Origin of the sequence: Tenacibaculum sp. L6 (assembly GCF_028823685.1) — a bacterium.
In the GTDB taxonomy this organism is placed as follows: Bacteria; Bacteroidota; Bacteroidia; order Flavobacteriales; family Flavobacteriaceae; genus Polaribacter.
The window spans coordinates 1-54,429 of sequence record NZ_JAPEHZ010000009.1 but is presented as its reverse complement, the minus strand read 5'-3'; the positions used below and the strand labels follow the sequence as shown (position 1 = coordinate 54,429).

General features: G+C 32.6%; 54 protein-coding genes, 1 tRNA gene and 2 pseudogenes. 21 read left to right on the top strand and 36 right to left on the bottom strand.

Features of this window, described 5'->3' with window-relative positions; translation table 11 throughout:
• Positions 1-31: 31 nt before the first annotated feature.
• On the bottom strand, positions 32-1,024 hold the full coding sequence (locus OU788_RS03405) for a Stealth CR1 domain-containing protein (protein ID WP_274633850.1): 993 nt from the start codon (positions 1,022-1,024) through the stop codon (positions 32-34).
• 159 nt (positions 1,025-1,183) lie between these two features.
• On the opposite strand from OU788_RS03405, the gene OU788_RS03400 reads away from it, so the two are divergent.
• Together OU788_RS03400 and OU788_RS03395 are read left to right on the top strand one after the other, a co-directional pair.
• Positions 1,184-1,744, top strand: coding sequence for a YeeE/YedE family protein (locus tag OU788_RS03400; protein ID WP_274633849.1), 561 nt, complete (start codon positions 1,184-1,186; stop codon positions 1,742-1,744).
• A gap of 1 nt (position 1,745) precedes the next feature.
• On the top strand, positions 1,746-2,159 hold the full coding sequence (locus tag OU788_RS03395; RefSeq protein WP_274633848.1) for a DUF6691 family protein: 414 nt from the start codon (positions 1,746-1,748) through the stop codon (positions 2,157-2,159).
• Here OU788_RS03395 and OU788_RS03390 read toward each other — a convergent pair.
• The 7 genes and pseudogenes from OU788_RS03390 to OU788_RS03360 all read right to left on the bottom strand — a co-directional run bounded on the left by OU788_RS03390 (position 2,156) and on the right by OU788_RS03360 (position 10,871).
• Complete coding sequence (locus tag OU788_RS03390) at positions 2,156-2,758, bottom strand: DUF4230 domain-containing protein (protein WP_274633847.1); 603 nt, start codon at positions 2,756-2,758, stop codon at positions 2,156-2,158. The genes OU788_RS03395 and OU788_RS03390 overlap by 4 nt on opposite strands.
• A gap of 46 nt (positions 2,759-2,804) precedes the next feature.
• Complete coding sequence (locus OU788_RS03385) at positions 2,805-3,398, bottom strand: lipoprotein signal peptidase (RefSeq protein ID WP_274633846.1); 594 nt, start codon at positions 3,396-3,398, stop codon at positions 2,805-2,807.
• Between the two features lie 144 nt (positions 3,399-3,542).
• A complete protein-coding gene (locus OU788_RS03380) occupies positions 3,543-4,190 on the bottom strand; it encodes a DUF4097 family beta strand repeat-containing protein (RefSeq protein ID WP_274633845.1) in 648 nt (215 codons plus the stop codon).
• A 46-nt stretch (positions 4,191-4,236) separates the two neighbouring features.
• A complete protein-coding gene (locus OU788_RS03375; protein WP_028892210.1) occupies positions 4,237-4,614 on the bottom strand; it encodes a TraR/DksA family transcriptional regulator in 378 nt (125 codons plus the stop codon).
• 4 nt (positions 4,615-4,618) lie between these two features.
• A pseudogene (ileS, locus tag OU788_RS03370) lies at positions 4,619-8,028 on the bottom strand (isoleucine--tRNA ligase).
• A 118-nt stretch (positions 8,029-8,146) separates the two neighbouring features.
• The gene (locus OU788_RS03365) at positions 8,147-10,060 is read right to left on the bottom strand and encodes an OmpA family protein (RefSeq protein WP_274633844.1); all 1,914 of its coding nucleotides are present in this window, start codon (positions 10,058-10,060) and stop codon (positions 8,147-8,149) included.
• Between the two features lie 52 nt (positions 10,061-10,112).
• A complete protein-coding gene (locus OU788_RS03360) occupies positions 10,113-10,871 on the bottom strand; it encodes a TerB family tellurite resistance protein (RefSeq protein ID WP_274633843.1) in 759 nt (252 codons plus the stop codon).
• Positions 10,872-10,984: 113 nt separating this feature from the next.
• Between OU788_RS03360 and OU788_RS03355 the strand changes: the two genes are divergently transcribed.
• The gene (locus tag OU788_RS03355; protein ID WP_028892207.1) at positions 10,985-11,395 is read left to right on the top strand and encodes a BrxA/BrxB family bacilliredoxin; all 411 of its coding nucleotides are present in this window, start codon (positions 10,985-10,987) and stop codon (positions 11,393-11,395) included.
• Positions 11,396-11,563: 168 nt separating this feature from the next.
• Here the strand turns inward: OU788_RS03355 and OU788_RS03350 are convergent, their stop codons facing one another.
• From OU788_RS03350 to OU788_RS03330, 5 genes are read right to left on the bottom strand one after another with little or no spacing between them, the layout of a single operon-like run.
• Complete coding sequence (locus OU788_RS03350; RefSeq protein ID WP_274633842.1) at positions 11,564-12,022, bottom strand: LexA family protein; 459 nt, start codon at positions 12,020-12,022, stop codon at positions 11,564-11,566.
• Positions 12,023-12,047: 25 nt separating this feature from the next.
• On the bottom strand, positions 12,048-13,304 hold the full coding sequence (locus OU788_RS03345; protein WP_274633841.1) for a Y-family DNA polymerase: 1,257 nt from the start codon (positions 13,302-13,304) through the stop codon (positions 12,048-12,050).
• Between the two features lie 28 nt (positions 13,305-13,332).
• Positions 13,333-13,539 (bottom strand): helix-turn-helix domain-containing protein, encoded by a 207-nt coding sequence (locus OU788_RS03340; RefSeq protein WP_047789930.1) that lies wholly within the window; start codon positions 13,537-13,539, stop codon positions 13,333-13,335.
• 3 nt (positions 13,540-13,542) lie between these two features.
• Positions 13,543-14,046 (bottom strand): DUF2975 domain-containing protein, encoded by a 504-nt coding sequence (locus OU788_RS03335; protein WP_274633840.1) that lies wholly within the window; start codon positions 14,044-14,046, stop codon positions 13,543-13,545.
• A gap of 7 nt (positions 14,047-14,053) precedes the next feature.
• Positions 14,054-14,626 (bottom strand): DUF2975 domain-containing protein, encoded by a 573-nt coding sequence (locus tag OU788_RS03330; protein WP_274633839.1) that lies wholly within the window; start codon positions 14,624-14,626, stop codon positions 14,054-14,056.
• A 154-nt stretch (positions 14,627-14,780) separates the two neighbouring features.
• Between OU788_RS03330 and OU788_RS03325 the strand changes: the two genes are divergently transcribed.
• From OU788_RS03325 to OU788_RS03310, 4 genes are all read left to right on the top strand, one after another.
• Positions 14,781-15,242, top strand: a complete 462-nt coding sequence (locus OU788_RS03325; protein WP_120186168.1) for an Lrp/AsnC ligand binding domain-containing protein — start codon at positions 14,781-14,783, stop codon at positions 15,240-15,242.
• Positions 15,243-15,250: 8 nt separating this feature from the next.
• Positions 15,251-15,832 carry a HupE/UreJ family protein gene (locus OU788_RS03320; RefSeq protein ID WP_028892203.1) on the top strand — a complete coding sequence of 194 codons (582 nt, stop codon included), beginning with the start codon at positions 15,251-15,253 and terminating at the stop codon, positions 15,830-15,832.
• Positions 15,833-15,898: 66 nt separating this feature from the next.
• Positions 15,899-16,330, top strand: a complete 432-nt coding sequence (locus OU788_RS03315; protein WP_120186167.1) for a deoxycytidylate deaminase — start codon at positions 15,899-15,901, stop codon at positions 16,328-16,330.
• Positions 16,317-17,879 (top strand): S41 family peptidase, encoded by a 1,563-nt coding sequence (locus OU788_RS03310; protein WP_274633838.1) that lies wholly within the window; start codon positions 16,317-16,319, stop codon positions 17,877-17,879. Before OU788_RS03315 ends, OU788_RS03310 begins: the two co-directional genes overlap by 14 nt.
• Before the next feature lie 3 nt (positions 17,880-17,882).
• Here OU788_RS03310 and OU788_RS03305 read toward each other — a convergent pair whose 3' ends face one another.
• From OU788_RS03305 to thiL, 9 genes are all read right to left on the bottom strand, one after another.
• Positions 17,883-18,440, bottom strand: coding sequence for an MOSC domain-containing protein (locus OU788_RS03305; protein ID WP_274633837.1), 558 nt, complete (start codon positions 18,438-18,440; stop codon positions 17,883-17,885).
• A gap of 3 nt (positions 18,441-18,443) precedes the next feature.
• A complete protein-coding gene (locus OU788_RS03300) occupies positions 18,444-19,943 on the bottom strand; it encodes a GH3 auxin-responsive promoter family protein (protein ID WP_274633836.1) in 1,500 nt (499 codons plus the stop codon).
• Between the two features lie 68 nt (positions 19,944-20,011).
• Positions 20,012-20,875, bottom strand: coding sequence for a M23 family metallopeptidase (locus OU788_RS03295; protein ID WP_274633835.1), 864 nt, complete (start codon positions 20,873-20,875; stop codon positions 20,012-20,014).
• Between the two features lie 48 nt (positions 20,876-20,923).
• Complete coding sequence (gene nadD, locus OU788_RS03290) at positions 20,924-21,508, bottom strand: nicotinate (nicotinamide) nucleotide adenylyltransferase (protein WP_274633834.1); 585 nt, start codon at positions 21,506-21,508, stop codon at positions 20,924-20,926.
• A 36-nt stretch (positions 21,509-21,544) separates the two neighbouring features.
• Entirely contained in the window at positions 21,545-22,144 is a 600-nt protein-coding gene (gmk, locus tag OU788_RS03285; protein WP_274633833.1) for a guanylate kinase, read from the bottom strand.
• A gap of 2 nt (positions 22,145-22,146) precedes the next feature.
• Positions 22,147-23,013 (bottom strand): YicC/YloC family endoribonuclease, encoded by an 867-nt coding sequence (locus tag OU788_RS03280; protein ID WP_274633832.1) that lies wholly within the window; start codon positions 23,011-23,013, stop codon positions 22,147-22,149.
• A gap of 31 nt (positions 23,014-23,044) precedes the next feature.
• The gene (locus tag OU788_RS03275; RefSeq protein ID WP_274633831.1) at positions 23,045-23,944 is read right to left on the bottom strand and encodes a DMT family transporter; all 900 of its coding nucleotides are present in this window, start codon (positions 23,942-23,944) and stop codon (positions 23,045-23,047) included.
• Positions 23,945-24,097: 153 nt separating this feature from the next.
• Positions 24,098-24,568, bottom strand: a complete 471-nt coding sequence (gene lysM / locus OU788_RS03270; RefSeq protein WP_274633851.1) for a peptidoglycan-binding protein LysM — start codon at positions 24,566-24,568, stop codon at positions 24,098-24,100.
• 159 nt (positions 24,569-24,727) lie between these two features.
• A complete protein-coding gene (gene thiL / locus OU788_RS03265) occupies positions 24,728-25,774 on the bottom strand; it encodes a thiamine-phosphate kinase (RefSeq protein ID WP_274633830.1) in 1,047 nt (348 codons plus the stop codon).
• Positions 25,775-25,982: 208 nt separating this feature from the next.
• Here thiL and OU788_RS03260 point away from each other — a divergent pair, with 208 nt between their 5' ends.
• The 7 genes from OU788_RS03260 (at position 25,983) to OU788_RS03230 (ending at position 31,646) form a co-directional block, all read left to right on the top strand.
• Entirely contained in the window at positions 25,983-26,741 is a 759-nt protein-coding gene (locus OU788_RS03260) for an MbnP family protein (RefSeq protein ID WP_274633829.1), read from the top strand.
• Positions 26,742-26,954: 213 nt separating this feature from the next.
• Positions 26,955-27,284, top strand: a complete 330-nt coding sequence (locus OU788_RS03255; protein ID WP_274633828.1) for a HesB/IscA family protein — start codon at positions 26,955-26,957, stop codon at positions 27,282-27,284.
• A gap of 40 nt (positions 27,285-27,324) precedes the next feature.
• Complete coding sequence (locus OU788_RS03250) at positions 27,325-27,708, top strand: four helix bundle protein (protein WP_274633827.1); 384 nt, start codon at positions 27,325-27,327, stop codon at positions 27,706-27,708.
• 5 nt (positions 27,709-27,713) lie between these two features.
• Entirely contained in the window at positions 27,714-29,162 is a 1,449-nt protein-coding gene (gene sufB, locus OU788_RS03245; protein ID WP_274633826.1) for a Fe-S cluster assembly protein SufB, read from the top strand.
• A 78-nt stretch (positions 29,163-29,240) separates the two neighbouring features.
• Positions 29,241-29,993: a Fe-S cluster assembly ATPase SufC gene (sufC, locus tag OU788_RS03240; protein WP_274633825.1), complete on the top strand. Its 753-nt coding sequence runs from the start codon at positions 29,241-29,243 to the stop codon at positions 29,991-29,993.
• 99 nt (positions 29,994-30,092) lie between these two features.
• A complete protein-coding gene (gene sufD / locus OU788_RS03235) occupies positions 30,093-31,406 on the top strand; it encodes a Fe-S cluster assembly protein SufD (RefSeq protein WP_274633824.1) in 1,314 nt (437 codons plus the stop codon).
• Between the two features lie 36 nt (positions 31,407-31,442).
• Positions 31,443-31,646 carry a hypothetical protein gene (locus OU788_RS03230; protein ID WP_274633823.1) on the top strand — a complete coding sequence of 68 codons (204 nt, stop codon included), beginning with the start codon at positions 31,443-31,445 and terminating at the stop codon, positions 31,644-31,646.
• A 55-nt stretch (positions 31,647-31,701) separates the two neighbouring features.
• On the opposite strand, the gene OU788_RS03225 is transcribed toward OU788_RS03230, so the two are convergent.
• The 6 genes and pseudogenes from OU788_RS03225 to OU788_RS03200 form a co-directional block, all read right to left on the bottom strand.
• Positions 31,702-32,073 (bottom strand): VOC family protein, encoded by a 372-nt coding sequence (locus tag OU788_RS03225; RefSeq protein WP_274633822.1) that lies wholly within the window; start codon positions 32,071-32,073, stop codon positions 31,702-31,704.
• 49 nt (positions 32,074-32,122) lie between these two features.
• Positions 32,123-32,302 carry a hypothetical protein gene (locus OU788_RS03220; protein ID WP_274633821.1) on the bottom strand — a complete coding sequence of 60 codons (180 nt, stop codon included), beginning with the start codon at positions 32,300-32,302 and terminating at the stop codon, positions 32,123-32,125.
• A gap of 35 nt (positions 32,303-32,337) precedes the next feature.
• A complete protein-coding gene (locus OU788_RS03215) occupies positions 32,338-32,532 on the bottom strand; it encodes a hypothetical protein (protein ID WP_274633820.1) in 195 nt (64 codons plus the stop codon).
• 63 nt (positions 32,533-32,595) lie between these two features.
• Entirely contained in the window at positions 32,596-33,261 is a 666-nt protein-coding gene (locus OU788_RS03210) for a hypothetical protein (protein WP_274633819.1), read from the bottom strand.
• A 124-nt stretch (positions 33,262-33,385) separates the two neighbouring features.
• A pseudogene (gene odhB / locus OU788_RS03205) lies at positions 33,386-34,596 on the bottom strand (2-oxoglutarate dehydrogenase complex dihydrolipoyllysine-residue succinyltransferase).
• 117 nt (positions 34,597-34,713) lie between these two features.
• Positions 34,714-37,440 carry a 2-oxoglutarate dehydrogenase E1 component gene (locus OU788_RS03200; RefSeq protein WP_274633818.1) on the bottom strand — a complete coding sequence of 909 codons (2,727 nt, stop codon included), beginning with the start codon at positions 37,438-37,440 and terminating at the stop codon, positions 34,714-34,716.
• Positions 37,441-37,712: 272 nt separating this feature from the next.
• Between OU788_RS03200 and OU788_RS03195 the strand changes: the two genes are divergently transcribed.
• Positions 37,713-37,789 (top strand) — tRNA-Asn (locus OU788_RS03195).
• Positions 37,790-37,934: 145 nt separating this feature from the next.
• Here OU788_RS03195 and OU788_RS03190 read toward each other — a convergent pair.
• The 7 genes from OU788_RS03190 to OU788_RS03160 form a co-directional block, all read right to left on the bottom strand.
• Complete coding sequence (locus OU788_RS03190) at positions 37,935-38,705, bottom strand: 3-hydroxybutyrate dehydrogenase (protein ID WP_274633817.1); 771 nt, start codon at positions 38,703-38,705, stop codon at positions 37,935-37,937.
• Positions 38,698-39,429 carry an alpha/beta fold hydrolase gene (locus OU788_RS03185; RefSeq protein WP_274633816.1) on the bottom strand — a complete coding sequence of 244 codons (732 nt, stop codon included), beginning with the start codon at positions 39,427-39,429 and terminating at the stop codon, positions 38,698-38,700. Before OU788_RS03185 ends, OU788_RS03190 begins: the two co-directional genes overlap by 8 nt.
• A gap of 26 nt (positions 39,430-39,455) precedes the next feature.
• Complete coding sequence (locus OU788_RS03180) at positions 39,456-41,924, bottom strand: TonB-dependent receptor (RefSeq protein ID WP_274633815.1); 2,469 nt, start codon at positions 41,922-41,924, stop codon at positions 39,456-39,458.
• A 154-nt stretch (positions 41,925-42,078) separates the two neighbouring features.
• Positions 42,079-43,497 (bottom strand): hypothetical protein, encoded by a 1,419-nt coding sequence (locus tag OU788_RS03175; protein WP_274633814.1) that lies wholly within the window; start codon positions 43,495-43,497, stop codon positions 42,079-42,081.
• Positions 43,497-44,441 carry an alpha/beta fold hydrolase gene (locus OU788_RS03170; protein WP_274633813.1) on the bottom strand — a complete coding sequence of 315 codons (945 nt, stop codon included), beginning with the start codon at positions 44,439-44,441 and terminating at the stop codon, positions 43,497-43,499. Before OU788_RS03170 ends, OU788_RS03175 begins: the two co-directional genes overlap by 1 nt.
• Positions 44,442-44,444: 3 nt before the next feature.
• On the bottom strand, positions 44,445-45,947 hold the full coding sequence (locus OU788_RS03165; protein ID WP_274633812.1) for a class I adenylate-forming enzyme family protein: 1,503 nt from the start codon (positions 45,945-45,947) through the stop codon (positions 44,445-44,447).
• Complete coding sequence (locus OU788_RS03160; protein ID WP_274633811.1) at positions 45,922-47,430, bottom strand: sodium/pantothenate symporter; 1,509 nt, start codon at positions 47,428-47,430, stop codon at positions 45,922-45,924. The genes OU788_RS03165 and OU788_RS03160 overlap by 26 nt, the downstream gene beginning before the upstream one ends.
• Before the next feature lie 230 nt (positions 47,431-47,660).
• Between OU788_RS03160 and OU788_RS03155 the strand changes: the two genes are divergently transcribed.
• Genes OU788_RS03155 through bioA form a run of 3 tightly spaced genes read left to right on the top strand, consistent with a single transcriptional unit; the run spans position 47,661 to position 50,664 of the window.
• The gene (locus tag OU788_RS03155) at positions 47,661-48,791 is read left to right on the top strand and encodes an aminotransferase class I/II-fold pyridoxal phosphate-dependent enzyme (RefSeq protein WP_274633810.1); all 1,131 of its coding nucleotides are present in this window, start codon (positions 47,661-47,663) and stop codon (positions 48,789-48,791) included.
• Positions 48,788-49,402 carry a dethiobiotin synthase gene (gene bioD / locus OU788_RS03150; RefSeq protein ID WP_274633809.1) on the top strand — a complete coding sequence of 205 codons (615 nt, stop codon included), beginning with the start codon at positions 48,788-48,790 and terminating at the stop codon, positions 49,400-49,402. Before OU788_RS03155 ends, bioD begins: the two co-directional genes overlap by 4 nt.
• Complete coding sequence (bioA, locus tag OU788_RS03145) at positions 49,399-50,664, top strand: adenosylmethionine--8-amino-7-oxononanoate transaminase (protein ID WP_274633808.1); 1,266 nt, start codon at positions 49,399-49,401, stop codon at positions 50,662-50,664. The genes bioD and bioA overlap by 4 nt, the downstream gene beginning before the upstream one ends.
• On the opposite strand, the gene OU788_RS03140 is transcribed toward bioA, so the two are convergent.
• Positions 50,650-51,087, bottom strand: a complete 438-nt coding sequence (locus OU788_RS03140; RefSeq protein WP_274633807.1) for a cytochrome c oxidase assembly factor Coa1 family protein — start codon at positions 51,085-51,087, stop codon at positions 50,650-50,652. The two genes, bioA and OU788_RS03140, sit on opposite strands and share 15 nt — an antisense overlap.
• 86 nt (positions 51,088-51,173) lie before the next feature.
• Between OU788_RS03140 and OU788_RS03135 the strand changes: the two genes are divergently transcribed.
• The 3 genes from OU788_RS03135 to OU788_RS03125 are packed head-to-tail and all read left to right on the top strand — an operon-like array spanning position 51,174 to position 54,402.
• Positions 51,174-52,328, top strand: coding sequence for a beta-ketoacyl synthase N-terminal-like domain-containing protein (locus tag OU788_RS03135; RefSeq protein ID WP_274633806.1), 1,155 nt, complete (start codon positions 51,174-51,176; stop codon positions 52,326-52,328).
• A gap of 58 nt (positions 52,329-52,386) precedes the next feature.
• Positions 52,387-52,959 carry a hypothetical protein gene (locus tag OU788_RS03130; protein WP_274633805.1) on the top strand — a complete coding sequence of 191 codons (573 nt, stop codon included), beginning with the start codon at positions 52,387-52,389 and terminating at the stop codon, positions 52,957-52,959.
• 9 nt (positions 52,960-52,968) lie between these two features.
• Positions 52,969-54,402 (top strand): flotillin family protein, encoded by a 1,434-nt coding sequence (locus OU788_RS03125; protein ID WP_274633804.1) that lies wholly within the window; start codon positions 52,969-52,971, stop codon positions 54,400-54,402.
• The last annotated feature ends 27 nt before the right edge of the window (positions 54,403-54,429 follow it).

The following is a 54,429-nucleotide window of genomic DNA, read 5'->3' as shown; positions in this document are numbered from 1 at the left end:
GCTTTTTTAATGTAAAAGGTTCTACTACCTCCTATTTTTCAAAACTCGATTTTTCAGGCAAGATACTCTCAAAAGCATCGTGTATTTCTTGCATTACTTTATCATAGTTTCTTATGTGTATATTATCGTTTAAACAAACCAGTTTATACGATTGTTCTCTAACAGCCTTAATTGCTTGTTTCGACTTTATAACCAAAGAAAACATCTTAGTATCTTGATACGTATTATACGGTATAAAGTTAGATTTACATATCTGCCAAGTCTTAAATAACTCAGGCGTGTAGTCGTTATCACTTCTAAATCTGTGTGTAGACATTCCTGTAAGTTCATTTCCACAGTGTTTCCAAACATCTTCAAAAGTAGACTTTAAAAAAGGCTGTGCGTTGTGTGGAGTACGAAGTGTTACAAATTTATTGTAGTACCTTAATAATTTTGTTATTCTTGCTCTTGAACCATACGAAGGGTGAAACCATTTATCGTGATCTCTTTTAAAAACTTCTTTCTTATCAAAATGTTTATTGATAAGTCGAATGTTATTTTTTAACATTTTCTCGAATTGAGAAATACCTGTATTGGTTCTAAAAGTGGCAATATCTTTCGGTAATCCATTTTCAAAAAAACGCGTTTCAGGAATATCATTTATGATAAAAAAGTCGTCGTTGAAATACACAAATTGCTCTGACAAATCAGGAATTTTGTGCATATAAATCTCAATTAAATTAGAGTTAAAAACTGGTAAATATTCCTCTGGAATAAAATCAGAATGACTTACTAAATTAATCTTAGGATGATTTTCATCTAACCATTCAGGTTTCTGTCCGCTAGTTACAAAATGAATTTTTCTAACCCAAGGAGCAAACTTCTCAACACCTCTAAACCAATATTTTAAAAAACCGTGATCACGAAAACGTGCTTCTGATTTTTCGTTAACAGAATTATCTATTTTATCAGAAAATTTTGAAAACTCTTTAATCCATTTAGGGTCATCCATATCAACCCAAGTAACCACAAAATCTATTCCCATCTTATACTAAAATTAAGTAAACTTTCTAGAGTTCAAAAGTACTTCTTTTTAAATAAACTCTCTAAATTAATGAAAAATATAGATCGTGTAATCTTAGCATACAAACATTAAAACAAGAATTATCCGTTATATTTGCACTTTATAAAACAACTCTGTTAAATGGATTTTATCTTACAACCTTGGCCTTGGTATGTATCTGGACCACTTATTTCGTTGATACTTTTCTTATTTTTTTACTTCGGAAAAAACTTTGGCGTATCTACTAACTTAGAAACCATGTGTACTATGGCTGGTGCTGGCAAAGTATCTGATTATTTTAAAAAAGACTGGAAAGAACGCGATTGGGCTATTGTATTTTTAGTTGGTTTATTAATTGGAGGATATATTGCAATTAACTTTTTATCTGCTGCACCAGGAGTTGATTTAAATCCTACCACCGTTAACGAATTAGCTGAATTAGGTTTTGCTGATGCTGGAAAAACGTATGTGCCAAATGAAATTTATAGTATAGAAAACATGTTAAACTTAAAAGGTTTTGCCATTTTGTTAGTTGCCGGAATTTTAATTGGTTTCGGAACGCGTTATGCTGATGGTTGTACCTCAGGACACGCCATTACAGGATTGAGTAGCTTTCAGTTACCTTCTTTAATTGCAGTAATTGGTTTTTTTATAGGTGGTTTAATTATGATTTGGGTACTTTTCCCTTTAATATTTGGTTAAGATGAAGAATTTGAAATTTTTAGTTATTGGTATAATTTTCGGAATTATTTTATCAAAATCAGAAGCTGTTTCTTGGTATCGTATTTATGAAATGTTCAAATTTCAATCATTTCATATGTACGGAATTATTGGTTCTGCCGTAGCTATTTCTACAGTGTTTATGTATTTCTTTAAAAGTGGAAAGATTAAAGATTACTTAGGTAACCAAATCAATATTAAAGAAAAGAAAAAAGGGTTTATTAGAACTTTAATTGGAGGAACTCTTTTCGGATTGGGTTGGGCGTTAGCAGGTGCATGTCCTGCTCCTATTTTTGTTTTGATTGGACAAGGAATAGCACCAATGATTATTGTACTTTTAGGTGCTCTTTTAGGTGCTTTTATTTATGGATTGTTGAGTAAGAAATTACCTCATTAATCTTTTAACAACAACGAGTCAAACACCTTTGAATTGGTATTATCAACCACTTTCCAATTGTAAATTTTAGAAAGTTGGTAAATTTTCGATAATTCTTCAAATAACCGTGTTTTAGCGTCTTTTTGTAATCGAGATACTGTAATTGTCGATTGAATCTTTTCAATAGCTTTAGCATTAAGCTTATTCAATTCTTGTTTAGAAAATGTATTGAACTGGCTCTGCTGTAAATCGAAATATTTAATATCGGGAGAGATGAGAATTTCTTCTTCTGGAATTTTATTGATGATGATTTGTTTCCCTACGCTATCTATCTGAATTTCTAATTTTGATAAGTCATAACCAACCTCAACCTTTGCATTCACAGAAAGCATTGCTTTTTTTTCAAACGTAAGGTATCCGTAAAAGTATTTTTTGGCATCTGAAAAGCTGTACATTTCAGAGAAATTTCCTTCTGAAACTACTAATTTACTCAGGTTCTGAATTCCATTTAAAACAACTTGAATTTCTTCTTGTTCATACTTTTCCTCCTTCTTTTCATACCAAAATTTTGCAATTAAAAATCCTAGTACAAAAACAGCAAGGTATTTTAGTAAACGCATAGTTTTCTTTTTCTATAAATATAAAAAAAGTAAATGAAAGTGAGATTTATGAAACCTTCTTTCTTTCTTCTTCCTCCTTTGGAAATGCTTGCTTATTGAATATGAACAATAACGCAACTCCAATAGTTATCCAAGAATCTGCTCCGTTAAAAATAGCATTGAAAAATGTAAAGTTTTCTCCTTGATAAATTGGGAAATACAACATATCAACTACTTTACCGTGAAATAATTCTCCGTAAGGATTATCAGAAAAAAGCGTAGCGACGTTGTGGTATGACGAATCGAAAATTACTCCGTAAAAAACAGAATCGATAATATTACCCACTGCTCCCGCTAAAATTAGTGATATTGCTATAATTACTGCTGTATGTGTTTTTTTCTTAATGGTTTGCCACAACCAATACACAATACCGGTAACCGCAACTATTCTAAACAATGTTAAAAATAATTTTCCTGCTTTACCACCGAATTCAAATCCCCAAGCCATACCGTTATTTTCGGTAAAATGGATTCTGAACCAATCGTTAAAAACAATGATTTCTTCTCCTAATTGAAAATGGGTTTTGATGTATATTTTACTTATTTGGTCAATTAAAATTGCCAAAACTACGGTAAGTATTGCGATGTATTTTTTAGACATTATCTCAAATTAATGGAAACAAAAATAAGAAAACTATTCTTATGTTTTTTACAGTTATATTACAGAAAAAAAGCCCCATATACTTTTCGTCATATTCGTCTTTATATAGTTTGAAAGAGGTAGTTTTTCTCAATCAAACTTAGCTTAATCCTTTCTTTTCACAGTAATATTAGCATGAATAGAATTTACGGTAAATATTTTGGATGATGATGAATTTTGGTTTAGAAATGGAGAAATTTTCTTTTTATCATTAACTAGAATTACTCCTTTATTTGTAGTTAGATCTAAATCCGTTTTAAATGCATCAGCAAATACATTTCCTTGAAAAAGATGCGCTTTTAAGTTTCCTGAAATGGTATTCAATTTTATGTTTCCTCTTTCAATATACACTTCTAAATCTCCCTCATAGCTTTTTGAAGTCACTCCTATAGTTTTACCATGGATTGTAATACGCTTATTTTTTGGAACTTTTATTACTACTCGAGCTCTTTCAAGTCTTCTGGTTATGTACTTTCTAAAAACTTCATCTTGATGTGGAGAGATATTCAGTTTAAAACTTACTTTTAAAATCTCATTTCCCTCATTAAAAAGGATATTATGTGTATGCGGATTTTCATCAAACAGAGTTACCTCTAACTGATTATTTTCAGAATTCTCCACTACAATATCATCTAATCCGCAAGTAAGTACTTCAAGTTCATGCACCAGCATACTTCTTTTCTGCACTACTTTTCCTTGGGAAAAAAGAAGTTGATTACTGACTAAAAATAATAAGAACACATATTTCTTCATACAAAAAAAGCCTCTTAAAAGAGGCTTTATATAAATTTTCAACGGTTTATTGTTTGCGTTTTGCTTCAATACTTAACGTAGCATGAGGCACTAATTTTAAACGCTCTTTTTGAATTAACTTACCAGTAACTCTACAAATACCATAAGTTTTATTTTCAATACGAACTAAGGCATTCTTTAAATCTCTAATAAATTTCTCTTGACGAATAGCTAATTGCATGTTTGCTTCTTTAGCCATCGTATCCGATCCTTCTTCAAACGACTTAAATTGCGGAGAAGTATCATCGGTACCGTTATCAGATCCGTTTTTGTAAGAAGCTTGTAATAATTTTAAATCTTCTTCTGCTTTTTCAATTTTCTTTAAGATGATTTCTTTAAATTCTTGTAAATCACTGTCTGAATATCTTATTTTAACATCATCCATAATGCTATATTTTTTCAATTAACATTCTACTTTTAATGGTATCAAACTCAATTTCTGTACCTTTCTTTAAATCATCAACAAAAACTAATTCGTTTGTTAATGTTTCTGCTTTAATGTAGTTTTCATTTGCCAATACCGATTCTCTTAAATCATCAGCTTGTAAAATGGTTAATTTTATTTTATCGGTTACTTCTAAACCTGTGTCTTTTCGTGCGTTTTGAATTCTATTTACCAATTCTCTTGCCACACCTTCTTTGCGTAATTCGTCGTTTATCGTAACATCTAAAGCAACGGTTAACCCTTCTGCATTTGCTACCAACCACCCTTCGATATCTTTTGATGAAATCTCTACATCTGCGGTTTCTAAAGTAATCATTTTATTATTAATTTCCACAGAAATTTCTCCTTCTTTTTCTATTTTGAAGATGTCTTCTTGTGTAAATCCTTGTATTTGATTCGCTATCAGCTTCATATCTTTACCAAATTTCGGACCTAAAGCCTTGAAGTTTGGTTTGATTTGTTTTACCAAAATTCCTGAAGCATCGTCTAATAACTCAATCTCTTTAACGTTAACTTCTGACTTAATTAAATCTGCAACTGCTAAAATTTCTTCCTTCTGAACTGCATCTAATACTGGAATCATTATTTTTTGTAATGGTTGACGTACTTTGATTTTTTCTTTAGCTCTAAGAGATAAAACTAATGATGAAATCGTTTGTGCATTTTCCATTTTACGCTCTAATGATTTATCTACTAAATCAGCATTATACTTAGGGAATTCTGCAATGTGTACACTTTCAAAATCCTCTACACCTGTAGCGTTTACTAAATCTTTATATAAACGATCCATAAAGAAAGGTGCTACTGGAGATCCTAATTTAGCCACCGTTAACATACATGTATACAATGTTTGGTATGCTGAAATTTTATCTTGTGCATATTCTCCTTTCCAGAAACGTCTTCTACATAAACGCACATACCAATTACTTAAATGATCTTGTACAAAATCAGAAATTGCTCTGGTTGCTTTGGTTGGCTCATAATCTGCATAGAATTTATCAACCTTATCAACCAACGTATTTAATTCAGATAAAATCCAACGATCAATCTCTGGTCTTTCGTTAATTGGAATTTCAGCTTCGCTATACGTAAAGTTGTCAATATTCGCATATAATGAGAAGAATGAATAGGTATTGTATAAAGTTCCGAAGAATTTACGCTTTACCTCTTCAATTCCTGCAATATCAAATTTTAAGTTATCCCAAGGATTCGCGTTTGAAATCATGTACCAACGAGTAGCATCTGGACCAAATTCTGCCAAGGTAGTAAACGGATCTACCGCATTTCCTAAACGTTTTGACATTTTTTGCCCGTTCTTATCTAACACCAATCCGTTAGACACTACATTTTTATACGCTACAGAATCGAACACCATTGTTCCAATTGCGTGTAAGGTATAGAACCATCCACGAGTTTGATCTACTCCTTCAGCAATAAAGTTCGCTGGGTAGCTTTCTTTAGTATCGATTAATTCTTTATTTTCAAACGGATAGTGCCACTGTGCATACGGCATAGAACCTGAATCGAACCAAACATCGATTAAATCGCTTTCGCGCTTCATTGGTTTTCCTGATGTAGAAACTAGGGTAATTTTATCAACTACATTTTTGTGTAAATCGATTTTATCATAGTTCTCTTCAGACATGTTTCCTACTTCAAAATCAGCAAAAATATCTTCAGTCATTACACCTGCTTCAACAGCTTTTGCGATTTCTGATTTCAATTCTTCTACAGAACCGATACAAATTTGCTCTGTTCCGTCTTCTGTACGCCATATTGGTAAAGGGATTCCCCAAAAACGAGAACGTGATAAGTTCCAATCATTGGCATTTTTTAACCAATTACCAAAACGTCCTTCTCCAGTAGATTTTGGTTTCCAGTTTATCGTTTCGTTTAAATCGAACATTCTATCCTTTACATCGGTTACCTTGATAAACCAAGAATCTAACGGATAGTATAAAATTGGTTTGTCGGTACGCCAACAGTTAGGATAACTGTGCACATATTTTTCAACCTTAAAGGCTTAGAATTTTCTTCTTTTAATTGAATCGCTAGTTCTACATCTACCGATTTTTCTGGTGCTTCGCCGTCTGTGTAATACTCATTTTTTACATACTTACCTGCATATTCTCCCATTTCTGGACGGAATTTCCCTTGTAAATCTACTAAAGGAACTGGATTCTCATTTTCGTCTAACACTAACATTGGTGGCACTTCTGGAGTTGCTTGTTTTGCAACCAACGCATCATCAGCTCCAAAGGTAGGTGCTGTGTGTACGATACCTGTACCATCTTCTGTTGTAACAAAATCTCCTGAAATTACTCTAAAAGCATTTTCTGGATTTTGGTATGGTAGAGCATATGGTAATAATTGCTCGTATTTAATACCTACCAAATCTTTTCCTATAAATTCTTTTACAACTGCATATGGAATTTGCTTATCTCCCTCTGCATAATTTGCTAATTCAGCTACATCTTCAACTTCATTAAACTTCTTTCCTGCAAATTGTTTACCTACCAGGTTTTTCGCTAACACCACTTGAATTGGTTCAAATGTGTATTGGTTGAATGTTTTTACTAAAACATACTCAATCTTTGGACCAACCGTTAATGCTGTGTTTGAAGGAAGTGTCCACGGAGTTGTTGTCCAAGCTAAAAAATGTACATCTCCTTCAACTTGTAAAAACTCTGGTAACGTTTCTTTGATTGTTTTAAACTGAGCTACTACTGTAGTATCTGTAACATCTTGATACGTTCCTGGTTGATTTAACTCATGCGAGCTTAATCCTGTTCCTGCTTTTGGTGAATACGGTTGAATAGTATATCCTTTGTACAGTAAATCTTTATCATAGATTTGCTTCAACAACCACCAAACCGATTCCATATATTTTGGTTTATAAGTAATGTATGGATCTTCCATATCTACCCAATATCCCATTTTTTCTGTTAGGTCGTTCCAAATATCGGTATAACGCATTACCGCTTTTTTACATGCTTCGTTGTATTCTTCAACGGTAATTTTTGTTCCAATGTCTTCTTTAGTGATTCCTAATTCTTTTTCAACACCCAATTCTACAGGTAACCCATGCGTATCCCAACCTGCTTTACGCTTAACTTGGTATCCTTTTTGGGTTTTATAACGACAAAAAATATCTTTAATGGCACGTGCCATTACGTGGTGAATTCCTGGTAAACCGTTTGCTGAAGGTGGTCCTTCAAAAAACACAAATGGTTCGTTTCCTTCACGTGTAGTAATACTTTTTTCAAAGATGTTGTTTTCTTCCCAATAGTTTAATATTTCTTCTGCTACTTTTGGTAAATCCAATCCTTTGTATTCAGTAAACTTCTTACTCATTTTGTCGGTTTATTAATTGAATGTGCGAAATTACGTATTTTCTTGTAATTGTTGAATTTGAGATATAAAAAAACACCTCAAAATTGAGGTGTTTTTGATACTTTATAGGTTATAATTGTTATTTTTTAACTATATAAAAATAAGATCTTCTATTTTTTTGATGCTCTTTTGTAGAGCAGCTTGTTGTATCATCACAATTATTTAATAGTTTTTCTTCCCCATAACCTACTGCTTTTTCTATTCTTTCTGAAGAAATCCCTCTAGAAACAATGTAAGCTTTTGTTGATTTTGCTCTTTTATCAGATAGCTTTTTATTGTATTCTTTCGATCCTCTACTATCTGTGTGTGATTCTATTCTAATTATCATTTCTGGGTGATTTTTCATTACCGAAACAATATGTTCTAACTCATATTCTGCATCTTTTCTTATTGTATGTTTATCAAAATCAAAATAAATAGGACTAATCACAATTTGATCTTCTATAATCAATGGTTTTAACGATAAATTTACTGTAACAAGCTGTTTATTTACATCAAGAGTTTGTAATTGTTTTGGGTAAGCTTTATAATCTTCTTTTTCTGCTATAACTGTAAATTTTTTCTCACAATCAACTTCAACAAACCTATAGTCTCCATTTTTTCCCGTTACTTGTTGTGCTTGAACCTTACCATTAGAATCAATTAATTTAACTGTTGCTCCTAATATTGGTTTATTGCTTTTTTCTTCTGATACTACACCTGTTATATCTTCTTTACAGTTATATAAAATAAAGCTATAAATGTCATCGTCTCCTTTTCCTCCTTTTCTATTAGAAGAGAAGAAACCTTTGTTCTTTTCATCGTCTATCACAAAAGCAAAATCGTCATACGATCCATTTATTGGAGCACCTAAATTATTTGGTTTTTGATAAGTACCTGAATTATTTTTTGATTCAAAAATATCAAGGGCACCTAAACCTAGATGTCCGTCTGAAGCAAAATACAAGGTATTGTTTTTAGCTATGAAAGGGAACATTTCTCTTCCTTCTGTATTTATTTCTTTTCCTAAATTTACTGGTGTTCCGTAAGTGTTATTTTCTAAAAGTGCTACCTTGTATATATCTGTTCCTCCAAAACCATTTGGCATATCTGAAATAAAATATAATGTTTTCTCATCTGAGCTTAAAGCTGGATGCCCTACAGAATAATTATCATTATTAAATGGAAGTTCCTTTATATTTCTCCACTCTCCATTTTCAAACTCTGCTTTATATATTTTAAGATATGCTATTTGATTATCTCCTCCTTCTAATTTCTTTCCATTGAAATTTGTTCTGGTAAAGTACATTGTTTTACCATCTGAAGTAATTACAGCATTGGATTCGTGATATTGTGAACTTAATGATGAAATTATTTCTTCTTTTTCTAAATCTATTAATTGTTTTTCTTCATTATAAACTTCATTTGCTTTGTAGATATTTAAATGCGGTTGGTTGTTCCATTTATATAGTTTGTCATTTTCTCTAACAGGTTTTGTAGAGGCAAAATAAAGTTTATTATCATAGGTAAACCCACCAAAATCAGAATACTGAGTATTGACTGAGAGATTGGTTATATTTACAAATGTTTTCTTTTTTCCATTACTATATTTGTTAAAATAACCTTCATTTTTCTCTAAAGCTTGCCCTCTTGAGTCATTCTCTTTAATTTCACTAAACTTTAAAAGCCATTTATCAGATTCTTTAATTTTTCCATTACTTTTTAAAGATTGTGCATATCTAAAAAAATATTCTGGCTCTGTAATACTCTCATAGTTTTCCATTAAAACTTTATACCATTTCTCTGCTTCTAAAAACTCTGAGTTATAATAATGAGAGTCTCCTAAACGACTAACAATTTCGTACGAATTATTTCCTTTATCATAAATTTTCTCATATAGTTCTGCTGCCTTTTTATAAGCAAAAACTTCAAAATATTTGTCGGCTGTGTATTTTCTTTGCCCTAAGCAAATGCCACTAAGAAAAATAAATATTACTACTAACTGTTTCCCCATGTCTCTTATCTTTTGTAGTTAAATAACACTAAAATAATTATCTTTTTTTATTCTAGCTTATTCCTCGCTCTTTTTTTATCTGTTCATAAGCTGCTTGAATTTTTTGAAACTTTTCGTTCGCTCCATTTTTATGCTCTTCTCCTAAGTTTTGCAGTTTATCTGGATGGTGCTTTTTAGCCATTTTTCGATACGCTTTTTTCACCTCATCATTAGTAGCTTCTTTTGTTATTTCTAGCATTTTATAAGCGCTATCAGACTCATCATAAAACATTGCTTTTATAGATGAATAATCGTATTCATTAATGTATAAATAACTTGCTATTTTTCTAATTTCTTGCTCCTCATTACTCGTTACTTGTCCATCAGCTTGCGCTATTCCGAATAAAAAATGAACTAACTGTAATCGCGTAGCATGCGACATGTACTGACGAATTTGTAAACAAACTTGACGTGTAGAAATTTGCTTTTTAATAATTCCGTTAAACAATTTAAATGCATGATTTGCTCTTTCTTTACCGTACATTTTCACAAAATACGTACGAACATAATCTAATTCGCGTTGATCTATTCTCCCATCTGCTTTTATAACTACCGATGCTAAGATTAATAAGCTAATTTCAAAATCTCCTGAAGTAGCTCTTCCTCTTGTTCCCTCATGTTGTCTTTTTTGATATTCTTGTTGTTCTTCTTTAAAATCTTCTACTGAAATTCCATCAATAAAACTCCCCACAACAAATCCTACAATAGCTCCAATAGGACCTCCTAACGTAAAGCCTGCTCCAGCCCCAAGCCATTTTGCAAATTTTCCCATTTATAAAATTTAAAAGTGCAAAGATAAAATTTTAAGCAACTACAACCATAGCTATTTGAAGTTGATTGTTGCCATGAAAAACAGTATCTTTGCTTTAAATTTAATTCAAAAATATGTATCCAGAAGAATTAGTAAAACCAATGCGTGACCAATTAATCAACGCTGGTTTTGAAGCTTTATATACTGCTGAAGATGTTGACAATGCTTTAGCAAAAGAAGGAACTACGTTAGTAATGGTAAACTCAGTTTGTGGATGTGCTGCAGGTACTGCAAGACCAGGAGCTATTGCTTCTTTAGGAGCAGATAAAACTCCTACACATTTAACAACTGTTTTTGCAGGGGTAGAAAAAGAATCTACTGCGAAGGCAAGAGAATATATGATTCCTTTCCCTCCATCATCACCTGCAATCGCCTTATTTAAAGACGGAAATTTAGTACACATGTTAGAGCGTCATCATATCGAAGGACGTTCTGCTGAAGCAATTGCTCAAAACTTAGCAGCTGCTTACGACGAGTTTTGTTAATTTTTAGAAGCAAGACTTTTAGGCTAAAGAACAAAGACAAAAAAATCCAGCAAATTGCTGGATTTTTTATTTTAAGATTCCTTACGAAAAGTTCGGAATGACTCTTGATCTTTTTGATAAAACTGTCTTAATTCTTTTATCTAACAGCGAAGCGGTCTCTGTTCGCTTCTACACTTTTTTAATCACATTGGTGACAATTCCCCAAATGATAAAATTATTTTCTTCAGTGATTTTTATAATAGGATAATCTGGATTTTCAGGTTTCAACCAAACTTCTCCTCCTTCAACTCGCAAGCGTTTTACCGTAAACTCTCCATCTAAAAAACAAACCGCTATCTTATTATTGGTTGGCGGAATACTTCTATCAATCACCAGCAAATCATTATCATCCAAACCAGCACCAATCATCGATTGACCACTTACTCGTGCAAAAAAAGTTGCCTCTTTATTTCTAATAAGCTCCTCATCTAACGAAATACGAGTTTCTCTAAAATCATCTGCAGGAGAAGGAAATCCAGCAGAAATACCTATATCCATAAAGATAGCACCTTCGCTTTCATTTAATTCTTTCGGTAAAAAAAATGTCAATGCTTCTGATGCTTGTACTTGTTTTAATTTTCGTAACATCTTATTGTTTGTTGTTTAACTAAACTTACTTTACCTTGATAATATCGTTAATATTAGTTGTGTACTTGGGTGATAATCGTTCTTGACGCATCTTCCAAGTACGCCGTAAATCTTGATTGGCTAATTTAATCTTATCTGCTTTATAAGTCTGATTAATTTTATCAATCGCACTCATTAAAGAAGCGTGCTTCGGATTTTCACTTGCAAACATATCTAATTGATAATTATCTGAAGGCACCAATCCTGTTACAATAACTCCTGCTCTTTTGTAGTGTATTCCTTCTTTAAAAATAGTTGTTACTGCTTGTACCGCGCTTTTACAAATTGTTAGTGTTGAATTGGTCGGATACGGAAACACTACTGTTTTACTTACACGATGTTGCTCTGTGTCTTTTTTATGATAATCGCTACGCAATAATACAATTACCATATGACAACTAGAATTTTGCTTTCGTAATTTTTCTGCACAACTTGCTGCAAACGTAGAAATTCTTTCTTTAATATTATCTAAATCTGAAAATGTATATTCAAAACTTCGGGTTGTTGCTATTGCTTTTTTGTTGGCAGGTTCATCTAATTCAATTTTCGAATCTCCTTCTAAGTCTTTTTTTAACTTCCAGCCTGTAATGGATAAATTTTTCAGCACCCAATCATCATTTAACTGTGTAAAATCATACGCTTTTACACATCCTTTAGCTTGTAGTCTTTTTTGTATACCTCTTCCAATTCCCCAAACACTTTCAATAGGAGTCCATTTTAACGCTTTGATTCTTTTTTCTTCGGAATCTATCACATAGACTCCTCCTGTTTCTTTCGGAAACTTACGTGCTATTTTATTTGCTACTTTACTTAATGCTTTTGTAGGTGCAATTCCTACACAAGTTGGAATACCTGTCCATTGTAAAATTCTACTTCTTATTTCAGTTCCATAAGAATTCAAATTATACTCATCAAAACCTTTGAATTGTAAAAAAGCTTCATCAATAGAATACACCTCTACATCGGGCGAAAATTGTTCTAAAATTTTCATCACCCGCGCACTCATATCACCATACAACGGATAATTTGACGACAGCACTGAAATTTGATTGTCTTTACAAAACTGATCCCACTTAAAAATTGGAGCTCCAAATGGAAGCTGTAATTTTTTTGCTTCATCACTCATTGAAATAACACACCCATCATTATTACTTAAAATAGCCACGGGTTTTCCTTGCAAATTCGGATTAAAAACCCGTTCGCAAGAAGCATAAAAGTTATTACAATCTACCAACGCATACATAATTGTAAAGGTACAGAATCTTCTGTTTTTACTCCTCTACAAACTCTAAAATATCTGCGGGTTGGCAATCTAATGCTTTACAAATAGCTTCTAGTGTTGAAAAACGAATAGCTTTAGCTTTTCCTGATTTTAAGATGGATAGGTTTGCTGTGGTAATTCCTACAATCTCTGCCAATTCTTTACTTTTCATCTTGCGTTTGGCAAGCATTACATCTAAGTTTACAATGATTGGCATACCTTATATTGTTAAGTCGTTTTCTTGTTTTAATTCTTTTGAAACTCTAAATATCTCTGAAAGCACTAAAAAGAAAAGTCCAAAACAGATACTTAAATAATGAGCTCCAATTCCAAAATCAAAATTTATAGTTGATGTTGTTGTTAGCTTTAAACCAACTCTAGCAACAATCATCAAAACACCTGAAATAAGTAATAAATTTCCTGCTCCTTTTAAATTCGTAATTACTTTTTCTGAAAACATCTTAGTTCTAACAAATTCTGTTAACACTACTCTAAACTTATAAACTGCATTATAAACTAGTACATACACCAACAAAAAAATTGCTACAAATACTTTTGAAGTTATGCTTGTACCTACATTAAAGTCTAACCCCATAATTTTAAAATTGCCTTGTTCTGTTACAAAAAATATAAGAGGAATACCTATAGCAAGAAAAGGAACCATGAGACTATATACAATAAAAATAAAGTCTATTAAGCTTTTTAAAATTTTTAATTTTCTCATAATTAGTTTATATGGTTAGGTCGTTTTCTTCTTTTAGCTCTCTCCCTCTTTTAAACACTTCCTTTAAAATATAAAAGAAGATAATGGCTAATGGATAGTATATTATAAAATCTAATGTTACTCTTTCTTTTGTTACAAAATGCGGTATATCTGTTTCATTAAAAACCATTGATATTGGTTCTAACGTAAATCCTTTTAAAGCAAAATCTATTATAAAAAGTGCTATTATTAATAATATAATTTTGTTTAATATTTTAATATTAGAGCAAAAAAACAAATCATAACTTTTTGTATTCTTTAAAAAAAGATTTAAAAAATATAGTATAAAAAAGTACCCTAAAAACTTTACAACTTTTGTCCATATGATATAAAATTTAGAATAGTCATTTAATAAATTATAATGTATAAACTTTTCTGTAGCCTCCCATTGCTCATAAGTTTCTGGTACTTTTTCAATACCATGGTTAAAAACCAATCTTCTACTTTCATCAATAATTAGTGAGTTATATTTTTCAGGAGATACCATAGAGTCAAAGTATATAAACACTAATCCTACACATAGAATTATTTGTATTAACATTATAAACTTCAAGAAAAGTGATCCATTTTTTAAAATCTTTTTTGTCTCCATAACATTTTATATTTTTTATTTCTTGCACAAATATATTAAAATTATTGAAAAACAATAATTTTTTATTTTTATATGATAATTAAACTTTTGCTATTTTTGTTACATGGCAAAAAAATTGAAAATTGACGGAATAGATAAAATCATTATCAAACGATTGGTAAATGATGCAAGAACTCCTATTTTAAGTATTGCTCGCGAAGTAGGTATATCAGGCGCTGCCATTCATCAACGGTTGCGTAAATTAGACGAATCTGATTTGATTGAAGGCTATAAAATGGTATTAAACCCTAAAGCCTTAGGATATACTACCACTGCTTTTGTTGGAGTGTTTTTAGATTCTGCCAGTTTATACTCTTCAGCTATTAAACGTTTAAAAGAAATTCCTGAAATTGTAGAAAGTCATTACACCACAGGTAACTATGCTATTTTTATTAAAATACTGTGTAAGAACAATGAAGATTTAATGCACCTGTTAAATAAGGATATTCAAACCATAAAAGGGGTTTCAAGAACCGAAACTTTTATATCTTTAGACCAACAAATAGATCGACAAATAAAAATTTAAAACCCCGAATGAACGATTTTATATTCTACTTTAAAATGGGCTTGTTTCATGTACTTGATTTTAAAGCCTATGACCACATTTTATTTTTAATCGTATTAGCTGTTGTATATCAATTTAAACAGTGGACAAAAGTTTTATGGTTAATCACTTTATTTACCATTGGACACTCGATAACGCTAGCACTTTCTGCCTACGGAATTTTAAATGTACGAGCAGATTTAATCGAATTTTTAATTCCGTTAACTATTTTTATTACAGGGTTAATGAATGTATTAACTGCCAAAAAAGCATCGGTAGGAAAAGAAAATCAGAATTTATTTTTTGCACTTTTCTTCGGATTAATTCACGGACTTGGTTTTTCCAACTATTTTAAAATTATGATTGGTAAAACTTCTGATAAATTTTTACCTTTAGTTGAGTTTGCTTTAGGTGTAGAAGTAGCACAAATTATCATTGTTTTAGGTATTTTATTAATCGGTGCGTTAGTACAATCAATCTTTAGTGTAAATCGTCGTGATTGGATTTTAATCATGTCGTCTATCGTTATCGGGTTCGCTTTACAAATGATGTTCGACCGTGTTTTTTGGTAAAAAATTAACGCCTAACTAATTCAAATCTAATTACCTTAGCTTAACTAAGAAAAAATCACACGAAACATTTTGAAGAAAAAACAATTAAAATATGACATTGCCTATTTAAAAATGGCGAATGAATGGGGACAACTTTCACACTGTATTCGTAAAAAAGTAGGTGCTTTAATTGTAAAAGATAGAATGATTATTTCTGACGGTTATAACGGAACTCCTTCTGGGTTCGAAAACTTTTGTGAAGATGAAGAAGGTTACACTAAATGGTACGTATTACACGCCGAAGCCAATGCTATTTTAAAAGTAGCATCTTCAACACAATCCTGTAAAGGTGCTACCTTGTACATAACTTTATCACCTTGTCAACAATGTAGTAAATTAATACATCAAGCAGGGATAAAACGTGTAGTATATTCACAAGCATACAAAGACCGATCAGGATTAGATTTTTTAGAAAAAGCAGGTGTTGAATTGACATATTTACCAAATGAACAAGAATAATTTACCTATATATTTCTCTATCGCAGTAGTTTTCGGTATTCTTATTGGAACTTTTTTTAGCGGTGGAAACTCAAGCAATTTTATTAGTAAAAGTACTTCTAGTGAACGTAAAATAAAACGTTTGATTGATTATATTCAAAGTGATTATGTTGACAACGTTAACACTGATGAATTATTAGATGGTGCTATTGCTGAAATGCTAGGTAAATTAGATCCGCACTCTGTATATATTCCGAAGGAAAACTTACAATTAGTTACCGAAAACATGCAGGGTAACTTTGTAGGTATTGGTGTTCAGTTTCGTATGATTGGTGATACGATTACCGTTATAGAACCTATTAAAGGTGGACCAAGTATTGAAGCTGGAATTAAAGCTGGAGATAGAATTTTACTCGCAGACAAAGACACTCTTTATGGAAAAAACCTACAAACTTCCCAAATAATGAAAGCCTTAAAAGGGAAGCCAGACACTAAAGTTGATTTACAGGTTTATAGAAAAACCAATGACAGTGTTTTTGATATTACCATTAATCGTGGTAAAGTAAATATTAAAAGTGTTGACGTTGCTTACATGCTAAACGACAGTATTGGTTATATAAAATTAGATCGTTTTGCTCGTAACACTTATGTAGAATTTAAAACTTCTTTAAACAAATTACTTACGAAAGGAATGACTGATTTAGTTTTAGACCTTCGTGGTAACGGCGGTGGCTTTATAGATATTGCCAACGATATTGTTGATGAATTTTTAGAAGATAAAAAACTTATTGTATTTACTAAAAACAATAAAGGAGATGTTGTTGAATCTTTCGCTACTGATAAAGGCGATTTTGAACATGGTGGATTGTATGTTCTAATTGACGAAAACTCTGCTTCTGCTTCTGAAATTGTAGCAGGTGCATTACAAGATAATGACAAGGGAATTATCATCGGACGTCGTTCTTTTGGTAAAGGGTTAGTACAACAAGAAATGGATTTAGGTGATGGTTCTGCAGTGCGATTAACTACTGCACGTTACTATACTCCTACTGGTCGATCTATCCAAAAACCTTACAAAGCAGAAGCTGACTCTGAAGAATACAGTCACGATTTTGAGCATCGTATAGAAAATGGTGAATTGTTCAATAAAGACAGTATTAAAACAGTAGATAGTTTAAAATACACAACCCCTAAAGGAAAAATAGTGTATGGTGGTGGTGGAATTATCCCAGATCATTTTGTTGCGGTAGACACCTCTTCTTACATTCCTACAATTTTCTTCCGTCCTTTAAACGATTTTGCTTTTTCATACGTTGATGATAATCGTAAAAAATTAGCTACTATAACAGTAGAAGATTTTATTAAGAACTTTGATAAAGACCATAGCGTTTCTAATAAGTTTCTAGAAGAAATTAAAGATTTCAGACTTTCTGAAAGAACAAAAAATCAACTTCGCAGCAATTTGAGAGTATTAATTGCTCGTGAATTGTTTAGTGATGAAGGTTTATACAAAGTAGATCAGCAAGATGATAAAATGCTGCAAAAAGTGTTTGAGCTGGAAGCTAAGTAAAACTTACATTCCTTTTTTAGTTCTTTTTTCAGCGTACACCTCAGCAATCGTTGGGTTTTGAGGGCAGCTTTTTATTTGCTCAAACTCATCACCTGATTTCACAAAACCTGTTTGCAATATTTTAAAATAAACTCCCGGTAAGTCTTGCTGCCAAAATTGTTTTACAATTTTCATATCATTAAAACGTACCCCAAGTTTCATACAAGGTTGACGCGGCTTCGTTACTTCAATAACAACCTCTCCTACTTTAAAAGTATCGCCAACATGTAATTGACTTTCATCTAAATCAGAAACAGTTAGGTTTTCACCGAATATTCCGTATTCCCAACCTAAATTAGGGTACAATTCTTTCCAGTATGAATAATGATTTTCTGAGTAAGCGTAAACTGCTTGATCTATTCCTCCGTGATGTTCTCTGTCACAAATAGCATCGTCTTTTACTTTTTCAACATCTAAAAAAATAGGTTTATCAACAGGAAATTTGAAAATCCCTGTAGTAACGGTTTTTCCTTTCCAATCGATTTCTTTTCGCTCTCCTATATTTGTTGCTACAATTTTCATAGATTATTCTTTGATTAAAAAGTTCTGCAAAACATCCGCTATTTTTCGGTTGTCTGATAATTGTGGAATTTTATTCTGACCCCCAAACTTACCTATCGATTTCATATACTCATGAAAACCTCCCTTTTGTACTTTTCTAATAATTAACGGACGTAAAACTTTACCTGTAATTAAATCGAAGTAATACACATTTTGCTCTTGCATAGAAGCATCGATCTTAGCAGCTAACCCCTCTAAATCCTCTGGTTCATTTTCAAACTCTATAAACCATTCATGATATGGTAATCCACTTTCTGGATTTACCTGCGGAGCTACGGTAAATTCACTTATGTTAATATCAGTGCCTTTAATAGCATCATTCAACGCTTTTTCAACTTCTTTACCAATTACGTGTTCTCCAAAAGCGGAAATAAAATGCTTGATACGTCCTGTTACTTTAATTCTATAAGGCTTTAAAGAAGTGAACTCTACCGTATCACCAATATTATACCCCCATAAACCAGCAGACGTATTTAAAATGATTACATAGTTAACCCCTAACTGAACATCTTTTAACGAAATTCTTGTTGGGTTTTCATCAAAAAATTCATTTGCCGGGATGAACTCATAAAAAATCCCTGAATTCAACTGCAACAACATTCCTTTTTCAGTTTGAGAATCTTGATAAGCAATGAATCCTTCTGATGCAGGGTATAACTCTACATAATCTATTTTTTTACCAATTAACGCTTCAAACTTATTCTTGTACGGTTCAAAATTTACTCCTCCGTACACAAAGAAATTGAAGTTTGGGAAAATTTCGGAAACCGTTTTCCCCGTCTTTTCAATCAGTTTTTCAAAATACATTTGTACCCAAGACGGAATTCCGCTAATCACCGTCATATTTTCCGGTAGCGTTTCTTCAACTACTTTATCAACTTTCACATCCCAATCTTCAATACAATTGGTTTCCCAACTTGGTAAGCGATTCTTTAATAGATAATTTGGAACATAATGAGCCGCTATTCCGCTTAAACGCCCTAGCTTCACACCGTTTTTATCTTCTAAAACTGGACTTCCTTGTAAAAAAATCATCTTTCCATCAACAAAACTAGCATCGTTTGTTTCTGCTATGTAAAACAACAAAGCGTTACGTGCCGCAGAAATATGTGTTGGCATTGATTCTTTACTAATTGGAATATATTTTGCCCCAGAAGTGGTTCCTGAAGTTTTAGCAAAATACAACGGTTTTCCTTTCCATAAAACATCTTCCTCTCCTTCAACTACTCTATCTACATAAGAACGTAATCCTTCATAATCATTAACAGGAACACGTTTTTTAAAGTCTTCATAGTTATTGATTGATACAAAATCGTGGTCTTTACCAAAAGCTGTTTTACATCCTTCTGTAACTAAATACTGAAATACTTTTTCTTGTGTTTTATGTGGATCATTTGCCCATTTGTACACTTGCTTTCGTACAATTTTTGCAAATGGAATTGCTAATATTGATTTAATGCTCATTCTTTTTTAGATTGTTAGATTTTTAGATGATTGGATTATTAGACAACCTCTCTGTACTCTACTCTTTATTACTGAAAATCTATATAATTGGTAGGGTTTACTGGAAATCCATTATTCCATAACTCAAAATGTAAATGCGGTCCAGTAGTTAACTCTCCTGTTGATCCCACACTTGCAATAGCCTCACCTGATTTTACTACATCTCCTTGCTCTTTTAATAAAGTTCCGTTATGCTTATACACAGAAATAAACTCATTAGAGTGTTGAATCGTTATCACGTAGCCTGTTTCTGCCGTCCATTCTGCTAAAATTACTGTTCCGTCCGCGACAGCTTTTACTGGAGTGCCTGTTTGCGCCACAATATCAATTGCGTAATGCTTTTCATTCAAATCAAAAGGCTGAGAAATAGTACCCGTTAAAGGTGAAAAGAATACATTTTTTATTCTGTTCTCTCCCCCTTCATACAATGGAAAAAGATCTTTATTATCTATCTTCTCTCTAAAAAGTGAATCTTGCTTTGTTGCTTGCAGTTTAGTTTCATCAACTACAATTGTTTGCATTTCGGTTGTTATCGAATCTATTTTTTCAGGCTCTATTTCACCTGTTAACACGGGTTTTAATGCCTTGGTGTAACTTTCTATAATTGCTAACCTGTTTTTTAAAGAATCCGCTTCATAAGTTAACCTCGTAGCTTTCCTTTTTAATGCTGTTGAAGAGTAACCAGGAATATACTCTCGTATTCCAGTAAATGCAATTAATAGCGTTGTTAAAACTATAAGAAGTATTGAAAACACTCCACTAAAAACAAATACATTTAACCTCGATAACTTTAAAGAAAATCGTTCTTGAAATGTATCTTCATTTAAAATTACCAGTCTGTACTTATCTGTAAGCTTCTGTTTAAGCTTTCTTTTTTTCTTGTTTTTTGACACGTTTTATACTTGTTTGGGATTCAAATATACAACGAAAAAGTGGCGAAACTATTTTTTATAAAAGTTCATCTCGTCTATATACTTCCAAACTTTATATGGTAGTAAAGGTTTGCAGTTTTTTTCTTCTTTTATCGCTTTTCGTATCATGGTTGAAGAAACTTCTACTATTGGAGCATCAACTCTATGAATCTTCTCGTGATTCTTGAACTGATTTTCTACAATTCCTTCAGAAACTCTAGGGTACACATATATGTGATAATCTTCTAAAATAGCCTCATAATTTTTCCACTTATGCAAGCTTTTCAAATTATCCTCACCCATAATTAAACTAAATATATAATTGGGGTGTTTTTCAGAAATATGTGCTAATGTATTAATTGTATAATTTGGTTGAGGAAGCCTAAACTCTATATCTGACGGTTGGATTTTTTCATATTCTTCAGTAGCCAAATACACCATATCTAAACGATGATGATTATCTAACAACGAATTTTTCTTTTTAAATGGGTTGTGAGGTGTTACCACCATCCAAATTTCATCTAAGTCAGAATACTCAACCATGTGGTTGGCTATAATTAAATGCCCTATATGAATTGGATTAAAAGTTCCGAAGTATAATCCTATGTTTTTCATATTTAAAAATACTAGAACCTAGACCTAAATACTAAGTTATTCTTTAATTACTTTTTTTATTCCCAAAAAATCGTCTACTAAATCTTCTGCTTCTTGTAAAGCTACTGGTAATTCGTAGTTTTTAATGATTTTATCAAATTGCGGTGCTGTAGCCAATTCTACCGAAGCTTTTGCGATACGCATATTGATTTTATCTTCGCTTTCTGTACTTCTTTTCTTTAAACGAATTTTTAGTTCATCAACACTTGGTGGCTTTACAAAAACAGCTAAAGTTTCTTCTGGAAATTTCTTTTTAATACGTAATCCTCCAACAACATCAATATCAAAAATTACATGTTTCTTTTGAGCCCAAATACGTTCTACTTCGGTTTTTAATGTTCCATAAAAGTTGTCTCGATACACTTCTTCCCACTCTAAAAACTCGTCGTTTTTTATTTTTTGCTTGAACTCTTCTGCTGAAATAAAATAATAATCTTTTCCATCAACTTCTTCTCCTCTTGGAGCTCTTGAAGTCGCAGAAATTGAAAACTCTAAATTAAAACGTTCTTGAGCCAATAAGTGACGTACAATTGTAGTTTTACCTGAACCTGATGGTGCTGAAAACACAAATAATTTCCCTTTAAATTCTTCCGACATTTTTATAAAACGTTTAAAATTTGCTCTTTTATTTTTTCTAACTCGTCTTTCATTTGAATGACTAATTTTTGTATTGGTGCAAAATTAGCCTTAGACCCTGTAGTATTAATTTCTCTACCTATTTCTTGTACGATAAAACCTAATTTTTTACCATTAGAATCTGACGTTTCTAATTGTTGTAAAAAATACTCTAAATGGTTTGTCAAACGTACTTTTTCTTCGTTAATATCTAATTTTTCTAAATAGTATATTAACTCTTGTTCGAAACGATTTTCATCTACTTCAACTTTTAAATCAGTTAATGCTTTTTGCAAACGCTCTTTTACATGAGCTATTCTATCACCATCTAACTTTTTAACTTCTTCTAAAGCTATTCGAATATTGGTTATTCTCGTTTTGAAATCTTCTTCTAACGACTGTGCTTCATCTATTCTATATTGAATAATTTCTTTTAAAGCTTCATCAATATGAGCATCTATTTGATTCCACTCTTCTTCATCTAGCTCTTCACGTTCCGTTTTTAAAGCATCTGGCATTCTTACTGCCATTTTCATCAATTCAACATCATCAGAAGAACCTACTTGCGTTACATTTCTTAACTGTTGCATATACTCTCGTACCACACCAGTATTTACCGTAGTTGAAGTTTCATCCGCAGTCATTTCAACATAAATAGAAAAATCTACCTTACCTCGTACTAAACTACTTGCTAGTTTTTTACGAACATCTAGTTCTTTTTCTCTGTAGTAAGAAGGAATTCGAGTGTTTAAATCTAAATTTTTACTGTTTAACGATTTAACTTCAATCGTAACTTTTTTAGAAGGTAGATGTAGTACAGATTTACCGTACCCCGTCATAGATTGTATCATAACTTCGGTTTAATAATCCGCAAAGATACATTTATTTATTCGGAGTTTCAGTAGGACGTTTTGTTACTAGAAACACTCCAAAAAATATCAATAATGCAGCACCTATTTTAACCATATCTAAATGATCACTTCCTACTATTAATGCGTAAATTGCTGCCACTACTGGTTGTAAATACATAAAAACACTTACCGTTGTTGGTTTTAATTTAGACAGCGCAAATAAGTTGAACAAATAAGTTATACAAGTGGTAAACAATACCACAAACCCTGCTTTTAAATAAATATTTGTTGGCATTGTTTGCCATTGAACTTCCAACAGCTCAGAAATTCCGAAAGGGAACACTAATAACAATCCGAAGAGATACAACCACTTTACAAAAACAATCGGGTTGTATTTTTCAATAAGTTTTTTAACAATAACTAAGTACATTGCATACGATGCTGCATTGATAAATACTAAAAAATTTCCTAGCATCATATTAGAAGCATCTCCTTTCAACGGATTTCCGTAAGCAATTAAAATCACAGCTCCTATTAAACCAACAACAACTCCTGCTATTTTTCTAAGAATTAATTTCTCTTTAAGAAGTATACTTGCAAAAATTAACACTAAAATTGGTGTGGTTACCATCATTACCGATGCACTTATAGGCGTAGTATAACTTAGTCCTTTAAAAAAAGTAAGCATATTTAAAGCAATACCAAAAAAAGCCGCCATTGCTACATTTTTATAATCCGATTTTTCTATTGAAGGAGCTTTTACAAACAACCCTAACAACCAAAAAACCGTAGCAGCACCTCCAACACGAAGCAATATAAACCCAAACGGTTGTATATGTTCTTCCATTACTTCTTTAGCTACCGTAAAAGTTACTCCGTAAATAAGTGTTGCAATAGATGTTGCTGTTAATGCCAGCGCTCTTTGATTCATTTTTTAGTGAGTTTGAAAACAGTTGCAAAGATGACAATTAATTTCTTGTTTTCTGTTACTTTATTATCCTAAACACTTCTTTTAATAGCATATTATTCAACTAAAAAAGCACCGTATATACGGTGCTTTTTCCTTTGGTTGATTAACTTTTGATTAGTCCACTAAAGGTGGTATTCTTAATACTTGCCCTGGATAAATTTTATCTGGGTGTGTTAACATTGGCTTGTTTGCTTCAAAAATTACAGGATACTTCATTGCATCACCATAAAACTCTTTTGCTATTTTACTTAATGAATCTCCACTAACTACAGTGTGAAATTGTGCCATAGCAGCTTCTTCAATAACTTCAACTTCTTTAACAGTCATGTTATCTTCTACAGAAGCAATTCCTTCAGTATTTCCTACTACTAAAACTACTTTTTCTTTTGTTGCTAAATCAGCCGCTTCACCTGTAACTATAGCTTTGTCATCATCTACATTAACCGCTAGATTCTCAACAGAAAGCTCTAATTTATGTACAGCGTCTACTAATTTAGCAGCTTTTTCTGCCGCTTCTTCTTCAGTTGTTTTTCCTACACCAAAAACTTTAGCTCCGGCGTTTTTAATAAATGAAAAAATTCCCATTTTCTTTTTGATTTTTTTGTTAATATTCAATTTTCTGTTTGACCAAGATACAATTTTTATACCAGAATAAATACTTCGTAGCATTTTTAAGAAGCTATTTTTTAAAACTAAAAAAGCACACTGATTAAGTGTGCTTTATAAAAAATATATTTTCTTCTTTTATCCTTTGAAGGAATTCCAACCTTGCGCTTTTAATTCAATTTCTTGATTTGCACGAGTTACTAAATTTATTCCTTGATTTTCTTCAGTAATATGACCAATTACAGTTAAATTCGGATTTCCTTTTATTTTATCATAATCATCAATTGACACTGTAAACAACAATTCATAATCTTCTCCTCCACTTAAAGCAATCATTGTAGAATCCATATTAAACTCTTCAGAAGTTGCAATTACTTGTGGATCTAATGGTAATTTATCTTCATAAATCTTACATCCTGTTTTACTTTGCGTACAGATGTGCATAATTTCAGAAGACAATCCATCTGAAATATCTATCATAGAAGTTGGTTTTACCTCTAACTCTTTTAACAACTCAGGAATATCTTTACGTGCTTCTGGCTTTAATTGACGCTCTATGATATACGTATAATTATCTAAATCAGGTTGATTTTGAGGGTTCACCTGAAATACTTGTTTCTCTCTTTCTAAAACTTGCAACCCTAAATACGCTGCACCTAAATCTCCAGAAACCACGATTAGATCTGTTGGTTTTGCTCCATTTCTATATACAATATCCTCTTTTTTAGCAGTTCCAATAGCCGTAATAGAAATTAGTATTCCTTTTGTTGATGAAGTCGTATCACCTCCAATTAAATCAACCTTATAAGTATCACACGCTAACTGAATTCCGGCATACAACTCTTCAATAGCTTCTAACGGAAAACGATTAGACACCGCTATCGATACAGTAATTTGCTCTGCAGTTGCATTCATTGCATATACATCTGACAAATTCACCATCACCGCTTTGTATCCTAAATGTTTTAGCGGCATGTAACTTAAATCAAAATGCACACCTTCTACCAACAAGTCTGTAGTGATTACAGTTTCTTCATTTGAAGATTTAATAACCGCTGCATCATCTCCAACACCTTTTACTGTTGAAGAATGGTACATTTTAAAATGCTTTGTCAAATGGTTGATTAATCCGAACTCTCCAAGTTCAGCCAACGAAGTTCTTTCTTGATTTTTATCTTCTAACATGCTGCAAAGATAATGACAAGTACATAAACAACCTTACTTAACCTAAGTAATCATTCATTTTGATTTTCAACACCTAAAATCCTCTATAATATAAACGAGTAAAACGGCATTAAATACAAGAGGGTTTATTATTTTTGTCATGACTCAATGATTCTTGTACACATTATAAAAAACGTGTTTATTTTCATTGATTTTTAATAAAAAGCACATGAAATATTTTTTAACGCTAACTCTTAGCTTACTTCTTTTTTCTTGCAGTTCAGATAATGATGAACTAATAAAAGATGTATCGGTAAAACTAAAATTCACTCAAAATTGGGATGGTACTTTAATTGATAAATCTGACTTAAACAATACTGAATTTACGAACAAATTAGGAGCTAAACTTACAGTAAACAAGTTGCGTTATTTAATTTCAAATGTTTCTCTTATTAATGGAGCTAATGACACAACAAAGTTTGAGAGTTATAAATTAATAGACATTAATAATACAGATAGCCTAACCTACACATTGCCTCAAAAAATTTCTGAAGGTGCTTATAAATTATTTTTCACTTTTGGTTTTACTGGAAATGATAATATTAGCAATGCTTATAGCGACTTAACTACCGCTTCTTGGAATGTTCCTGACTCAATAGGTGGCGGATATCATTTTATGCAATTAGAAGGACAATATAAAGATACATTAGGAGTACAAAACCCTTATAATTTTTATACTGCAAGAGCTTACGATAAAGAAAAAGACTCTATTCTCGATACTTCTTTTTCAATCGAAACAGGCTCTATTTTATTAAAAAATAACGCTACTATAGAACTTAAAATGAATGTTGCTGGCTGGTTTAAGTCACCTAATGATTGGAATATTTATGAGAAAAATAATGAGTTAACTTCAGATTTTGAAGCTCAAAAACTAATATCTGAAAACGGAAAATCTGGTGTTTTTAGCTTAGGAGCTATTTCTCAGTAAGATATTATAAAACTGATTTAAAAACCGCCTGCTTTTTAGATAAGAATTTCATAAACAATCCTGATTTTCAGCAATAATATAACAACAACTTACTGCAGGATTTAAGGTATAGGCAAAATTTATTGTTTAATAACTATATTCATTTCAAAACATGACATAAATCATATTTTGTCATTATCTTTGCAATTCACTTAGATTTAATCTATTTAAACGATGATAAAAGTTTCAGACACAGCAAAAAAGAAAGTCATTGAATTAATGACAGATGATGGATTTGACACTACAACGGACTTTGTTCGCGTTGGAGTAAAAAGTGGTGGTTGCTCAGGATTATCTTACGACTTAACTTTTGACAAAACCCAACAAGAAAACGATAAAATTTTTGAAGACAATGAAGTGAAAATTGTTGTTGACAAAAAAAGCTTTTTATACTTAGTGGGTACAACTTTAGAATATTCTGGAGGTTTAAACGGTAAAGGCTTTGTGTTTAACAATCCTAATGCTAACAGAACTTGTGGTTGTGGAGAAAGTTTTTCTCTATAATTATTGAAAAACTAAAGGATTTAAAAATTGAAAGTTCAAAATGAAACGATTTGAAGATTTAGAAGTTTATCAAAAATCATTTGAATTTTCAATCGAAATATATAAAGTAACAAGTTCTAATACATTTAATAAAAACATTAAAGACCAAGTTCAAAGAGCTGCTCTTTCTATACCTCTAAATATAGCAGAAGGATTTGAATTACAATCTAACAAACAATTTGTTCGTTTTTTATACATAGCAAAAGGTTCATGTGGAGAAGTAAGGAGTTTATTACGAATTTGTGAAAGATTAAATATAATAGAACCAAAAAAGGTAGAAGAATTAATAATTGAAGTTGAAAGCATTTCAAAACAATTATCTAAATTCATAAATTATTTAAAAAAAGTGAGATTGATTAAATCTTTTAATTTTTCAATCTTTTAATGATTATGAGTAAATACACCGAGGACGATTTAAGAGAAGAGTTAAAAACCAAAGAATACGAGTACGGTTTTTATACTGATATTGAGAGTGAAAAGTTTCCTAATGGGATAAACGAGGATATCGTTCGTGCCATTTCTAAAAAGAAAAACGAACCAGAATGGATGACTGAATGGCGTTTAGAAGCTTTTAGAATTTGGGAACAAATGGAAGAACCAGAGTGGGCAAACGTTACCTATAAAAAACCAAGTTTTCAAGATATTTCTTACTACTCAGCTCCTAAACAAAAACCTAAATTAAATAGTTTAGACGAAGTAGACCCTGAGTTATTGGCTACTTTTGAAAAACTAGGAATTTCTTTAGAAGAGCAAAAAAGGTTAGCAAATGTAGCAGTTGATATTGTAATGGATTCTGTTTCGGTAGCTACTACTTTTAAAGAAACGTTGGCTGAGAAAGGAATTATTTTTATGCCAATTTCTGAAGCTATACAAGAGCACCCAGAATTAGTAAGAAAATACATCGGTTCTGTTGTTCCACCAACTGACAACTTTTATGCAGCATTAAACTCTGCTGTATTCTCTGATGGGTCTTTCTGTTATATTCCAAAAGGAGTTCGTTGTCCTATGGAACTATCTACGTACTTCCGTATTAACGAAGGAGGAACAGGGCAATTTGAGCGTACTTTAGTTGTTGCAGATGAAAGCAGCTATGTTTCTTACTTAGAAGGATGTACCGCACCACAACGTGATGAAAACCAATTACACGCAGCAGTAGTAGAGCTAATTGCTTTAGACGATGCCGAAATAAAATATTCAACCGTACAAAACTGGTTCCCTGGAGATTCAGAAGGAAAAGGTGGTGTTTTCAACTTTGTAACTAAAAGAGGATTATGCGAAACCAATGCTAAAATTTCTTGGACACAGGTTGAAACAGGTTCAGCAATTACTTGGAAATATCCAAGTTGTATTTTAAAAGGGAACAATTCTGTTGGAGAGTTTTACTCAATTGCAGTTACCAACAACCATCAGCAAGCAGATACAGGAACTAAGATGATTCACTTAGGAAAAAACACTAAGTCAACTATTATTTCTAAGGGAATTTCTGCTGGAAAATCACAAAACAGTTACCGTGGATTGGTACAAATCAATTCCAGAGCAGAAAATGCACGTAACTTCTCACAATGTGATTCTTTATTAATGGGTAATGAGTGTGGTGCACATACCTTCCCTTACATTGAAGCAAAAAATAAATCAGCTCAAATAGAACACGAAGCTACTACTAGTAAAATTGGAGAAGACCAATTATTCTACTGTAACCAACGTGGAATTGACACTGAAAAAGCCATTGCGTTAATTGTAAACGGATTTAGTAAAGAAGTACTAAATAAATTACCAATGGAGTTTGCTGTTGAGGCTCAAAAATTATTAGAAATTAGTTTAGAAGGAAGTGTTGGATAATTAATGAATACGTTAATTTGAAAACTTCAAAATAATAAAAAATGCTTTTTGATGAAAAAAGCGAAATAACATAGAAACATGTTAAAAATAGAAAACTTACACGCACAGGTAGAAGATAAAGATATTCTTAAAGGAATTAATTTAGAAGTAAAAGCAGGAGAGGTTCATGCAATTATGGGACCTAACGGTGCTGGTAAAAGTACCTTATCATCTGTAATTGCCGGTAATGAAACTTACGAAATGACTGCTGGTTCTATTGAATTAGAAGGTGTAGATATTAGCGAATTAGCTCCTGAAGAAAGAGCTCACGCTGGTGTATTCTTATCGTTCCAGTATCCTGTAGAAATTCCTGGGGTAACTGTTACGAACTTTATCAAAACTGCGATTAATGAATCTCGTAAAGCTCAAGGTTTAGAAGAAATGCCTGCTAAAGACATGCTAAAAAAGATTCGTGAAAAATCAGAATTGTTAGAAATCGATCGTAAGTTCTTATCTCGTTCCTTAAACGAAGGATTTTCTGGAGGTGAAAAAAAGCGTAATGAGATTTTTCAAATGGCAATGTTAGAGCCTAAACTAGCTATTTTAGATGAAACAGATTCTGGTTTAGATATCGATGCACTACGTATTGTTGCTAATGGAGTTAATAAATTAAAATCTAAAGACAACGCTGTAGTAGTTATTACACACTACCAACGTTTATTAGATTATATCGTTCCTGACTATGTACACGTTTTACACGATGGAAAAATCGTTAAAACAGGAGATGCTTCTCTTGCTTTAGAGCTTGAAGAAAAAGGATACGATTGGATTAAAGAAGAGGCTAATAGTTAGAAAGATTGAAAAGTAAAAAAGTGTAAAGTTGCCTACAATTACAAGCAACTTTTCAGCTTTACAAACTTTTATGCTTTATAAACTTTACAACTAAAAACAATGGAGTTGAGAGAAAAAATATTATCATCATACGTAGCTTTTGAAGACAGTGTAAACATCAATTCAGGTTTACATGAAATAAGAACAAAAGCTCTACAAAATTTTGAAAAGTTAGGGTTTCCTACTAAAAAGTTAGAAGCTTGGAAATACACTTCTTTAAATTCAATTTTAAAAGAAGACTACAGCATTTTTCCTGATAGAGATTCCTCTGTAGAATTAGCAGATGTAAAGAAATATTTTATTCATGAAATAGACAGCTACAAAATTGTTTTTGTAGACGGTAAGTACAGTTCTTTCTTATCAAGTACCACTCATGACGGAAAAGATGTTTGTTTATTATCAGCTGCTTTTTCAAAAGATAAATACAAACCTGTAATAGAAAAGTATTTTAATAAAATAGCGAAGCAAGATAATTTAACTTCTTTAAACACAGCTTTTGCTTCCGAAGGTGCTTTTATTCACATTCCTAAAAATGTTGAGGTTGAAAAACCTATTCAAATTATCAACTTTAACACAGGAAAAGAAAATGCAGCAATGTTACAACCTCGTAACTTGATTGTTGTTGAAAAAAACGCACATGTTCAAATTATAGAACGTCATCAAAACCTTAACAGTAATGCTGTTTTAACGAATTCTGTAACTGAAATTTTTACAGATACGCATTCAACAGTAGACTATTATAAGATTCAAAATGATAACGAAAATGCTTCTTTAATTGACAATACTTACATTGAGCAACAAAAAGAAAGCACTTGTTCTGTACACACCTTCTCTTTTGGTGGAAACATTACTCGTAACAACTTAAATTTCTATCAGAAAGGAGAGCATATCAACTCAATTTTGAAAGGAATTACCATTATTGAAGGAAAACAACACGTAGATCATCACACTTTAGTAAATCATATAGAGCCTAATTGTGAAAGTCACCAAGATTATAAAGGTATTTACGGGGATCGCTCAACCGGTGTATTCAACGGAAAAGTTATTGTTGAAAAGGAAGCTCAAAAAACCAATGCGTATCAACAAAACAACAATATTTTAATTAGTGATAAAGCTACAATAAATGCTAAGCCACAGTTAGAAATTTTTGCTGATGATGTAAAGTGTTCGCATGGTTGTACTATTGGGCAATTAGACGATCAAGCATTATTTTACATGCAACAAAGAGGTATTCCTAAGAAAGAAGCCAACGCTTTATTAATGTATGCTTTTGCCAACACTGTTTTAGGAAGTGTAAAAATACCTGAAGTTAAAAAAAGAATTACCCAATTAATCGCCAACAAATTAGGCGTTAATATCGGTTTTGAACTATAAGTTGTTTTTTCATATCTTTATGAAAAACAATTAATTATGAGCAAAAACTTTAGATCGATAGTACTAATAGCTGGAATCGTAATTTTAGCTTACGGAGTTTACACCCTTGTACAACCAGAAACACAAGTTTCTGTTGGAGATGTAGATTTAATAAAAGTACAAGACAACACTGGCTCGTATATTACCATAGTTATTGGAATAGCAGCTATTGCCTTTAGCTCTTTTTTCGGAAAGAAATAAAACCTTAAACGAATAAAATAAAAAGCGGAAAACTTAGTAGTTTTCCGCTTTTTATTTATACATGTTGATCTATTAAAATCGTATTCCCATCAGGGTCAAAAAATATAATACTTGCAGGACCTGATGTGTTCTTATCAGCTTCTCTTTTTAGCTTGATGTGGTTTTCTTTTAAATGCTGTTGAATACTTCTCACATCATCAAAATCTTCTAATTTGTTTGCGTTTTCATCCCAACCTGGGTTAAACGTTAAAATGTTATTTTCAAACATCCCCTGAAACAATCCTATTAATGAATTACCATTTTTCATAATCAGATAGTTCTTTTCTATTTGACCTGCAAAAACAGTAAACCCCAACATTTCATAAAATTCTTTCGATTTATCAATATCTTTTACTGATAAACTGATTGAAAAAACCCCTAGTTTCATAATATTTTCTTTTTAATTTCTTTCTTCAAAAGGTATAATAATTCCTTTTTCAACATATTTTTTTAAGTCCGTTTAGCAACAATGCCCAACAATAGGAAGAGTGCTTAAAATGATCATTCTCTTCTATCCAACCGGTGTGAAAAAAATGCACCCAAGTAACTCCATCATCTTTTTCAAACAAATCAAAACCAAAAGTAGTCGGGTTCCAATCCTTATCTGATTTCGTCATTTTTATGTGAAAAGAAGTGTTTTCTTTACACTCAACTACTTCGCATACCAATTGTATGGTTCGCCAAAAAAGAAGTTGTATTCAATTCCTATTTTAGGCGTTCCAGTACATTTAAGTGGCCACCAATGTACCAAGTCTTCTTGATTAGTAATTGCCTTAAAAACCTCATTAGACAATGCCTTTATATGAAAATTATGATAAATGGTAAATCCTTCTTTAATAACTTTCACAATCACCTGATTTTATAGCTATTAAAGTTACTAAAAAAATTAAATCAAAATAAAAACATCGTTTTACCTGTAAACATTATTTACAAACAATATCCTTTTTACAAAATAATCGTTTACATCAATATCATTCATGAGAATGTAATTTGACATCGTATGGGGATGAATTGGATCTGCAGTAATTTGGATCTTGTTAAGATAATTTTCAATAAATTCTGATTTATTAGATATCTTTTTTAAAGCCTTTATATACAATCCTGAAAGGTTAATCTGAACTCTTTCTTTTTTAAGGAGTTTTAGTGTTTTATCTTTATTTTCACAACAAAATATAGTTGATTTTGTATATCCAATCGTATTGTTTGTTGTTAAATATTTATATCTTTCTTTTATTAAAAACCCTTTTTTTCCTGAAGAGAGCTGCCTTTTTTCAATCCAAGTAGAATCTGGAACACAGTATACGTGTAGTTTAAAATCATCATCTTTAAACCTTGCTTTACTTTTTTCTAGAATCGAATAATTTTCTTCAACAATAGTTTGTAAAAACTCTTTATAAGCATTTTCTAATGTAACATTCGGATATTCCTTCTTCAACATGTTCGTTTCAAAATCTTCTAAAAGTGAGTTTAAAATTTTTACATTTTTTTCACCAAATTCATTTTCAAATTCAGCTTGTTGAGAGTAACCCTTCAAAGAAAAGACAAGCAAACAAACGAGCAATACAATATTTTTCATTTCAAGCAATTAAATAGTTATTTAACCAAAATATTCATTTATAGCTAAACATCAAAACATATTTACATAAAAAAATCCCACACAAAAGTGCAGGATTTCAATATTTATAGGTCGAAATTTTCGACTACATTTCTAAGGCTTTCTTAGGATTGTTATCCATTAATAATTCTACTGGATTTTCTAACGCTTCTTTTACAGCAACTAAGAACCCAACAGACTCACGACCATCAATAATTCTGTGATCATAAGATAACGCCACATACATAATTGGTTGAATAACTACCTCACCATTTACCGCCATTGGACGATTAACGATGTTGTGCATTCCTAAAATTCCACTTTGTGGAGGATTGATAATTGGTGTAGATAACATAGATCCAAATACACCACCGTTAGTGATCGTAAATGTACCTCCTGTCATTTCATCAACCGTAATTTGTCCATCGCGAGCACGTAATGCTAAACGCTTTACTTCGCTTTCAACTCCTCTAAACGTTAAATTTTCAGCATTTCTAATAACAGGAACCATTAATCCTTTAGGACCTGATACTGCAATAGAAATATCTTGGAAATCGTGGCTTACTTTGTAATCTCCATCAATCATAGAGTTTACGTCTGGATACATTTTTAATGCTCTTACCACTGCTAAAGTAAAGAATGACATAAACCCTAAACCTACACCGTGTTTCGCTTTAAAAGCATCTTTGTATTCGTTACGTAAATCGAAAATTGGTTGCATGTTTACCTCGTTAAACGTAGTTAACATCGCAGTTTCGTTCTTTACAGAAACTAAACTCGCTCTGCAACTTTACGACGTAACATAGATAATTTCTTACGCTCACTAGTACGAGAACCTGTTCCTGGAGTTCCCATTGATGGAACCGCATTTACAGCGTCTTCTTTAGTTACACGACCATCTTTACCAGTTCCTTGAACGTCAGCTGCACTCATTCCTTTTTCAGCTAACACTTTCTTAGCTGCTGGAGATGCTGTACCTGTTGCGTATGTTTCTTTAACTGGCTCAGCTTTAGGCGCCTCTTTTTTCTCTTCAGCTTTAGGTGCTTCAGCTTTTGGCGCTGCTGCTCCGTCAGGTTTTGCTGCACTCATATCAATATGACAAACTACAGCTCCTACTGCTACTGCATCACCTTCTTCAGCTTTTAAAGTGATTATTCCGCTTTCTTCCGCAGGCAATTCTAACGTTGCTTTGTCAGAATCTACTTCGGCAATCGGTTGATCTTTCTCAACGTAATCACCATCTTCAACTAACCAAGTTGCGATTTCTACTTCTGTAATTGATTCCCCCGGAGAAGGAACTTTCATTTCTAAAACCATCAGTTCTAAATTTTATATATCTGAATTATTTTATTTCTTTTATTTGGGCGTTTCCCTATCGGGTCGGGCTTTACGCGCTACACGGTAGCTTGCTTCAATCCCTAACGCATTTATTTTTTAATCAAAAACCTTATCAATAATAGCTTGATGACGTCTTCTAAATCGTGCTCCTGAACCTGCTGCTGGTGATGAACGGTACTCTTCTGAAGCACATTCTAATCTAGCCAATTCAAAACGTTCTAACATATAACTCCAAGCTCCCATGTTTTTAGGTTCTTCTTGTGCCCAAACATAACGCTCTACATTTGGATACTTATCCATCACCTCTTTGATTTTATCATTGTGTAATGGGAATAACTGCTCTATACGAATTAAAGCTACATCTTCTCTACCAAGCTTTTCACGCTCCTCTAGTAAATCATAATAGAACTTACCTGTACAGAACACCATTTTTTTCACTTTAGAAGTATCAATAGTATCGTCAATTACTTCTTGAAAAGTTCCGTTCGCTAAATCTTCAATAGGATTTACTGCTTTTGGTAAACGTAATAAACTTTTTGGGGTAAAAACAACTAACGGTTTTCTAAAATCACGCTTCATTTGACGACGCAAAATGTGATACATGTTTGCTGGCGTAGAACAGTTTGCAATTGTCCAGTTATCAGTTGACGATGATTGTAAGAAACGTTCAATTCTTCCTGATGAGTGCTCAGGCCCTTGACCTTCGTACCCATGAGGCAGTAACATTACCAATCCGTTTTGTAACTTCCACTTATCTTCTGCCGAAGAAATATATTGGTCGAACATGATTTGTGCTCCGTTAGCAAAATCACCAAACTGAGCTTCCCAAATTGTTAAGGTATTTGGAGCTGCCATTGCATATCCGTAGTCGAAACCTAATACTCCATATTCTGATAAATGAGAGTTGTAAATCGTCATCTCTCCTTTATTCTTAGGATTTGTGTTTAATAAGTTAACACGCTCTAAGGTATCTTCATCACGCATAATTGCATGACGATGAGAGAATGTTCCTCTTTCTACATCTTCTCCAGAAATACGAATATCGTAACCTTCTTCTAATAAAGTACCGTATGCTAAGTTTTCAGCAGTACCCCAATCTAACAAGTTATCTTCAAAAACCATTTTTTCACGACCGTGTAAAATACGCTCTGCTTTACGAACAAACTTATGTCCTTCTGGAGTTTTCGAAATAACTCTTGCAATATCTTTTAAACCTTCTACCGAGTAGGTTGTATCTACAGGTTGCAACATATGTTGTAACTGCTTACGTACAAAACCTTCCCAAACATCAGGCATGAATTCTTGAATTTTTGCTGTTTCTTTCTTTTTAGATTCAGCAAACTCAACTTCTAAATGCGCTTTGAATTCTTCAGTAATCTCTTTTAAGTAGTCAGCAGTAATGCTTCCTTCAGCAATTAATTTATTTGCATAAATTTCTCTAGCATTTTTATGCTTAGAAATTGCTTTGTATAATTTAGGCTGCGTAAAACGAGGTTCATCACCTTCGTTATGACCGTATTTACGATACCCTAATAAATCAATAAAAATGTCTTTGTTGAATTTCATACGATATTCAACAGCCATTTCCATTGCGTGACAAACAGCTTCTGCATCATCAGCATTTACATGTAATACTGGTGATAAAGTTACTTTAGCAACATCTGTACAATACGTACTTGAACGCGCATCTAAGTAGTTAGTAGTGAATCCTACCTGGTTGTTTACTACTACGTGAATAGTACCTCCTGTTTTGTATCCGTTTAACTGTGCCATTTGCACAACTTCGTATACAATACCTTGACCTGCAATTGCAGCATCACCGTGTACTAAGATTGGAAGGATTTTGTTTTCATTTCCTTCGTAATCTTTATCTATCTTAGCTCTAACAATTCCTTCAGCAACAGCATCTACTGTTTCTAAATGAGATGGGTTAGGAACTAAATTCATTTTCATTTTTTGACCTCCTTGATACTCTTTGCTTAAGGTTAACCCTAAGTGGTATTTTACATCCCCATCAATATCTTGGTCTTCAAAATCTTTTCCTTCAAATTCACTAAATAAATCGCGAATTGGTTTTTTAAAGATATTTACTAAGGTATTCAAACGTCCACGGTGTGCCATTCCTAACACACACTCTTCTACACCATACAACTCAGCTGCATCTCTAAGTGCTACACTTACCCCAGGAATTAAGGTTTCACCACCTTCAACAGAGAAACGCTTTTGCCCAACATATTTTGTTTGCAAGAAACTTTCAAAAGTTGAAGCTTGGTTTAATTTGGTAAGAATATACTTTTTAGATGCTACATCATAACTAGGATGGTTTGCGTTTTTATTTAAACGCTCATTCCACCACTTTAACTCTTCAGGGTTGCGTACATACATATACTCAACTCCGATGCTCTCACAGAATACAGATTTTAAATAATCTATAATCTCAGCTAAGCTTTTAGGACCTATACCTAAAATTTCACCTGCATTAAAAACTGTGGATAAATCTCCTTGATTTAAACCAAAATTTTCAATTTCTAAAGTTGGCGTGTAAGTTCTTCTGTTACGAACTGGGTTTGTTTTGGTAAACAAATGTCCACGTGTGCGGTAACCGTTGATTAAATCGATTACTAAAAATTCTTTACGTACTTCTTCAGGGACTTCTATCGAAACTTCTTCATCTGTTAATGAATAATTCTCGTTAGCCAAATCATATCCTTGAAAAAAACTTCTCCAACTTGGTTCTATCGCATCAGGATTTTTTTGATATTGTTCATACAAATCACCTATAAAACCTGCGTGTGCTGCGTTTAAGAACGAAAACTTGTCCATATATTTTGTTATACTTTTCTATCTATAAGAATAATGTTGACAAAAGTACAACTTTTACTAAAAATAGCACTCCTTTTTAGCCTAATTTTAAACTCTTTAACGAGTTTTTAGTTTTTGTTAAATTTGCGTTAAGCACGCCTCTTTTTATTAAAAATAAAACACTGAATTTCAGCATCAAGAAAAATAGTTTTATTTTTTTTAAAAAATAATTTGCAGATATAAAAAAAGGACTTAAATTTGCACTCGCATTTTAAGACAAGCATGTTTTAAATTCCTCAATAGCTCAGTTGGTTAGAGCATCTGACTGTTAATCAGAGGGTCCCTGGTTCGAGTCCAGGTTGAGGAGCCAAAAAAATCCGATTTACTTACGTAAATCGGATTTTTTATTTCACCTAAACTTAAAATTACACAAAAGCCCAACTTACTAACAAGTAGTAAGCCAGACTTCTGCTCTTGTATATACTAAATTAATGAAACAAAGTTTTCATAATAGGTTACTGCGCACTCCAACCTCCATCTAAAGCAAATGAAGTTCCAGTAATAGTTGATGAAGTGTCTTTTGCCAATAACAGAGCCATATCAGCAATTGTTTCCAACGGAACGAACTGTTTTACCGCCTGTTTTTTCAGCATTACTTTTTCAACAACCTCTTCTTCTGACATCTGATGTGCTTTCGCCTGATCTTTTATTTGCCCTTCTACTAAAGGTGTTTTTACATATCCTGGACAAATTGCATTACATGTTATATTATAAGGCGCACCTTCTAAAGCTAGAACCTTTGTCATACCTATTACACCGTGTTTTGCTGTTACATAGGCTGTTTTAAACTCTGATGCCCTCAAGCCATGAACTGATGAAACATTGATAATCCTACCGAATTTCTGATCCTTCATAAAATTCCACGCTTTTTTTGAAGCATAGAAAGCAGCGTTCATATTAATAGCAATAATACTTTCATACTTATTATTCGGAAAATCTTCTACAGGAGAAACATACTGTATCCCTGCATTATTAACCAACACATGCAATGTACCAAACACTTTTATTGTTTGCTCTATTAATGTTTCAACCTCATCTGCAATCAGTAAATTCGCATTTGAAAAAGAAACTTTCACATTATACTTATCTCCTACACTTTTTGCTATTTTATCACCATCTGTCTCCAAACCATGAAACATAATATTGTAACCTGCTTTGGCAAAAGCCTCTGCAATACCTAAGCCGATACCGCTAGTACTTCCTGTTATCAACGCTACTTTATTCATGATTCAGAAAATTTTCAAGCACTTTATTAAAAGCCTCTGGTTGATCTATTACCGCTCCATGTCTTGAGTTTTCAATTACAGACAGTGTTGCATTCGGCATTCTTTTTACATATTCTTCCTTGAAAGAAACAGGAGTATAATCCATATCAGAAGCTACCACTAGCGTTCTAACTGTAATATCTTTTAATTTTTCTCCTAAACCCCAATCCATCAACGTGACAAATGAATTATAATACGCATCATAATCATTGTTTTTACATCGTTCTTCAAATTGATTTCTTATTTCAACTTGATCATCTTCAGGAAACATGTTATAGGCAATTTCTTTAGCCAAAGGAAATAATCCTTTGGTTTTCAAAAACTCGGTTCTTGAACTCAATAATTCTTCACCTATTTTTCCCATATCATTAAAATCGGGACCACTATTTACAATAACCAGTTTATTAATGTATTCAGGATTACTGGAAGCTAATTGAAATGCTACCGCTCCTCCCATAGAAAAACCTATAACCGTGGCTTTTTCTATTTTTAAAACATCTAGTAATTGCTTAATATCTTCGGTCATGAATTTTACCCCGTAGTCTTTAGAGGGAATGGAAGTTTTTCCATGCCCCCTAAGATCTACTACCACAACACGATACTTTTCTGAAAAGAAAGAATGAACCTCGCCTTTTCCATATTCTTCATAATCAAGCTCTATATTGTTTACTTTTACTTTCGGCATACTTTATAAGCTTAACGGATTCGGTTTTATTTTTTCTTAAATGCGTTAAAGTTATATTTAAGCTCGAACGAAACTAACCTTCCAACCTCTGGAGAAGCTACAAATTCTCTTATACTTGCGTCGAAAATATTAGTAACATTCATACCAACTGATATATTATCATTTAAATTATACCCTAAGTTAGCATCTACTGTAAAACCACCTAAAGGACCATAATTCCATGTTCTTCCTACACGAGCATTTTCAACGATTTCATTTACTCCATCTCCATCTAAGTCTTGTGTTTTAGCGGCAACATTGATTCCTGAAAAGAAGTCATAGTCTTGCACCCAACGTCCGAAAAGAGCTCCGTACAATTTCTTCCCACCATAATGTAACCCTAAACTCAATTTATTTTCAGGTGTATTGATAGGCAACTCACTTTCTAAAACAACTCCATCTAAATTACCATCATTGTTCATATCATTTTTATCTAAACTACGTCCGAAATACGAATAGTTTAACGATGTTCTAATCGCATCCGTAAAATAGTAGTTCAACCCAAGGTCGAATCCGTAGGTGTCTACATTTCCAAAATTGCTATAGGTTAATAAAAGTGGTGATGCACTAGCCCCAGCCGAAACCTCATCAATAGGTTGATCTCCGATATGAGTCACGTAATTACCGTTAGCTGCATCTACTATATTTAACAAAGGGCTTATGAAGTTTTCTGACATATTATAGTATGCACTTGCATCAATATAAAACTTATCTGTAAGCTTTCCTTTGTAACCAAACTCAAAAGAGTTGATAGTTTCTACCTCTAACTTATCGATCTTAGTTCCATCAGTTAACGCAAACCCTTCTCCGTTTCCTAAAACTAACCCTCCAAATAAATTTCCTTGTAAGTTTAATATTGATGGTACTGCCATACCTCTACCATACGTTAATCTAAATGTTCCTTCACCAATTGTTTTAGTAACTGCTGCTTTTGGCAAGAAGTTAGTTCCGTATAAATCATGATTATCTGCTCTTATACCCGCTAAAAAGTTCCAGCCCGATTCTAATTTATATTCAAACTGACCATACACTCCTTTTTGAGCAATATCAATCGAACCATCTTGATCTAACAAATAAGTACCTTTAGAATCTGCCATATCTAACTGATATTGCGCTCCTGCAGTTACATAAAACTCTCCCCAATTATTGTTATACTGCGCCTCTGCATTGAATCTTTCAGACGCATCTTTAAAAAGTGCTCCTCTAGGAACTGCTATACCAAAAGCAGGAACCCATTGTTCATATAATGCACGACTCCAAGCTTCTTCTTCTGAAAAACCATTTTCAATAAATGACACATAGTTTTGTGTACGCTGATTAATTGCATAGGTTTCATCTGTTTTACTCCATGTATAATATGCATTTGCAAAAAAGTTTTTAGACACATATTTTAATTGAGCAATATCTAAAGTCCAATCTTTAATTTGGTTACGACCAGCATTTGTAACCGCTAAATTGGTATTATTACTATGCCCATAATATGCTGTAATTTCTGAACTACTAGTAGGCTTGTAGTATAACGAGGCTCCATATTTTAAGGCATTAAAATCACGATCTAAGTTTTTCTCTCCATATGCTTTTGTCCCAACATATACACTATCTACATAATTAAACTCTGTACCTTGTGTACTTTCTAAGTGAATTTTATAAGCAAACTTATCACTCAACACCTGCGCATGACGTAATCTACCTGTAACTACATTTTGATCTCCAGCACCAACTGCAATTGTAGTTCCTTCTGAAGTTCTTGGGTTTTTAGTTATTGTACTCACCAAACCATTATGAGCATTCGGCCCATACAATGTTCCGTTTGGCCCTAATAAAATCTCTACACGCTCAACATCATCTTTAGTAACTGTTGAAAACGAACCATAAGGTAATCCTGTTGCAATTAACATCGAAACCCTATCGTCTGTCATTTGCAAGTTTTTTGAATTGAATGCTGAGTTAAAACCACGGATATTAATCCCTGTTCCTAAAACACCACTACGCACAAAATCTACACCTTTTTGTCTTGCTGCTAATTCACCTATGTTAAAACTAGGAAAATCCTGAATATCTTTTGCCGTAATAACATTAACTGTTGCTGGCACTTCAGTAATTTTTTGTGGTTTTTTATTCGCCGTTAGTATAACCTCATCTAAAACACTACTTGCTTCTTTTAAAGAAATATTTAGTTGTGTTTTCTTTTCATTTTGAACAGCTACTGTTTTGGTTACACTTTCGAAACCTACGAATGAGACAAGCACACTGTAAGTTCCTTCATCAATATTTTCAATTGCAAATTTCCCGTCAAAATCAGCATCAATCCCTTTATCTATACTTTTAATATATACTGTGGCTCCTGCTAAAGGCACTCCATTTGTATCTGTAATTACCCCTTGAATACCTCCTGTACCTTGTGCACTTAGAGTTAAAGAACTAATTAAGACTAAAAAGAAAAATAGTTTTTTCATAATTTTAGATTGTTATTAAGTTTGTTTCACTCGCAATCTATCGGGAAATGAAAAATAAACCATTTGAAAAACAAAAACTATAAACTGTGACTTTTAATTGTTTTTATTTTTTTAATCATAAAAATCTACATAAAACTTAAGATTTAAAAGAAAGTTACTCAATATGAGACTTTAATTTCAAAAAAGCCTCTGGAAGGTTATCTGACAACTTATTTATCACCCTGAACATCAACTGTTTTTGATTCATCGTTGGTGTTATACCCTCTAAAGGTTGTTTAATTTCTTCCAGCAAACGAGCCGAATTAATTTTCCCTTCCATATACCTTGAAAGTGAAATACTCCATGAAATATTAGGGACATAATTGCTTTTCTTCTGACGTTCTTTTTCCTTTTCAATCAAATTAAACTTTGAAGCTAACTTTAGTACTTCCTCATATTTTTCCTCTGTGACTAATACATTAATATACGATGTGAAGAAATGATGCCAACGATGTTTTAATACCTCATTTTTATGTTTTCTTAAAAAAGTTTTTGCAGTTGCTTCGGCTATTTTATGTTTATGAAGTTCCGAAAGTACTCGAACTTTATATGAACAGTATCCTATTTTTTGATGATAATTATGGATTTCTTTATAAAGTCCTTCATATTTTTCAAGTAAAGAAAACGCCTCTTCTGGCTTGTTATTTCGTAATAAAATAGCCACCAAATTATTTAGATACATTAACGTATCATTGTTATTCTGTCTAATTGAAAGATACCCGTAAAACTCAGCTTCTTCAAACTCATTTTGTTTAGAATGCAATAAAACTCGACTCGCATAGTAGTTAGAAAGCAAGCGTCTAGAGTACATTACACCTTGACTAAAATATGCATCAATTTGATCGAAAAGTAATTTCAACTTATCATTCTCATTATAATTTGTATACATAAACGCCAACAAAACAAATGCTTGATAACGGTTTTTACCATCGATAGATTCATCTTTAAACACTTGCAACAACCATTCTTCTAGATGTTTTGTTTCGTTATTATTTAAGGTATATTGATTAGTGATTTCTGTAGTTGCATCATACAATTTGTCATGTATTTCTTTTGCCGCTATATAATTCGCCTCATACTCCTTAATGAAGTTAGCGACAATTTCGTGATCATTATAACGCATTCGCACCAACAAATACGATTTGTACTCTTTAGCAAGATTGTAAAAACTTTGAAAATTATGCTCAATGCTTTTGTATGAAATTATATACTGAAGAAACTCTTTCTCCTCTTGTGAAGTGATAGCATCGGTTAAAATTTTCTTTTTTAACGACATTAACCAATCTATTGTAACATCAACATCTATACTGGTTAATTTTTTCTGAGTCCAATCTTTTACATACGAGTATTTTCGTTTATCAATAGAAGTATCAAAATCTGTAAAACCATTTTTGGACAATGCATTTTTGATAATAAGATCACTTATTACACATTTTTCTTCTCCTTTAAATTGATATACTGTTTGGAGGTATTTCGCCTCGTTTGGCAAAATAGTTTTACTAAACTCTGTAAATTTTTTAAGCTTCGTTTTCATTAATCGCTTTCTACAAATTCTTGTATGAGCAAGTTAACTTTTTTAGGCTTTTCAAATTGCGCAAAATGCCCACAATTTTCTATATACTTTACAGTAACATTTTTTATTTTATCTGCCGCGATACTTCCTACATCTTGAATCGTTAATGTTGGATGTAAATATCTATTCGGAATCAACATATCTTTATCTCCAAAAACAACTAGGGTCTTTTGAGAAATTTTCTCTAAATCGTCATGTACAGGATCATCCAGCATTCCGAATACACTTTTTACAATTGCATTACAATGAGCATCAAAATCGGACGCTTGTTTAATTCGAATGCGATCTTCAATCATTTTTGAAACCTCAGCTGGTTGCTCAAAAAAATTAAGCGCATAATTCTTTGCAATTTGCTCATTTGTTGTGTTCTTTACTACCTCAGCGGTATATACACTTTTAAGAATATTTCCTTGATCTTTTGTAAATTTCTCTAATCCCGCTGGTGCTATCAACACTAATTTTTGCACCACTTCTGGATGTTGCAATGCAAGTTTCATACTAGCTTGACCTCCCATAGAATGTCCAACTAAAATCACATTTTTCAATCTTTTTTTCTTGATAAATTTAGATACAATATCAGCAAAAAACGTTGGCGTATAAACTACTTCTGGTTTTGAAGATTTACCATGCCCAGGCAAATCGACAGCAACACAGGTATAATTTTCTTTTAAAGCCTCTATGTTTTTAGACCACGCATCAGCATTACTACTTAAACCGTGTAAAAAAAGTAAGGTCTTATCTCCTTTTCCTTCTTTAAGATATGCGATTTCTATATCATCAATTTTCACACATCTAGTTTTAAACTCGTAGTCTGAAAGTATTTCTTTCATTGGTTTTTTTGTGCTTTGTGCAAATGCAATGGTATTTATCAATGTAAAAATCAACACCAAACTTATCTGTTTCATCTTTTATGTTTTAATCGAATTAAAATAGCGTAACAAGTCTTTTCTCGATACTTTCCCTACACTTGTTAAAGGTATTTCATCTAAAAAGAATATATATTTTGGATGCTTGTATGAGACCAATGTTTCTTTTAATTCTTCTCTTATTTCTTCTACTGTGATATCTTTATCTTCAACCGTTACGAAAGCTACCCCTATTTCTCCCCACTTTTCATCTTTCATGCTTAACACTACTGCTTTTTTAATTCCTTTTAGTGTTTCTAAATGTGCTTCTATTTCTTGCGGATAAATGTTTTCTCCTCCAGATATATACATGTCATTTTTTCTTCCTTTCATATATAAATAGCCGTCTTCATCCATATACACAAAATCACCTGTAAATAGCCATCCTTTTTTAATCGTATTATTGGTTTTTACAGAATTATTCCAATAACCTGGGGTTACAATATTACCTCTAATACACAGCTCACCCACTTCATTGAGTTTTACTTCCTCTCCTTCTGCATTTACTATTTTGGTTTCCAAATAAAAATTAGGCTTCCCTATTGAGTTAGGCTTTAACACTGCCATTTTATGATGAAGTGATGTTATACTAGGTCCTGCTTCTGTTAAACCATATCCTGGACGTATGTATATATTTTTTTCTTTCTTCCAATAGGATACTAGTTCAGGTGGGACTTTTTCTCCACCAGAAATAATGTAACGTAACCCCTGGAGACCAATCTTTTTAAAAATAGGTGTTTTTTGCATCATTAACAACATTGTTGGAAGCGCCATAAACAACGTTGTTTCATTTAACTCTAGCAAACACAACACCTTTTCTGCATCAAACTTTTCCAGCATTCCTATATGTCCTCCCTTATGTAATAACGGAGTTACAAAAACATTCCATCCTGATGTATGATAAGGCGGTAAAGTATTTAATGTAGAATCTCTAAATGTGATACCCAATTGCATGGAAGTATTCAAACTATTCCAAAACAACATTTTGTTGGTATACAGCACTCCTTTTGGATCTCCTGTAGTTCCAGAAGTATAGAATATAAATAGCGGATTTTCTTCCTTAATAGTATAGTCTTTCCTTACAACTTTAACTTCTTTATTTTTATAGAAATATTTTACATCATTCATTAACAGTACAGATGTATTCACGAATTCTAAACCCTCATATTTCTCTAGAAAACTTTTGCTATAAACAAATAATTTTGGCGTACAATCGTCTACTAACTTTTGTAATTCACTTACAGAAAAGCGATAATTCAGAGGCACTAAAATAACCCCCATTCTTTGACAAGCAACAAAAAGAACGATATACTCTAAACCGTGTTCTGCTAAAACAGCAACTCTATCTCCTTCTTCTAAACCTATTTTAGTAAACTTAGCTACTAATCTATCCGCATAGATATCTAAATCACTATATGTATAGTTTTCATGAGTATCATAAGAAGTAAGCGCTACCTTATTAGGCGTATAATCTGCCCACTTAGCTATCCAGTTTAACGTGCTCATTTGTTTTTTTAGCGTCTAATTTATAAAATATATACCCCACTACAAGTGATGCAATTATACCAAAAGCAGCAGAAACTCCCGGATTATTCACGGGCTCTTGCATGTAAGGTGTAAGCCTACCATAGTAAACACCAAAATGCACTACAATAGCAGTAATACTTGCTATAAATACTGATCTTACAGACACGTTTTTCAAAAAAGTCCCGAACAGTACAGGCACAAATGCTGCTGCAAAATAAGCATACACTCCATTTTGCGCGAAGATTGCCACACTTACATCTGGATTTTTTATTTGCTCCCAACTCAACAAAAAGCTTACGATTGCTAAAATGACAATCACTATTTTATTCACTGCAATTGTATTTTCTCCAATCTTGTCTTTAAAAACAGGCTCAAGTATATCCGAAGTAATTGTGATTGACAACGACTGTATTAAACTTTCCAACGTAGAGAGTCCTGCTGAAATAAGCCCCACAACTATAATTAGACCTACTCCAACAGAAAATTTAGCTACTACATACGTTGGTATGATCTCATCCATTTTTAACCCCCTTCCATCAACTGTTAAATCAGGAAAACTAATTCGCGCATACAATCCTACAACAACTACCAAAAAGAACACAATCATAAAAACAACTCCGCTAAATAAGTAGTTGTTGATTTTTTTAGCATCTTTTAACAGCAATGATTTGGTAATAATATGTGGTTGACAAACAATAGCAACTCCAATAATTACCTGAGTGACAATAATTTCAAAATAATCTCTAAATAAAAAGCTTGACGGATTTGTAGGCTTCGTTAAATTAGGGTCAATACTTGATAATTTATTCATAAAACCACCAAATCCTCCTTTAAAAAATTCAAAACCAGACCCCAATAAAATCAACGCAACTACAAACATTATAATAGCCTGAATAGTATTGGTATATACCATCGAATTCGCACCACCAAACATCATATAGCCAAAAACAAATGCAACGATTCCCATTAACACATAAAAAGGATCTACATTTAATGCTTTAGAGATAACCTGTGTGAGTCCTACATTAATTAAAACGATAAACGTGATGAGTAACAATGCTATAATCCCGAAGAAAAAGGCATAATTTTTACTTTCATAGCGCTTACCAATCCACTGTGCCATAGTAGTTGCCTTTACAGCACTACCATGCTTCGCAAACCCTTTTGTAAAAACAATTAAAGAAATAAACGCAGCAATTGGTAAAACCACAGCAAAAGAAATTACCCCCGAAATACCATAAAGTGAAATAAAACCTGGGTTGATAATAAAAGTAGCAGCACTTGTCATAGATGCCGCTAATGATAAGCCCACCACCCAAGCAGGAAAACCTATATTTCCAACAGCGTAATCTTTTATATTTGTGTTCTTTCGTGCTCCACGTACCACGAAATATAAAATCACAGCAGCATAAACCGCTAACAAAACATACATGTAAGTTACTAACTTTTCTGACGCTATCATAAATTATAAGATCTGTTGAAAAACAAATAAAAAAACTTTAAAACAGTAAAGCTGATAAATTTAACCTTATTTAAGTGAGACTTTTACATAAAACCCATTAAAAACTTTAATTTTAACTAAAAACATAAGGAAATTAAAAATGAGACTTAAAAAAAACAAACACTTTTGCCTTTAAAAGATTTCTAACTAAATAGCAACGATATTAAAAAGTGCTTCTTTATTTTTACAGTATGCAATTTCCTAAGAAACTACATCAAAAAATTATACAACGAGAGACACAAAACTCTCTGAGAAAACTTGGTAAAGAAAATTCATTAATCGATTTTTCTTCCAACGATTATTTAGGATTTGCTAAATCGGAAATTATCTTTGACAAAACACATCAATATTTAATTGACAACAATCTCAAAATTAACGGAGCAACAGGTTCGCGTTTACTCTCAGGAAATCATGCACTTTATACTGAAGTCGAAAAACAGTTAGCTAAACTTCATAATTCAGAAACTTCTTTGATTTTTAATTCTGGTTACGATGCTAACATCGGTTTTTTTGCTTCGGTGCCTCAACGTGGTGATATCATTTTATATGATGAACTTATTCATGCTTCTATAAGAGATGGAATTCAATTATCCAATGCAAAATCTTTTAAGTTTAAACATAATGATATAACTCATCTTGATGAGATGCTGAAACGAGTTCAGCATGACGACATAGAAATTTATGTGATTACCGAATCTGTTTTTTCTATGGATGGTGATTCTCCCGATTTGGTATCGATATCTCAAATTGTGGAAAAACACACTAATGTTCATTTGGTAGTAGATGAAGCGCACGCTTTGGGTGTTTTCGACTTCGGATTAATTCAAAAACTACAGTTAGAAAACGCTGTTTTTGCTCGAATTATTACCTTCGGAAAAGGCTTAGGCTGTCACGGATCAGCTATTTTAGGATGCAAGCAATTACAACAATACCTCGTTAATTTTGCGCGTAGTTTTATTTACACAACAGGCTTATCTCCTCATGCGTTAGCTACTATAAAAATTGCTTATGATGTGTTATCAAACTGTCATTCTAGAGAAAAATTAGAGCAAAACATTCAACATTTCATTTCAGAATCAAAAAGGTTACAATTACATTTTATTGAGAGTGCTTCTGCTATTCACTGTTGTATTATTTCTGGTAATGAACGTGTAAAAAACATCGCTTCTCTATTGCAACAAAAGGGATTTGATGTAAAACCTATTTTATCACCAACCGTTCCATTAAATCAAGAACGTTTGCGTTTTTGTTTGCACTCCTATAATTCTAAGGAAGAAATCACCAATGTTTTAGAGAACCTTGCTACTTTTGTAGTATCATGAAACAGCAAAAATATTTTATTACAGGAATTTCAACAGAAGTAGGTAAAACAGTGGCTTCTGCTATTATAACCGAAGCCTTACAAGCCGATTATTGGAAACCTATTCAATCAGGAGATTTAGACTATTCCGACACTCATAAAGTTCAAAAACTAATTTCAAATACAAAAACCGTTTTTCATCCTAATTCATATGCTTTACAGACTCCTATGAGTCCACATGCAGCTGCTGAAATTGATGGAGTTATTATTGAAATTGACAACATCAAAGAACCTGTAACCGAAAACCACTTAGTTATTGAAGGTGCTGGTGGATTATTGGTTCCTTTAAATGATAAAAACACCCTACTTGACGCCATAAAACCCGATTATAAAGTAATTGTAGTGTCTCGTCATTATTTAGGAAGTATCAATCACACCTTATTAACAGTTAACTTACTAAAAGAAAAAGGTTTTGATGTTTCATTAATTTTCTCAGGAAATGAACACAAAACTACCGAGGACATTATCAAAAAAATGACTGGAGCCCCTGTAATTGGTCGTATTGAAGAAGAGCCTTATTTCGATAAAAACGTCATTAAAGAATATGCAGATAAATTCAAAGAAAATTTATGACTTTAACCGAAAGAGATAAAAAACATCTATGGCATCCGCTAAAACAACATCAAACACATCCAAATAGTTTAGGAATTGTAAAAGCAAAAGGATGCATACTAACCGACGAACACGGTAACGAATATATCGATGCTATTTCGTCTTGGTACACCTGTATGTTTGGACATTGTAACGACTATATTACAAGCAGAGTTTACCAACAAATGCAAACATTAGATCAAATAATGTTTAGTGATTTCACCCACGAACCTGCTGTAAAATTATCAGAAGAATTGATTAAAATTCTTCCTGAAAATCAAAACCGAATTTTCTTTAACGATAACGGTTCTACCGCTGTAGAAGCGGGAATTAAAATGGCATTACAATACTATTTTAATAAAGGGGAAAAACGTACAACATTTATTGCTTTTGAAGATGGATTCCATGGTGATACCTTCGGAGCGATGTCTGTTTCTGGATTATCGGTATATAATGGTCCGTTTGAAGATTTTTTAATGGATATTCAACGTATTCCTGTTCCTAACGGAGAAAATAATAACCTCATAGCTGAACAACTACAACAAATTATTTCAGAAAATAAGGTTGCGGGATTCATCTACGAACCTTTAGTTCAAGGAGCAGCTGGAATGAAAATTCACCAAGCTGAAGATTTAAATAGCATATTAGAAATTTGTAAAGAAAATGACATTTTAACTATTGCTGATGAGGTTATGACTGGTTTTGGAAAAACAGGTAACAATTTTGCTTCTGATGAAATTACCACCAAACCAGACATCATGTGTTTAAGTAAAGCGTTGACTGCTGGATTGGTTCCTATGTCAATTACTTCATGTACCGAAGAAATTTACACGGCTTTTTTAGACAATGATATTTCTAAAGGTTTTTTCCATTGCCATACATATTCTGCAAATCCGATAGCTTGTAGTGCTGCTTTGGCTAGTATTGAATTGTTACAGACACAAGAAATTCAAAAGAATATTCAATCTATTGAAAGAAATAATAAAGCCTTTGCTGAGAAAATAGAAAACCACCCAAAAGTAAGTTCAACAAGATGTAAAGGTGTCATTTTAGCGATTGATTTAAACACCAATTCCGGTCGCTATGGAACGCTTCGCGACCAACTTTTAAAATCTTTTATGGATGAAGGTGTTTTCTTACGTCCGTTAGGAAACACTATTTACATTCAACCTCCTTACGTAATTACGCAAGAGCAACTTGAAAAAATATATACAACTATTAAAAAGGTTCTAGATACTCTCTAGAATCTTTTCTTTTTCTAACAAATTAATCTCTTCTTGGGTATCTCTAATTCGAACGTACAAATCTTCATAAACCCATTCGCCATCTATTTTAATTCCTCTAACAACTAAAGTTCCTTCTCCTATATTTCCTCGTATTGGAATAGAAAAATCAACATCTCCATCATCATTTGTAAGCGAAATATTTCCTGAAGGAATCCCGTATTTCTCTATAGGTTCTCCTAAGTTTTTAATAACTAATTCATTTTTGGCTGCTAGCTCTATCGCATATTCTACAGGAGTTGCGTTATTTATCATGTTTGACACTCCAAAAAACGCAGCACCAAGCCCTAAAACAATCAGTAAAATAAACCCTAAACACCCTGTTAGTGGAATAAACCACAGCCAATTTCTTCCAAACCAACTTTTCTGACCTTGTTCGCTCATTACTCTAAATTTTCATCTAAGATAAATATTTTTATTTTCTTTAGAATCCCTGATTTTACCTTTATTTTTGCTGAAATTTTATAGTGTTGAAAGAACCCATCTCAATAACGTCTTTTGCATCCGTTTCCGCTTTAGGAAGCTCTTCTGAAAACATCTGGAAAAACTATTTAAACGACCAGCATTTTTTAACTTTAAAAGAGTTTGAAAACTTTAAAGCTTGGGTTGCACAAATATCTCAAGATGATAAGATTGCTATTGAAGAAGTTCAAAATTCAGATAACAAGTATAAAAACTTAGATCCGTCTGTTTTATACACCTTATTTGTTGCTCGAAAAGCAATAGAGCAAACCAATTGGAAAGCTTCTGACAACTTCGGAATTAACATCGGTTCTTCTCGTGGAGCTACTTCTTTGTTTGAAAAGTACCACAAAGAGTTCTTAGCAACAGGAAAATCATCTACCTTAAGTTCTCCAACCACTACGTTAGGAAATATTTCCTCTTGGATAGCACACGACTTACAAACCAACGGACCAGAAATTTCACATTCTATAACCTGTTCAACCGGATTACATTCTTTGTTAAATGGTGTCGCTTGGTTACAATCTGGAATGTCAGAAAAATTTATGATTGGTGCTAGTGAAGCTTCATTAACCGACTTTACTATTGCTCAAATGCAAGCCTTGAAAGTATATTCAAAAGAAAATGATGAATATCCTTGTAGGGCTTTTGACCTAAACAAAACCAAAAACACCATGGTTTTAGGGGAAGCTGCTTCTGTTTTTTGTTTAGAAAAAGGAACTAAAGAAAATGCTTTTGCATTTATTGAAGGAGTTGGATATGCTACAGAAGTTTTAAAACACAACACTTCTGTTACCACCGACGCTGAATGCTTTCAAAAATCAATGAAAATGGCATTAGGTACTGTTTCTCCTGATGAAATTGACGCTATTGTAATGCATGCTCCTGGAACCATTAAAGGAGATCAATCAGAAATTAATGCGATTCAAAAAGTATTTTGTAACAAAACTCCTTTTTTAACTACCAATAAATGGAAACTCGGTCATACTTTCGGTGCTTCTGGCTTGTTAAGTTTAGAGTTAGCAATGTTAATGATACAACATCAACAAGTAATTGAAGTTCCGTTTGCGCAACCTCAAGAACACCCAAAAAAGTTATCAAAAATATTGGTAAATGCTGTTGGCTTTGGAGGAAATGCCGTTTCCGTTTTAATTACAAAATAAAAATTGTCGATTTCAGGCAATTTATATACTTTTAGTCACTCATTTAAATAATTGCTTTATGATGGAATGGTTTTCTGAATTAACCTCTTTTCAACAAGTTTATTGGGGAATAGCAGGTGTATTTACGCTAATTTTTGTATTTGTTCTTATTGGTAGCTTTATAGGTGCCGATACTGATGATATTGGTGATATTGATACTGAAATAGATGCCGATACAGGTGCTGGATTTCAGTTCTTCACTTTTAAAAACATGATTGCTTTTTTCACCATTTTCGGGTGGAGTGGTATTGCTAGTATGGATGCTGGTAATTCAAACACAATCACACTACTTATTTCTATAATCTGCGGATTGATTATGATGACTATCATGGCAACCTTATTCTACTATATTAGTAAACTAACAGATAGCGGTACCTTACAAATGAAAAATGCACTAAATCAAATTGGAGAAGTGTATTTAACCGTAGGAGCAAATCGCTCTAAAATGGGAAAAGTGCATATAAAAGTACAAAACTCACTTCGTGAACTAGATGCCTTGACAGATAATGATACTGACTTGACACAAGGAACGGTTGTTAAAGTAATCGAAGTAACCTCAAATGGAATATTAATCGTTGAATCTCAAAAATAAAAATTGACTATGTTAAAAATTACTTTATTACAAATTGATGGTTTTGGATTTGCAGGTCCTATCGGGCTCGTTATTGCAATTCTATTTATTTTCATTTTACTCGTTACTTTAATAAAACGCTACAAAAGATGTCCTTCCGACAGAATCTTAGTTGTATATGGTAAAGTTGGCGGCGGACAATCTGCTAAATGTATTCATGGGGGTGCTGCGTTTATTTTCCCTGTAATTCAAGATTACGAATTTTTAGATTTAACACCTATTTCTATTGAAGTAAACTTAGTAAATGCACTATCTAAACAAAACATTCGTGTAAATGTACCTTCTCGTTTTACCATCGGAGTTTCTACCGAGCCAGGAGTAATGCAAAATGCTGCTGAACGTTTGCTTGGTTTAGCAATGAACGATGTTCAAGAATTAGCTAAAGAAATCATTTTTGGTCAGTTACGTTTAGTGGTTGCTTCAATGGATATTGAAGAAATTAACTCTGATAGAGATAAGTTCTTAACCAACATTTCACAAAGTGTAGAATCAGAATTAAAAAAGGTTGGTTTAAAATTAATCAACGTAAATATTACTGATATTGTTGACGAATCAGGATATATTGAAGCTTTAGGTAAAGAAGCTGCTGCACATGCAATCAACGCTGCACGTAAATCAGTTGCTGAGAAAAACAGAGATGGTTCTATTGGGGAAGCAAATGCTGTACAAGATGAAAGAACTCAAGTTGCTGCTGCTAATGCAAAAGCTGTTGATGGTGAAAACACTGCAAAAATTGAAGTAGCAAACTCGAATGCATTAAGAAGACAACGAGAAGCAGAAGCAGAACGTTCTGCAATTGCATCAGAAAAAGTACAATCGGCAAAAGCATTAGAAGAAGCCTATGCTGCAGAACAAGAAGCTGAAAAAGCCAGAGCTGAAAGAGAAAGAGCTTCTCAAATGGCAGATATTATTGTACCTGCAGAGATTGATAAAAACAAAGTAGAAATTGATGCGGAGGCGGAAGCAGAAAGAATCCGTAGAAAAGCAAAAGGAGAGGCTGATGCTATCTTATTTAAAGCGCAAGCAGAAGCACAAGGTTTATACGAAGTATTAACTAAGCAAGCTGCCGGTTTAGATCAAATAGTAAAAGCTGCTGGTAACGATTCGCAAAACGCAGCCTTATTATTAATTGCTGATAAATTACCTGAATTAGTAAAATTACAATCAGAAGCTATTAAAAATATTAAGATTGATAAAGTTACTGTTTGGGAAAATGGTGGAGGAAAAGATGGTAAGACCTCAACATCTAACTTTATTTCAGGAATGTACAATGCAGTACCGCCACTACAAGAAATGTTTAACATGGCAGGCATGCAATTGCCCGATTATTTAAAAGGGAAAGAACTTACAAATAGTGAAGGTAAAATAATCGATCAAGGCGATTCTCCTTCCGAAGAAAAATAAGACTCATAAAATTCCGCTTTCGTAGCG

Bases quoted from the DNA above. Each gene is read 5' to 3' on its own strand.
- OU788_RS03405 (WP_274633850.1), bottom strand. From the start codon at position 1,024: ATGGGAATAGATTTTGTGGTTACTTGGGTTGATATGGATGACCCTAAA.
- OU788_RS03400 (WP_274633849.1), top strand. From the start codon at position 1,184: ATGGATTTTATCTTACAACCTTGGCCTTGGTATGTATCTGGACCACTT.
- OU788_RS03395 (WP_274633848.1), top strand. From the start codon at position 1,746: ATGAAGAATTTGAAATTTTTAGTTATTGGTATAATTTTCGGAATTATT.
- OU788_RS03390 (WP_274633847.1), bottom strand. From the start codon at position 2,758: ATGCGTTTACTAAAATACCTTGCTGTTTTTGTACTAGGATTTTTAATT.
- OU788_RS03385 (WP_274633846.1), bottom strand. From the start codon at position 3,398: ATGTCTAAAAAATACATCGCAATACTTACCGTAGTTTTGGCAATTTTA.
- OU788_RS03380 (WP_274633845.1), bottom strand. From the start codon at position 4,190: ATGAAGAAATATGTGTTCTTATTATTTTTAGTCAGTAATCAACTTCTT.
- OU788_RS03375 (WP_028892210.1), bottom strand. From the start codon at position 4,614: ATGGATGATGTTAAAATAAGATATTCAGACAGTGATTTACAAGAATTT.
- OU788_RS03365 (WP_274633844.1), bottom strand. From the start codon at position 10,060: ATGGGGAAACAGTTAGTAGTAATATTTATTTTTCTTAGTGGCATTTGC.
- OU788_RS03360 (WP_274633843.1), bottom strand. From the start codon at position 10,871: ATGGGAAAATTTGCAAAATGGCTTGGGGCTGGAGCAGGCTTTACGTTA.
- OU788_RS03355 (WP_028892207.1), top strand. From the start codon at position 10,985: ATGTATCCAGAAGAATTAGTAAAACCAATGCGTGACCAATTAATCAAC.
- OU788_RS03350 (WP_274633842.1), bottom strand. From the start codon at position 12,022: ATGTTACGAAAATTAAAACAAGTACAAGCATCAGAAGCATTGACATTT.
- OU788_RS03345 (WP_274633841.1), bottom strand. From the start codon at position 13,304: ATGTATGCGTTGGTAGATTGTAATAACTTTTATGCTTCTTGCGAACGG.
- OU788_RS03340 (WP_047789930.1), bottom strand. From the start codon at position 13,539: ATGCCAATCATTGTAAACTTAGATGTAATGCTTGCCAAACGCAAGATG.
- OU788_RS03335 (WP_274633840.1), bottom strand. From the start codon at position 14,046: ATGAGAAAATTAAAAATTTTAAAAAGCTTAATAGACTTTATTTTTATT.
- OU788_RS03330 (WP_274633839.1), bottom strand. From the start codon at position 14,626: ATGTTAATACAAATAATTCTATGTGTAGGATTAGTGTTTATATACTTT.
- OU788_RS03325 (WP_120186168.1), top strand. From the start codon at position 14,781: ATGGCAAAAAAATTGAAAATTGACGGAATAGATAAAATCATTATCAAA.
- OU788_RS03320 (WP_028892203.1), top strand. From the start codon at position 15,251: ATGAACGATTTTATATTCTACTTTAAAATGGGCTTGTTTCATGTACTT.
- OU788_RS03310 (WP_274633838.1), top strand. From the start codon at position 16,317: ATGAACAAGAATAATTTACCTATATATTTCTCTATCGCAGTAGTTTTC.
- OU788_RS03305 (WP_274633837.1), bottom strand. From the start codon at position 18,440: ATGAAAATTGTAGCAACAAATATAGGAGAGCGAAAAGAAATCGATTGG.
- OU788_RS03300 (WP_274633836.1), bottom strand. From the start codon at position 19,943: ATGAGCATTAAATCAATATTAGCAATTCCATTTGCAAAAATTGTACGA.
- nadD (WP_274633834.1), bottom strand. From the start codon at position 21,508: ATGAAAAACATAGGATTATACTTCGGAACTTTTAATCCAATTCATATA.
- gmk (WP_274633833.1), bottom strand. From the start codon at position 22,144: ATGTCGGAAGAATTTAAAGGGAAATTATTTGTGTTTTCAGCACCATCA.
- OU788_RS03280 (WP_274633832.1), bottom strand. From the start codon at position 23,013: ATGATACAATCTATGACGGGGTACGGTAAATCTGTACTACATCTACCT.
- OU788_RS03275 (WP_274633831.1), bottom strand. From the start codon at position 23,944: ATGAATCAAAGAGCGCTGGCATTAACAGCAACATCTATTGCAACACTT.
- lysM (WP_274633851.1), bottom strand. From the start codon at position 24,568: ATGGGAATTTTTTCATTTATTAAAAACGCCGGAGCTAAAGTTTTTGGT.
- thiL (WP_274633830.1), bottom strand. From the start codon at position 25,774: ATGTTAGAAGATAAAAATCAAGAAAGAACTTCGTTGGCTGAACTTGGA.
- OU788_RS03260 (WP_274633829.1), top strand. From the start codon at position 25,983: ATGAAATATTTTTTAACGCTAACTCTTAGCTTACTTCTTTTTTCTTGC.
- OU788_RS03255 (WP_274633828.1), top strand. From the start codon at position 26,955: ATGATAAAAGTTTCAGACACAGCAAAAAAGAAAGTCATTGAATTAATG.
- OU788_RS03250 (WP_274633827.1), top strand. From the start codon at position 27,325: ATGAAACGATTTGAAGATTTAGAAGTTTATCAAAAATCATTTGAATTT.
- sufB (WP_274633826.1), top strand. From the start codon at position 27,714: ATGAGTAAATACACCGAGGACGATTTAAGAGAAGAGTTAAAAACCAAA.
- sufC (WP_274633825.1), top strand. From the start codon at position 29,241: ATGTTAAAAATAGAAAACTTACACGCACAGGTAGAAGATAAAGATATT.
- sufD (WP_274633824.1), top strand. From the start codon at position 30,093: ATGGAGTTGAGAGAAAAAATATTATCATCATACGTAGCTTTTGAAGAC.
- OU788_RS03230 (WP_274633823.1), top strand. From the start codon at position 31,443: ATGAGCAAAAACTTTAGATCGATAGTACTAATAGCTGGAATCGTAATT.
- OU788_RS03225 (WP_274633822.1), bottom strand. From the start codon at position 32,073: ATGAAACTAGGGGTTTTTTCAATCAGTTTATCAGTAAAAGATATTGAT.
- OU788_RS03220 (WP_274633821.1), bottom strand. From the start codon at position 32,302: ATGACGAAATCAGATAAGGATTGGAACCCGACTACTTTTGGTTTTGAT.
- OU788_RS03210 (WP_274633819.1), bottom strand. From the start codon at position 33,261: ATGAAAAATATTGTATTGCTCGTTTGTTTGCTTGTCTTTTCTTTGAAG.
- OU788_RS03200 (WP_274633818.1), bottom strand. From the start codon at position 37,440: ATGGACAAGTTTTCGTTCTTAAACGCAGCACACGCAGGTTTTATAGGT.
- OU788_RS03190 (WP_274633817.1), bottom strand. From the start codon at position 38,705: ATGAATAAAGTAGCGTTGATAACAGGAAGTACTAGCGGTATCGGCTTA.
- OU788_RS03185 (WP_274633816.1), bottom strand. From the start codon at position 39,429: ATGCCGAAAGTAAAAGTAAACAATATAGAGCTTGATTATGAAGAATAT.
- OU788_RS03180 (WP_274633815.1), bottom strand. From the start codon at position 41,924: ATGAAAAAACTATTTTTCTTTTTAGTCTTAATTAGTTCTTTAACTCTA.
- OU788_RS03175 (WP_274633814.1), bottom strand. From the start codon at position 43,497: ATGAAAACGAAGCTTAAAAAATTTACAGAGTTTAGTAAAACTATTTTG.
- OU788_RS03170 (WP_274633813.1), bottom strand. From the start codon at position 44,441: ATGAAACAGATAAGTTTGGTGTTGATTTTTACATTGATAAATACCATT.
- OU788_RS03165 (WP_274633812.1), bottom strand. From the start codon at position 45,947: ATGAGCACGTTAAACTGGATAGCTAAGTGGGCAGATTATACGCCTAAT.
- OU788_RS03160 (WP_274633811.1), bottom strand. From the start codon at position 47,430: ATGATAGCGTCAGAAAAGTTAGTAACTTACATGTATGTTTTGTTAGCG.
- OU788_RS03155 (WP_274633810.1), top strand. From the start codon at position 47,661: ATGCAATTTCCTAAGAAACTACATCAAAAAATTATACAACGAGAGACA.
- bioD (WP_274633809.1), top strand. From the start codon at position 48,788: ATGAAACAGCAAAAATATTTTATTACAGGAATTTCAACAGAAGTAGGT.
- bioA (WP_274633808.1), top strand. From the start codon at position 49,399: ATGACTTTAACCGAAAGAGATAAAAAACATCTATGGCATCCGCTAAAA.
- OU788_RS03140 (WP_274633807.1), bottom strand. From the start codon at position 51,087: ATGAGCGAACAAGGTCAGAAAAGTTGGTTTGGAAGAAATTGGCTGTGG.
- OU788_RS03130 (WP_274633805.1), top strand. From the start codon at position 52,387: ATGATGGAATGGTTTTCTGAATTAACCTCTTTTCAACAAGTTTATTGG.
- OU788_RS03125 (WP_274633804.1), top strand. From the start codon at position 52,969: ATGTTAAAAATTACTTTATTACAAATTGATGGTTTTGGATTTGCAGGT.